Origin of the sequence: Bacterioplanoides pacificum (assembly GCF_042648445.1) — a bacterium.
GTDB classification, from domain to species: domain Bacteria; phylum Pseudomonadota; class Gammaproteobacteria; order Pseudomonadales; family Oceanobacteraceae; genus Bacterioplanoides; species Bacterioplanoides pacificum.
In genome coordinates this window covers 57,672-115,342 of the sequence record NZ_JBHRYB010000014.1, presented here as the reverse complement: position 1 = coordinate 115,342, position 57,671 = coordinate 57,672, and the positions used below count along the sequence as shown (strand labels likewise).

The 57,671-nt window shown below is 53.0% G+C and carries 52 protein-coding genes and 1 riboswitch (2 of these 53 cut by a window edge); of the genes, 26 read left to right on the top strand and 26 right to left on the bottom strand.

Annotation, left to right across the window (positions count from 1 at the left end; genetic code table 11):
* Together ACFOMG_RS14555 and gdhA are read right to left on the bottom strand one after the other, a co-directional pair.
* Window positions 1-902 carry the 5' portion of an LpxL/LpxP family acyltransferase gene (locus tag ACFOMG_RS14555; protein ID WP_376867654.1) on the bottom strand. 49 nt of this gene lie to the left of the window's left edge, so 902 of the gene's 951 nt are visible here — the first part of the coding sequence; it begins with the start codon at window positions 900-902; its stop codon lies beyond the left edge, outside the window.
* Window positions 903-1,011: 109 nt separating this feature from the next.
* Window positions 1,012-2,364, bottom strand: a complete 1,353-nt coding sequence (gdhA, locus tag ACFOMG_RS14550; protein WP_376867652.1) for an NADP-specific glutamate dehydrogenase — start codon at window positions 2,362-2,364, stop codon at window positions 1,012-1,014.
* Between the two features lie 264 nt (window positions 2,365-2,628).
* On the opposite strand from gdhA, the gene ACFOMG_RS14545 reads away from it, so the two are divergent.
* Entirely contained in the window at window positions 2,629-4,266 is a 1,638-nt protein-coding gene (locus ACFOMG_RS14545; protein ID WP_376867651.1) for an FAD-dependent oxidoreductase, read from the top strand.
* Between the two features lie 2 nt (window positions 4,267-4,268).
* Window positions 4,269-5,933, top strand: a complete 1,665-nt coding sequence (locus ACFOMG_RS14540) for an acetolactate synthase large subunit (RefSeq protein WP_376867649.1) — start codon at window positions 4,269-4,271, stop codon at window positions 5,931-5,933.
* An 88-nt stretch (window positions 5,934-6,021) separates the two neighbouring features.
* Here ACFOMG_RS14540 and ACFOMG_RS14535 read toward each other — a convergent pair whose 3' ends face one another.
* Entirely contained in the window at window positions 6,022-6,417 is a 396-nt protein-coding gene (locus tag ACFOMG_RS14535) for a helix-turn-helix domain-containing protein (RefSeq protein WP_376867777.1), read from the bottom strand.
* Window positions 6,418-8,475: 2,058 nt separating this feature from the next.
* Here ACFOMG_RS14535 and ACFOMG_RS14530 point away from each other — a divergent pair.
* The 3 genes from ACFOMG_RS14530 (at window position 8,476) to ACFOMG_RS14520 (ending at window position 13,239) form a co-directional block, all read left to right on the top strand.
* Complete coding sequence (locus ACFOMG_RS14530; RefSeq protein WP_376867648.1) at window positions 8,476-11,238, top strand: peroxidase family protein; 2,763 nt, start codon at window positions 8,476-8,478, stop codon at window positions 11,236-11,238.
* 255 nt (window positions 11,239-11,493) lie between these two features.
* A complete protein-coding gene (locus tag ACFOMG_RS14525) occupies window positions 11,494-12,474 on the top strand; it encodes a glutathione S-transferase family protein (protein WP_376867647.1) in 981 nt (326 codons plus the stop codon).
* Window positions 12,475-12,493: 19 nt separating this feature from the next.
* Window positions 12,494-12,600, top strand: a riboswitch (yybP-ykoY riboswitch).
* Window positions 12,601-12,681: 81 nt separating this feature from the next.
* Window positions 12,682-13,239 (top strand): TMEM165/GDT1 family protein, encoded by a 558-nt coding sequence (locus tag ACFOMG_RS14520; protein ID WP_376867646.1) that lies wholly within the window; start codon window positions 12,682-12,684, stop codon window positions 13,237-13,239.
* Between the two features lie 43 nt (window positions 13,240-13,282).
* Here ACFOMG_RS14520 and ACFOMG_RS14515 read toward each other — a convergent pair whose 3' ends face one another.
* A complete protein-coding gene (locus ACFOMG_RS14515) occupies window positions 13,283-13,846 on the bottom strand; it encodes a CBS domain-containing protein (protein ID WP_376867645.1) in 564 nt (187 codons plus the stop codon).
* Between the two features lie 50 nt (window positions 13,847-13,896).
* On the bottom strand, window positions 13,897-14,208 hold the full coding sequence (locus ACFOMG_RS14510; protein WP_376867644.1) for a hypothetical protein: 312 nt from the start codon (window positions 14,206-14,208) through the stop codon (window positions 13,897-13,899).
* A 173-nt stretch (window positions 14,209-14,381) separates the two neighbouring features.
* Between ACFOMG_RS14510 and ACFOMG_RS14505 the strand changes: the two genes are divergently transcribed.
* From ACFOMG_RS14505 to ACFOMG_RS14480, 6 genes are read left to right on the top strand one after another with little or no spacing between them, the layout of a single operon-like run.
* Window positions 14,382-15,074 (top strand): RDD family protein, encoded by a 693-nt coding sequence (locus tag ACFOMG_RS14505; RefSeq protein WP_376867643.1) that lies wholly within the window; start codon window positions 14,382-14,384, stop codon window positions 15,072-15,074.
* Window positions 15,071-16,051, top strand: coding sequence for a stage II sporulation protein M (locus ACFOMG_RS14500; RefSeq protein WP_376867642.1), 981 nt, complete (start codon window positions 15,071-15,073; stop codon window positions 16,049-16,051). Before ACFOMG_RS14505 ends, ACFOMG_RS14500 begins: the two co-directional genes overlap by 4 nt.
* Window positions 16,048-17,655 carry a hypothetical protein gene (locus ACFOMG_RS14495; RefSeq protein ID WP_376867640.1) on the top strand — a complete coding sequence of 536 codons (1,608 nt, stop codon included), beginning with the start codon at window positions 16,048-16,050 and terminating at the stop codon, window positions 17,653-17,655. Before ACFOMG_RS14500 ends, ACFOMG_RS14495 begins: the two co-directional genes overlap by 4 nt.
* Window positions 17,655-18,842 (top strand): DUF4350 domain-containing protein, encoded by a 1,188-nt coding sequence (locus ACFOMG_RS14490; protein WP_376867638.1) that lies wholly within the window; start codon window positions 17,655-17,657, stop codon window positions 18,840-18,842. The genes ACFOMG_RS14495 and ACFOMG_RS14490 overlap by 1 nt, the downstream gene beginning before the upstream one ends.
* Window positions 18,830-19,858: an AAA family ATPase gene (locus tag ACFOMG_RS14485; protein ID WP_376867637.1), complete on the top strand. Its 1,029-nt coding sequence runs from the start codon at window positions 18,830-18,832 to the stop codon at window positions 19,856-19,858. Before ACFOMG_RS14490 ends, ACFOMG_RS14485 begins: the two co-directional genes overlap by 13 nt.
* Entirely contained in the window at window positions 19,855-21,159 is a 1,305-nt protein-coding gene (locus ACFOMG_RS14480) for a DUF58 domain-containing protein (RefSeq protein WP_376867636.1), read from the top strand. The genes ACFOMG_RS14485 and ACFOMG_RS14480 overlap by 4 nt, the downstream gene beginning before the upstream one ends.
* A gap of 88 nt (window positions 21,160-21,247) precedes the next feature.
* Here the strand turns inward: ACFOMG_RS14480 and ACFOMG_RS14475 are convergent, their stop codons facing one another.
* The gene (locus ACFOMG_RS14475; protein ID WP_376867635.1) at window positions 21,248-22,030 is read right to left on the bottom strand and encodes a BPSS1780 family membrane protein; all 783 of its coding nucleotides are present in this window, start codon (window positions 22,028-22,030) and stop codon (window positions 21,248-21,250) included.
* Window positions 22,031-22,224: 194 nt separating this feature from the next.
* On the opposite strand from ACFOMG_RS14475, the gene ACFOMG_RS14470 reads away from it, so the two are divergent.
* Together ACFOMG_RS14470 and ACFOMG_RS14465 are read left to right on the top strand one after the other, a co-directional pair.
* Complete coding sequence (locus tag ACFOMG_RS14470) at window positions 22,225-23,226, top strand: alpha/beta fold hydrolase (RefSeq protein ID WP_376867634.1); 1,002 nt, start codon at window positions 22,225-22,227, stop codon at window positions 23,224-23,226.
* Window positions 23,227-23,272: 46 nt separating this feature from the next.
* On the top strand, window positions 23,273-24,130 hold the full coding sequence (locus tag ACFOMG_RS14465) for an SDR family NAD(P)-dependent oxidoreductase (RefSeq protein ID WP_376867633.1): 858 nt from the start codon (window positions 23,273-23,275) through the stop codon (window positions 24,128-24,130).
* A gap of 103 nt (window positions 24,131-24,233) precedes the next feature.
* Here the strand turns inward: ACFOMG_RS14465 and cysC are convergent, their stop codons facing one another.
* Window positions 24,234-24,746, bottom strand: a complete 513-nt coding sequence (gene cysC, locus ACFOMG_RS14460; RefSeq protein WP_376867632.1) for an adenylyl-sulfate kinase — start codon at window positions 24,744-24,746, stop codon at window positions 24,234-24,236.
* 9 nt (window positions 24,747-24,755) lie between these two features.
* Window positions 24,756-26,231, bottom strand: a complete 1,476-nt coding sequence (locus tag ACFOMG_RS14455) for a flavin-containing monooxygenase (RefSeq protein ID WP_376867631.1) — start codon at window positions 26,229-26,231, stop codon at window positions 24,756-24,758.
* A 110-nt stretch (window positions 26,232-26,341) separates the two neighbouring features.
* Here ACFOMG_RS14455 and ACFOMG_RS14450 point away from each other — a divergent pair, with 110 nt between their 5' ends.
* Genes ACFOMG_RS14450 through ACFOMG_RS14435 form a run of 4 tightly spaced genes read left to right on the top strand, consistent with a single transcriptional unit; the run spans window position 26,342 to window position 28,420 of the window.
* Window positions 26,342-27,001, top strand: a complete 660-nt coding sequence (locus ACFOMG_RS14450) for a TetR/AcrR family transcriptional regulator (RefSeq protein WP_376867630.1) — start codon at window positions 26,342-26,344, stop codon at window positions 26,999-27,001.
* A 48-nt stretch (window positions 27,002-27,049) separates the two neighbouring features.
* Complete coding sequence (locus ACFOMG_RS14445; RefSeq protein ID WP_376867629.1) at window positions 27,050-27,649, top strand: hypothetical protein; 600 nt, start codon at window positions 27,050-27,052, stop codon at window positions 27,647-27,649.
* Between the two features lie 32 nt (window positions 27,650-27,681).
* On the top strand, window positions 27,682-28,008 hold the full coding sequence (locus ACFOMG_RS14440; RefSeq protein WP_376867627.1) for a hypothetical protein: 327 nt from the start codon (window positions 27,682-27,684) through the stop codon (window positions 28,006-28,008).
* Window position 28,009: 1 nt separating this feature from the next.
* A complete protein-coding gene (locus ACFOMG_RS14435) occupies window positions 28,010-28,420 on the top strand; it encodes a hypothetical protein (RefSeq protein ID WP_376867626.1) in 411 nt (136 codons plus the stop codon).
* 48 nt (window positions 28,421-28,468) lie between these two features.
* Here ACFOMG_RS14435 and ACFOMG_RS14430 read toward each other — a convergent pair whose 3' ends face one another.
* From ACFOMG_RS14430 to cbiB, 12 genes are all read right to left on the bottom strand, one after another.
* Window positions 28,469-30,310, bottom strand: a complete 1,842-nt coding sequence (locus ACFOMG_RS14430) for a V-type ATP synthase subunit A (RefSeq protein ID WP_376867625.1) — start codon at window positions 30,308-30,310, stop codon at window positions 28,469-28,471.
* Entirely contained in the window at window positions 30,307-31,044 is a 738-nt protein-coding gene (locus ACFOMG_RS14425; RefSeq protein WP_376867624.1) for a hypothetical protein, read from the bottom strand. The genes ACFOMG_RS14430 and ACFOMG_RS14425 overlap by 4 nt, the downstream gene beginning before the upstream one ends.
* Window positions 31,044-31,736, bottom strand: a complete 693-nt coding sequence (locus ACFOMG_RS14420; protein WP_376867623.1) for a hypothetical protein — start codon at window positions 31,734-31,736, stop codon at window positions 31,044-31,046. Before ACFOMG_RS14420 ends, ACFOMG_RS14425 begins: the two co-directional genes overlap by 1 nt.
* Window positions 31,737-31,770: 34 nt before the next feature.
* Complete coding sequence (locus tag ACFOMG_RS14415; protein WP_376867622.1) at window positions 31,771-32,226, bottom strand: ATP synthase subunit C; 456 nt, start codon at window positions 32,224-32,226, stop codon at window positions 31,771-31,773.
* Window positions 32,219-34,075 carry a V-type ATP synthase subunit I gene (locus ACFOMG_RS14410; protein ID WP_376867621.1) on the bottom strand — a complete coding sequence of 619 codons (1,857 nt, stop codon included), beginning with the start codon at window positions 34,073-34,075 and terminating at the stop codon, window positions 32,219-32,221. The genes ACFOMG_RS14415 and ACFOMG_RS14410 overlap by 8 nt, the downstream gene beginning before the upstream one ends.
* Window positions 34,072-34,698, bottom strand: a complete 627-nt coding sequence (locus tag ACFOMG_RS14405) for a V-type ATP synthase subunit D (RefSeq protein WP_376867620.1) — start codon at window positions 34,696-34,698, stop codon at window positions 34,072-34,074. Before ACFOMG_RS14405 ends, ACFOMG_RS14410 begins: the two co-directional genes overlap by 4 nt.
* On the bottom strand, window positions 34,698-36,077 hold the full coding sequence (locus ACFOMG_RS14400; protein ID WP_376867619.1) for a V-type ATP synthase subunit B: 1,380 nt from the start codon (window positions 36,075-36,077) through the stop codon (window positions 34,698-34,700). The genes ACFOMG_RS14405 and ACFOMG_RS14400 overlap by 1 nt, the downstream gene beginning before the upstream one ends.
* A 160-nt stretch (window positions 36,078-36,237) precedes the next feature.
* Window positions 36,238-37,230 carry a response regulator gene (locus ACFOMG_RS14395; protein ID WP_376867618.1) on the bottom strand — a complete coding sequence of 331 codons (993 nt, stop codon included), beginning with the start codon at window positions 37,228-37,230 and terminating at the stop codon, window positions 36,238-36,240.
* A gap of 3 nt (window positions 37,231-37,233) precedes the next feature.
* Window positions 37,234-40,566 carry an MHYT domain-containing protein gene (locus ACFOMG_RS14390; RefSeq protein WP_376867616.1) on the bottom strand — a complete coding sequence of 1,111 codons (3,333 nt, stop codon included), beginning with the start codon at window positions 40,564-40,566 and terminating at the stop codon, window positions 37,234-37,236.
* Window positions 40,567-40,696: 130 nt separating this feature from the next.
* The gene (locus ACFOMG_RS14385; protein ID WP_376867614.1) at window positions 40,697-41,590 is read right to left on the bottom strand and encodes a cobalamin-binding protein; all 894 of its coding nucleotides are present in this window, start codon (window positions 41,588-41,590) and stop codon (window positions 40,697-40,699) included.
* Between the two features lie 31 nt (window positions 41,591-41,621).
* On the bottom strand, window positions 41,622-42,686 hold the full coding sequence (locus ACFOMG_RS14380; protein WP_376867612.1) for an aminotransferase class I/II-fold pyridoxal phosphate-dependent enzyme: 1,065 nt from the start codon (window positions 42,684-42,686) through the stop codon (window positions 41,622-41,624).
* On the bottom strand, window positions 42,686-43,723 hold the full coding sequence (gene cbiB, locus ACFOMG_RS14375; protein WP_376867611.1) for an adenosylcobinamide-phosphate synthase CbiB: 1,038 nt from the start codon (window positions 43,721-43,723) through the stop codon (window positions 42,686-42,688). Before cbiB ends, ACFOMG_RS14380 begins: the two co-directional genes overlap by 1 nt.
* A gap of 57 nt (window positions 43,724-43,780) precedes the next feature.
* Here cbiB and ACFOMG_RS14370 point away from each other — a divergent pair, with 57 nt between their 5' ends.
* A complete protein-coding gene (locus ACFOMG_RS14370; protein WP_376867610.1) occupies window positions 43,781-45,298 on the top strand; it encodes a cobyric acid synthase in 1,518 nt (505 codons plus the stop codon).
* 188 nt (window positions 45,299-45,486) lie between these two features.
* Window positions 45,487-45,885, top strand: coding sequence for a globin (locus ACFOMG_RS14365; RefSeq protein ID WP_376867609.1), 399 nt, complete (start codon window positions 45,487-45,489; stop codon window positions 45,883-45,885).
* A gap of 51 nt (window positions 45,886-45,936) precedes the next feature.
* On the opposite strand, the gene cobS is transcribed toward ACFOMG_RS14365, so the two are convergent.
* From cobS to cobU, 4 genes are read right to left on the bottom strand one after another with little or no spacing between them, the layout of a single operon-like run.
* Window positions 45,937-46,710 carry an adenosylcobinamide-GDP ribazoletransferase gene (gene cobS, locus ACFOMG_RS14360; protein ID WP_376867608.1) on the bottom strand — a complete coding sequence of 258 codons (774 nt, stop codon included), beginning with the start codon at window positions 46,708-46,710 and terminating at the stop codon, window positions 45,937-45,939.
* Window positions 46,707-47,369, bottom strand: a complete 663-nt coding sequence (locus ACFOMG_RS14355; RefSeq protein WP_376867607.1) for a histidine phosphatase family protein — start codon at window positions 47,367-47,369, stop codon at window positions 46,707-46,709. Before ACFOMG_RS14355 ends, cobS begins: the two co-directional genes overlap by 4 nt.
* On the bottom strand, window positions 47,369-48,427 hold the full coding sequence (gene cobT, locus ACFOMG_RS14350; protein WP_376867605.1) for a nicotinate-nucleotide--dimethylbenzimidazole phosphoribosyltransferase: 1,059 nt from the start codon (window positions 48,425-48,427) through the stop codon (window positions 47,369-47,371). Before cobT ends, ACFOMG_RS14355 begins: the two co-directional genes overlap by 1 nt.
* A 49-nt stretch (window positions 48,428-48,476) precedes the next feature.
* A complete protein-coding gene (gene cobU, locus ACFOMG_RS14345; protein WP_376867603.1) occupies window positions 48,477-49,046 on the bottom strand; it encodes a bifunctional adenosylcobinamide kinase/adenosylcobinamide-phosphate guanylyltransferase in 570 nt (189 codons plus the stop codon).
* 56 nt (window positions 49,047-49,102) lie between these two features.
* Between cobU and ACFOMG_RS14340 the strand changes: the two genes are divergently transcribed.
* Window positions 49,103-49,489: a PilZ domain-containing protein gene (locus tag ACFOMG_RS14340; RefSeq protein WP_376867601.1), complete on the top strand. Its 387-nt coding sequence runs from the start codon at window positions 49,103-49,105 to the stop codon at window positions 49,487-49,489.
* 64 nt (window positions 49,490-49,553) lie between these two features.
* Window positions 49,554-50,492, top strand: coding sequence for an ROK family protein (locus ACFOMG_RS14335; protein WP_376867599.1), 939 nt, complete (start codon window positions 49,554-49,556; stop codon window positions 50,490-50,492).
* A gap of 27 nt (window positions 50,493-50,519) precedes the next feature.
* Here the strand turns inward: ACFOMG_RS14335 and ampE are convergent, their stop codons facing one another.
* The gene (gene ampE / locus ACFOMG_RS14330) at window positions 50,520-51,395 is read right to left on the bottom strand and encodes a regulatory signaling modulator protein AmpE (RefSeq protein ID WP_376867597.1); all 876 of its coding nucleotides are present in this window, start codon (window positions 51,393-51,395) and stop codon (window positions 50,520-50,522) included.
* On the bottom strand, window positions 51,392-51,967 hold the full coding sequence (gene ampD, locus ACFOMG_RS14325; protein WP_376867594.1) for a 1,6-anhydro-N-acetylmuramyl-L-alanine amidase AmpD: 576 nt from the start codon (window positions 51,965-51,967) through the stop codon (window positions 51,392-51,394). Before ampD ends, ampE begins: the two co-directional genes overlap by 4 nt.
* Before the next feature lie 185 nt (window positions 51,968-52,152).
* On the opposite strand from ampD, the gene ACFOMG_RS14320 reads away from it, so the two are divergent.
* From ACFOMG_RS14320 to ACFOMG_RS14300, 5 genes are all read left to right on the top strand, one after another.
* Window positions 52,153-53,520, top strand: coding sequence for an alanine/glycine:cation symporter family protein (locus ACFOMG_RS14320; RefSeq protein WP_376867592.1), 1,368 nt, complete (start codon window positions 52,153-52,155; stop codon window positions 53,518-53,520).
* A 361-nt stretch (window positions 53,521-53,881) separates the two neighbouring features.
* On the top strand, window positions 53,882-54,730 hold the full coding sequence (nadC, locus tag ACFOMG_RS14315; RefSeq protein ID WP_376867591.1) for a carboxylating nicotinate-nucleotide diphosphorylase: 849 nt from the start codon (window positions 53,882-53,884) through the stop codon (window positions 54,728-54,730).
* 44 nt (window positions 54,731-54,774) lie between these two features.
* Window positions 54,775-55,422 (top strand): hypothetical protein, encoded by a 648-nt coding sequence (locus tag ACFOMG_RS14310; RefSeq protein WP_376867590.1) that lies wholly within the window; start codon window positions 54,775-54,777, stop codon window positions 55,420-55,422.
* A 229-nt stretch (window positions 55,423-55,651) separates the two neighbouring features.
* A complete protein-coding gene (locus tag ACFOMG_RS14305) occupies window positions 55,652-56,140 on the top strand; it encodes a pilin (RefSeq protein WP_376867588.1) in 489 nt (162 codons plus the stop codon).
* Window positions 56,141-56,202: 62 nt separating this feature from the next.
* On the top strand, window positions 56,203-57,671 hold the 5' portion of the coding sequence (locus tag ACFOMG_RS14300) for a hypothetical protein (RefSeq protein ID WP_376867587.1). 157 nt of this gene lie beyond the right edge of the window; the window shows 1,469 of its 1,626 coding nt (coding positions 1-1,469); its start codon is at window positions 56,203-56,205; the stop codon falls past the right edge of the window.

The following is a 57,671-nucleotide window of genomic DNA, read 5'->3' as shown; positions in this document are numbered from 1 at the left end:
TCCGGACGGGAACGGAAACGACGGTGCAGCCATAAATATTGTTCCGGGTGTAAGCGCACAAATTGCTCCAGCTGAGCATTCAGGCGGGTCGCTGCGGTGACGTCGTCATCATCCTGAAAGTTTTCCAGAATCGGGGATACATGAATGGCATATTTGCCATTACCTTCGGCAAACTGGCTGATCATCACCACGGTTGCACCGGTTTCCCGGGCAATCGCCATCGGCGCTTTTAAGGTTGCTGTCTGAATACCAAAAAAGGGGGCAAACACCGAACGTTTACCACCGAAATCCTGATCATAACCATACCAGACGGTATTACCCTGCCTGATAAACTCCATCATCTCTTTCAGTTCATATTTGCTGAACTTATTGTGGCTGTAAGCAACCCGTGAACGCTCAATTAATGCGTCAAATAACGGGTTATCATTTGGCCGGTACATATAATTAAAATCAAACGTATGATTGGCCATTGGCCCGGCCAGATCGAGAATGGAAAAGTGGCCGCCTACCAGCAGTACCCCTTTGCCACGGGCCTCCGCCTCGGCCAGATGTTCACGGCCATACACGGTCAGATTATTCAGTACCGGCTGATGATTGCCCCACCAGGCAGTGGTGGTTTCCACCATGCCGGTCATATTGGCAATAAAAGTATCTTTAATCAGCTGTTGCTGTTGCGTATCGGATAGTTCGGGAAAGCAAGCGCGGATATTGGCCTGGGTTATCTGTAACCGGCTGCCGCCCAGCTTCAGCATCAACAAACCCAGCTGACGGCCAAGCCATATCTTGCCGGAATAAGGCAATAACGAAATCAGAAACATCAGGCTGATACCCAGCCAGGTGAGCCAGTATTTGGGGTGCAGGAAGTTGCGGTAATAATATTTCGGGTAAATTTGAGTTTTCATTCCGGCTCTGTGCAAAAAATAAACCGGACGATTCTATGCGTACCGGCAGCTGCATTCAACTGCCAGGCCGGACTGGCGCTCTGACACCAGTCCGGCCAACCTGCGCCGGTTACACCGCGCCCTGTTCGATCATGGCCTCTGCCACCCGCTTAAAGCCGGCAATATTGGCACCCAATACCAGGTTACCTGGCTGGCCAAACTGTTCGGCGGTCTGGCTGGCGGTCACATAAATGTTTTTCATAATGCCTTTTAACAGTTCATCAACCTGCTCAAAACTCCAGCTCTGCATACTGGCGTTCTGGGCCATTTCCAGCTGACTGGTCGCCACACCGCCGGCATTGGCGGCTTTACCCGGGCCATAAGCAATGCGGGCATCGATAAAGGCATTCACCGCCGCCTGGGTTGATGGCATATTCGCCCCTTCACTGACCAGCTGACAGCCATTGGCCAGCAGTGCCTGAGCATCGGCGCCGCTGAGTTCGTTCTGGGTGGCACAGGGGAAAGCCGCATCGGCTTTAAAGCGCCACACCGCATGGCCATCCTGCGGATCATCACTGCGCGGAATATATTGTGCGTCGCCATGGGTTTGCAGATAGTCGAGCAGGCTGCGCCGCTCCACTTCCTTCAGCTGCTTCAGTAACGCCAGATCAATGCCTTTGTCGTGATACAAGGTACCGCGTGAGTCGCTGCAACTGACCGGCACAGCCCCCAGCTGGTACAGCTTTTCGATGGCGTAAGTCGCCACGTTACCGGCGCCGGACACCAGACACTTTTTACCTTTCAGGCTGTCACCACGGGCTTCGAGCATCGTTTCGGCAAAATACACCGCGCCATACCCGGTGGCCTCTTTGCGTACCAGTGAACCACCCCAGAGCAGGCTTTTACCGGTTAACACACCTTCGTAGCGGCCGGTCAGGCGTTTGTATTGACCAAACAGATAACCAATCTCACGGGCGCCCACACCAATATCACCGGCCGGCACATCGGTGGCCGGGCCAATATGGCGGTATAACTCGGTCATATACGACTGACAAAAACGCATGATTTCGGCATCGGAACGCCCCGCCGGATCAAAGTTGGCGCCGCCTTTACCGCCACCGATTGGCAAGCCGGTTAAGGCGTTTTTAAAAATCTGCTCAAAGCCGAGAAATTTGATGATGCTGGCGTTGACACTCGGGTGGAAGCGCAAGCCGCCCTTATAGGGTCCTAACGCCGAGTTAAACTCCACCCGGTAACCTTTGTTAACGTGAATCTGTCCCTGATCATCCATCCAGGGCACACGGAACATAATCTGCCGCTCCGGCTCCACCATACGCTGAATAATGGCCTGCTGCTGATAACGGCCGGAGGTTTCCAGCAAGGGTTCCAGTGATTCCAGTACTTCTTCCACCGCCTGATAAAACTCACACTGAGCCGGGCTGGTTTGCTTCAGGTCATCGATGGTCTGATGGATATAAGTCATTAACGCTTGGTCCCCCGGGAACAAAAGTGGTGCGCCAGGCCGTTTTACCTGCGCCGGATTTATTTAATATTTCTGTCATTATAAAGATTTTCGAATTTTTTTGATAAAAAAGTTAATAAACCACAATAACCATACGGATATACAGACAACAGCTGCGTCCGCCAGGGTCAAATCCAGCGGCCCGCCGGGTCAATCTTATGACCGCAGGCTGAGGTATGCTGAACGCCATCTCCTGCAACAACAATAATCATCAAGGACTGCTGTATGACCACCTCTTTCACCTCCGACGCGCTGGTTGTTGGCGGCGGTATCGCCGGCATCGTTACCACTCTGGAGCTGCTGCGCGCCGGCAAAAGTGTCACCCTGGTTGATCGCGATACTCCCGAGCGCCTGGGCGGCCTGGCACTCTGGGCGTTTGGTGGCATGGCGCTGGTCGGCACGCCACTGCAACAGAAGATGGGCATTCCGGATAACCCACAACGGGCGCTGCGCGACTGGATACGGTTTGGTGAGCTGGACGAAAACGACCGCCACTCGCTGGCCTGGGCGCGCTACTACGTCGAACATTCACGCACTGAGGTATACGACTGGCTGACGCAGGAAGGCATTAAATTTATGCCTGCGGTGAACTGGGTGGAACGAGGCCGCTTTGGCGAAGGCAACAGCGTGCCGCGCTACCACGTGGTATGGGGCACCTCCCGTGAATTAACCCGCAGCCTGATCCGCGCCATGCACCAGGCCGCCGCAGACGGCCAGCTGACCCTGTTACACCGCCACAGCATTGATGAATTAATCCGCCAGGGTTCAGCGGTGTGTGGCGCTCGTGGTCATCATATGGATCACGGACATACGCTGACGTTTCACGCGTCCGACGTGGTACTGGCCTGTGGCGGCATTAATGGCAGCCACCAGCAGGTACGCAAAAACTGGCCGGCGCACCGGCCGCTACCCGAGACTCTGCTGAACGGCGCCCACCCCTATGCCGACGGTCAGTTACATCAGCTGGTCAAAGAGCGCTTCGCCGGTCATATCGTCAATGCCGGCGAAATGTGGAATTATGCCGCCGGTTTTCCTCATCCTTACCCACATTTTGACGGTCATGGGTTATCCACCATCCCCTGTAAATCAGCACTGTGGTTAAACCATAAGGGCGAACGTATTGGTCCTGAACCGCTGGTCACCGGCTTTGATACCCACGAGTTATGTCAGCGTGTGGCACAACAACAAAAGCCCTGGACCTGGCACCTGTTAAACTGGCGGATTGCGGTGAAAGAATTTGCCATTTCCGGTGCTGAACACAATCAGCGCATTCGTGATAAACAATTTATCCGCTTCGTTAAAGAACTGCTCATTACCGGTAACCAGAATCTGGTTAAACAAATGGCGGCAGAAAGTGACGACTTTATTGTTGCCGATACCCTGGCAGAGCTGGCCGGGAAAATGAACGCCCTCACCTGCTCACACGATATCGATAGCGCACAACTGCAACAAACCGCCGATGACTTCGACGCTAATTTTGCCAAAGGCCGGGCGCTGGAAAACGACGATCAGATCCGTCGTATTTTACACGCCCGTCAATGGGGGCCGGACAAGCTGCGCACCTGTAAGCCGGCGCCACTGCAAAAGCCTGGCGCCGGGCCATACATCGCCATCCGTATGCAATTAATTACCCGTAAAAGCCTGGGCGGCTTGCGCACTGATCTGAACAGCCGGGTATTGGGCGAAAACAACCAGCCGCTGGCGGGCTTATATTGCGTCGGTGAAGCTGCCGGTTTTGGTGGTGGCGGGGCCAATGGCAAACGCTCGCTGGAAGGTACCTTTTTGCCCGGTTGTATTATGACCGCCCGGGCGGCGGCACGCGCCATTATTGGCCAGCCGTCAGAAGAATTATCAGGAGAATAATAATGACAAAACGTAATGGCGCTCAGGCGCTGATGAAAACTCTGGTCGATGCCGGTGTCGAAGTCTGTTTCAGTAACCCAGGCACCAGCGAAATGCATTTTGTCGCCGCACTCGACAGCGAACCCAAAATGCGTGCGGTACTGGCGTTATTTGAAGGAGTTGCCACCGGTGCCGCCGACGGTTATGGCCGTATGGCCGACAAACCTGCCGCCACGTTATTGCACCTGGGGTGTGGCCTGGGTAACGGTCTGGCCAACCTGCACAACGCCCGTAAAGGTAAAACACCGATAATTAATATCGTCGGCGACCATGCCACGTATCACGTTAAGTACGATGCCCAGCTGCAATCGGATATTGAAACCGTCGCCCGCAATGTATCGCCGGAATTCGTGCGTACCTCAACCAGCACCGACGCTCTGTGCCAGGACGCCGCCGATGCCATTACCTCAGCACGTACCTACCCGAACAAGGTCTCAACCCTGATCCTGCCCGCGGATGTTTCCTGGGGAGAAGGGGCAAAACCCGCAACCGTAGCCGCCATCCCCGAAGCGCCGGTTGCCGCCGATGAGGTGGTTGGCGAAATTGCCAAAGCCATCCAGTCCGGTAAAAAAACAGCCTTATTGCTGGGCGGCCGGGCACTGCGTGAACCCAGCCTGATGGCGGCAGCGAAAATTGCCGCCAAACATGGCGTGAAATTGTTTGCCGAAACCTTCCCGACCCGGATCGAACGCGGTGAAGGGTTACCGCCGGTCGAGCGTATTGCCTACCTGGCCGAAATGGTAGGCGTGCAACTGGCGGATATTAAACATCTGATTACCGTCGATGCCAAAGCGCCCGTGTCTTTCTTTGCCTACCCGGGCAAAAAAAGCTACCTGGTTCCGGATGGCTGTCAGCTGCATGAACTGGCGAGTCCGGAGCAGGATGCCCTTGCCAGCCTGAATAAACTGGTTGACGCACTGGGCGCCGGCGACAGTCAGCCGGTCCTGCAACACGCCGCACGTGCCGGCCGGCCGAAAGGCAAATTAACCGCCGAAAAAGTCTGCAAAGCGGTTGGCCATTTTTTACCCGACAACGCCATTATCATGGACGAAGCCATTACCTCCGGGCTGATGCTGAATAAAATGACTGAAGGGTCACCCCGTCACGATATGCTGACATTAACCGGTGGTGCTATCGGTCAGGGTCTGCCGAATGCGATTGGCGCCGCCGTGGCCTGCCCCGAACGGCCGGTGATTGCACTCATTGGCGATGGCACGGCGATGTATACCAATCAGGCGCTTTGGACCATGGCCGCCGAGAATCTGAATGTCACCAGTATTATTTTTAACAACGCCTCCTATTCCGTACTCAATATCGAACTGGAACGCGTTGGCGCCGAGTCGATTGGCGAAAAAGCCAAATCGCAACTGGACCTAAAAGGTGCAGCGCTGAATTTTGCGCAACTGGCACAGAGCATGGGAGTACATGGGGTGCGGGTATCCAGCGCGGAAGAGTTTAATAAAGCACTGCAATACGCACTGCAACATGACGGTCCGAACCTGATTGAAGTCATGGTGCCGGAATCGTTAAACGGAACCAAACGCAAAGTATTACCCTGGGTATTAAAATCCCTGCCCGGATTACCTTTGTCGTTAACCCGGGCGCTGAAAAAGAAAATAGCGCCGTAACGTTATAGCCACGGTAATAACGGTATTACCGTGGCTGTTGCTGTCATGGCAACCGCCGTTACGACTGCCATTACTAACAGGATACCGACTATCCCAGCTGTGGTTGCAGCGTGTGGACCATAGCGACCGCCGCAGCCCGGCTTTCGAGTGACAACTTGCGGTAGATATTCTTCAGGTGCCATTTAGTGGTAGCCGCCGTAACCTCCAGTTGTTGAGCTATTTCCTGATTACTCAAGCCCTGCGACAACAGCATCAATACCTCACGTTCTTTTGCAGTCAATTGTTGAAGTTTCGAGCATACATCATTGTCCACAGATGCCTTATCCGGGAAGATCAGACCCCGGTATAACGACAAATAAAAAGCCGGTGCTTCAAGCTCACCCCGTTCAATCAACTGGGCCAAAATGGGCGCTAGCAACGGGGCTTCATCGAATAGTGTACGATTAAATAATAACCAGCCATAAAAGCTCACTGCCTGCTGCATCAAGGATCTGGCGCGTACTTTTTTCCCCATGTGCCAGTAAGCGACAATAATCTGAGCTTCCGCCACCAGCGCCCGGACCTGATAATCCAGTTTCAACAGTTCATCGCGTAATGGAGTCAGGAGTGTGACCACATCCTGAAAACGGCGCTCATAAAGCCACATCATGGCGCGTGTTTGAGATAAATAATCGCGTACATCGAGTATCAATGACACTTCCGGTTCATCCAATACATCAATATTGAATTTATCACATAAGTACTTAATCGATTTTGTGTCATGACGACAGATCGCCTGACGCATCCGCTCCGCTGCAAGTTTCCCCTGATACCTTGGGTAGTTTCCCAATGATAAAAAGCGTTGCAATCGGATCAGATAATCGAAACTTTTTTCATCATCACCGGATAACTGAAGAATCCGGGCATAGTAGAGATAAAAATGGATAATAACTTCAGTAGAGCAAGCCTGATTAATATAAGGCATTACCTGTTCGCATAATTTCCTGGCACTGCAAAGATCATTTCTTTCGTAATACAGAATCAACATACCGGCTGCGTAGTTTTGCCACCCAGGGTCTTGCGGGTTTTCTCGTTTATTATTAAATGCCTGAATTAATTGCTGAGCAGCCTGTGGAGTGTAGCCCCGGTATTGGTCACAAGCGATCAACAACATTTCACTAAGACTGGCGAGATAAGTCTGCTGACGCTGCGACATAAACAGCAAGGCTTCCCGTGCTTTTCGTGCCGCCTCATCCAGTTGGCCTCGATAAAAAAACTGATACGCCCCCAACAGCAGCGCCAGCGCATGAATCACCTCTCCCTGTGACTTCATTTGCTGCAGAGGAATCGCAGTATCAGCTCGCTTCTGATCATCGGCCGTGAACAGTGCCAGTGTCTGACTCAATACCGCGACCATTTGTTGCTGCTCTGGCTGCTGTGACGCGCTTTCTATCCGTTCAATAACGTAACGCGCCTGATGAAAACGACGACTGAACACCAGCGCCACCACCAGCGGCACAATATTTTCAGGTCGCGTCAGCCACTGCTCATGATCGTCATACGCGGTATCGATGAGCAACTGAAAATTACCATGACGTAGCCAATAGTCGCTGGCCTTTGCCAGTAATGCTGTTTTGTTTTCCCAGGAAACCGGGGCAACAGTTTGTACAAATTGCCGGGCCTCGCTCAGCCAACCGTAACGGTCAGGATGATCGGTCGGAAAAATATAGCGGCAACCCTGCCAGCACTGCGAAAGAGGCGGCGCATCCGGCTCAAGTTGTGCCCAAAGAGGTTCGGATAATTCGGGAAATAGCGCCAGAATACTCAAGCCCTGCTGTTGAGATGGCGACAGCTGTTGCCACCATTCCTGCTGCAAATACTGATGCAGCTGCATATCAGTGGTAGCCTGATGCCAATTTTGCTGCTGTAGCGCTATCGTCATAGCCCAGCCCCCCTGCCCCTGACGCAACAACTCAGGCTCCTGAAGCACAATAATCGGATGGCTCAGCTGCCAACGGAATAAGGCAATATCCGGCATACAACGACCCGACAGATACAACAGGCTATTGCCACACATCTGCGGTACCACCAAATCGAACAGACGCATTAACGTGGACGGCGCAATACGTTCGCTCTCATCAATAAATAATGCACACGCAGTATCACGGTCGTGCAAGCGAGATGACAGAGTTTTAATGATGCTTTCAAGCTGCTTGTCGTCACACCACTCACTGCCCCGAATAACAACCGCAGGCCAATATCCAGACTGCTGTTGTGTACGTTCATTCCATCGCGTTACTGCCTGTTGAAAACGCCGGGTTTTTCCGAAACCAGGGCCTGCAATCGTTAGTACAATGCCTTGGTCGGCATCTTCAATTGAGTTAGTCGCCATAATAATTCCACATTATTTTTGTCGTTATTGCCGCGTGGATCGATACTCAATTTAACACACCCCCTCCCTACCTGCCGAGCCAGCAATCCCCCCTCCATTAGAGGGGGTTTCGTGAGTTATTGGTTGCTCTAGCCTGCTGTACTCCCAGAATAAAGATAAGAGGAATCACACATGACGACGTCTGTATGGGTTACCTGGCCAACCCTGGCCAAGCTCGGCGGCAGCCTGGGGGTTGCCGCCGGTTTATTAATTCTCGCTTTTGAACGCCAGGAGCTGCAGGAAAACAACCTGATTGCCACCGAAGATTTAACGGCCGTGAATGCCACCATTGTCTGTGACGAGCGCAGCTTAGGAGCACGGACAGAAGACGGCACCTGCAACATTCTCGATAACCCGGCAGAAGGCTCCGTTAACCGTCGTTTCGGGCGCAACGTACAGTTGGAAGCCGCTTATGGCGAAACGGAAAACGATACGTTATTGGAACCAAACCCGCGGGAAGTCTCTAATGTGTTGATGGCGCGGGACGAATTTAAACCAGCCACCAGTGTTAACTTTATTGCTGCCGCCTGGATTCAGTTTATGGTTCATGACTGGATTGATCACGGAGATGGTGATGCCGGCAATCCTATTCTGGTGCCACGTCCGGCAAACGATCCACAAGGCCCCGGTGTGATGAGCATTAAGCGCACCATCGCCGATACTGATCGCAGCGCCGAAGATGACGCAACCTTGCCCCCGACCTATCGCAATATTAATACTCACTGGTGGGACGGCTCGCAGCTGTACGGCAGCGACAAAGCCACTAACACTCAGGTACGCGCCTTTGTGGATGGTAAACTGGCCATTGAAGAAGATGGCACACTGCCTACCGAGTACTGGAGTGGCGTACCAGTTACCGGCTTTAATAAAAACTGGTGGCTGGGCCTCTCCATGCTGCATCAGCTGTTCACGCTGGAGCACAATGCGATTGCGGACATGCTGAAGCAAAACAATCCCGGCCGCAGTGATCAGTGGTTATATGACAAAGCGCGTTTAATTAATGCCGCGTTAATGGCAAAAATTCATACCATTGAATGGACGCCAGCCATCATCGCAAACCCGGTTACCGAGCGAGCAATGCGTGCCAACTGGTACGGTCTGACAGATGAGCGAGAAAGTCGCGATGAAGTTCAAAAGATTCTTGATGGTTTATCCAGTGGCCTGACCGATTCGCCATTACTGAAAACCCTGCTGGCAAGCCGTCCGGATTTAATCGAAAGACTCGATGATCCGAATTTTATTGATTTTGCTTTAGGTGGACTGGTTGGTACCCGTGAGGCCTATAACTCAGGCACCGATTACACCTTAACGGAAGAATTTACCGCCGTGTACCGCCTGCATCCGTTATTGCGCGATGATGTCGAAGTGTATGACATTGGCTCGTCTGAAGTAGCCCGCCGAATTCCGATGATGGACACCCGTGAGGGCCAGGCCGAAGACATTCTTGATGAAGAAGGTGGAGACCGCTTGTGGTACTCCTTCGGCACGACCTACCCAGGCGCACTGACATTACATAACTATCCGGAATTTTTACGCAATCTGAGTATTCCATTCAGTGATGACCTTGATCTGGCAACCATCGATATTCTGCGGGACCGCGAGCGTGGCGTACCACGTTACAATGAATTCCGCCGCCAGATAGGCCTGAATCCGATTACCAAATTTGAAGATCTGACTTCAGATCCAACCACACTGGCCGAGCTGAAGCGCCTGTACGACAACGATATTGAGAAAATCGATACTCTGGTTGGCCAACTGGCTGAAACCGTGCGTCCGGAGGGTTTTGCCTTCGGTGAGACCGCTTTCCAGATCTTTATTCTGAATGCCTCTCGTCGCCTGATGACCGACCGTTTTTTCACCTCCGACTACCGTGCTGAGATTTATACCCAGGAAGGTATCGACTGGGTTGAAAATAACGATATGAAACACGTTCTGGAACGTCATTTTCCAGAGCTGAAGGTTAGCCTGACGGGTATCGAAAATGCCTTCAAACCCTGGGGTCTGAAAATCCCGGACAACTATCAGCAAATGGCTGCCTGCGATAAACAAACACTGCTGTGGCAAAACGGTGTTGTGCAGACTGAATATGCGGCGGGAGAGCGCCCGGCACTGCAACCGGTCGATATAGGTGGTCTGATCGACTCTGTACTCTGGAAAAAAGTACGCCGTAACAGCGATGTCGCCCCCCTGGGTTATGAAAAGCCGATTCACCCGTATGGTGCTATGGCTACCGTGGCTTTTGAGGCCACCAACAATCACCCTTATACCGGTGTATTTAAAGGGGCCGAATGTGGTCTGGTACGTCTCTCCGTGACCGGTGATCCTGCAGACCGTGGCTTTGCTCCGGGGCTGGCATGGAAAACCTTTATCGATGGCCAGGAGTCACGCAATGTCTCTGCGCTTTACACCTTGTCTGGCCAGGGCGATAACCATAACTTCTTTGCCAATGAACTGTCGCAATACGTATCGGCCGAAGCGAACGATACTCTGGGCAGTACTATTTTGTTCTCACTGGTCAGCAGCAAGCCAACACGCCTGATGACCGAAAATCTGGCAACAGCACGGGCCAATGGTAGCGCTGAGGCAGCTCCCAAAGCTCCGACACAAATTTATTTTGTGCCAACGGCTGACGTCAGTAATCGTTTCAGCAGCAACGCTCATGACTTCCGCGATGATTTAACCACGCTGAAATCCGGTACCGCTCTGTATGATGTGTATGCCACCGATCAACGCATACGCACCAGTATTTTCAGCCGCTTAACCAAACGCTACGCACGCGACCGTCGTAACAGCGCAGTGAAAGTAGGAACCCTGCGTCTGACCTCTGATATGACAACCTCGGCGTTTGGTGATGGTGGCGTATTCTTTAAACATCAACGCTACGAAGATCGATAATTTCCACGTCCTTGCTTGACTCCGCAAGCTTCCCGCCTTCGCCCTGCGAAGGCGGGCTTTTTTACTCCAAAGACAAGCACTGTTCGCTAACGTGCCCGTTTTCTAGCGCCACCCGAGGCAATATCGATACCAAGACACAGGTCCGTGTGTGATATTCGATAAAGTAGAATAATAGAGTCCAAAAAACGCACTTTTCATTCGACACAAGGCCGATACACTGGTGTTTGTCTTCAAGCTCGAACGAAAGGTGAAACGATGGGACTTCTGGTGAACGGTCAGTGGCACGACCAGTGGTATAACACAGAAAAATCCGGCGGTGACTTTCAGCGCGAAGACGCACAATTACGCCATTGGGTAACGGCCGATGGCAGCGCCGGGCCAAGCGGCGACAGCGGTTTTAAAGCCGAATCCGGTCGTTATCATTTATACGTGTCTTTAGCCTGTCCCTGGGCCCACCGTACGTTAATTTTCCGCCAGCTGAAACAACTGCAGGATCACATCAGTGTATCGGTCGTCAGTCCGGATATGTTGCAGCAGGGCTGGAGTTTTGATCGTCAGCAGGGCAGCAGCGGCGACCACTTGTACCAACTGGATTATCTGCATCAGTTGTATACCCGTAATAAAGCCGATTACAGCGGCCGGGTCACAGTGCCGGTGTTATGGGATAAACACAGCCAGCGTATCGTCAGCAATGAGTCCGCTGAAATCATCCGTATGTTCAATTCCGCTTTTAACGAGTTAACCGGTGATACTCAGGACTTTTATCCACAACCCCTGCAGGCGGATATCGATGCCATCAATCAGCAGGTATATCAGGATGTGAATAACGGCGTCTATCGTTGTGGCTTTGCCACCAGCCAGACAGCCTACGAACAGGCTTACCAGCGGTTATTCAGCACCCTGGATACACTGGAAGAGCGCTTAAGCCGGCAGCGTTATTTATGTGGCGACCAGCTGACCGAAGCCGACTGGCGGTTATTCACCACCCTGATCCGTTTTGATGCGGTTTATCACGGCCATTTCAAATGCAACCGTCAGCGGCTGGAAGACTATCTCCACCTCAGTGGTTTTGTGCGGGAGTTATTTCAGTGGCCCGGCATCGCCGACACCGTCGACTTCGGTCATATCAAGCGCCATTACTATTTCAGCCACGACACCATTAACCCAACACGTATTGTGCCGCTGGGGCCGGATATCGACTATCACAGCCCACATCTGCGCGACGCTGGACATTAAGCCCTGATTTTGTAAAATGCGCGCCATCTTAGGGGAGTAGCCTTCCTTCCGCTTCCGGAGCGAGAGGTTGTCAACATACTTGAGCCCACATGGCTTATGGCAACTTCGTACCAGCCCGCTGGTATTGGCAAGACCTGAGGTAAGTAACAGTTCCTGTGGTGGGCGACTGTCGCTTGCCTTTGGTTGACAGCCCACCGGAGAAAATCAGTGTTCGAATCTTTTATTACCTCAACCCTGACCGTAGCCCTGGCCGAAATCGGCGATAAGACTCAGTTGTTATCTCTGGTTCTGGCCGCCCGTTTCCGCAATAAATGGGGCATCATCGCTGGCATCCTGCTGGCCACCCTGCTCAACCACGGTGTATCCGCCTGGCTGGGCAGCTGGTTATCGCAGTTTCTGCAGAGCGAAACCGGCACCTGGCTGGTCGGCGCCAGTTTTATCCTGCTGGCGGCCTGGTTACTGATTCCCGATAAAGACGATGACGTCGACAACCGCCTTGACCGCTATGGCGCTTTTCTGGTCGCGACTGTGCTGTTTTTCCTGGCCGAAATCGGCGATAAAACCCAGATCGCAACCGTGTTGCTGGGCGCTCAGTTTGAATCGGTATTCTGGGTCACGATGGGCACCACGCTGGGCATGTTACTGGCTAATGTGCCGGTGGTACTGGCGGGCGACTATCTGATGAAAAGAATTCCGTTAACTCTGACCCGCACCTTAGCAGCACTGGCCTTTGCGATTGTTGGCGTACTTCATATCCTGGGGTAAAGAATACGGAGCAGCGGCCAAGCAGCCGCTGCCTCCGGTCTGCTCAGGCACTCAGCGCGCTGGCAAACACCCGGTAAAAGCTGGATTTTTCCTGAATATCGATCGGCAGATGTAATTTGCGCGAAATATCACTGGCAGAAAATACGCCGCGAATATGATGTTTCTCGCGATCGATCACCAGACAATGCTGTTCGCCATTGTCTTTTAATATATCAATCACATCGCTGATACTGGCTTTCTTCACCGCGGTAATATCCAGTGCCTGCAGCTCTTTACGTGGTGTCATTAATTGCTCCACTGTGACTTCTTCGCGTTTGTGCCCTTCGGATACTTTTTTCACAATCAGACGGTCAATCAGGTCGTCAGCACTGATCAGTCCGATCACCTGGTTGGCGCGGTTCACCACCAGTTTCATCCGTACATGGGTTCTGCGCATCAGTTCACGTGCCTGAACCGCTGGCATATCCGCTTCGGTTACCAACGGTGTTACCCGCTGAAAGTCGGTGAAAAACAAAGTCGCCGGAGACTTCAGGTCGAGCTGGGTATGCTCTTCCGGTTGCTCCAGTTGATCGATATCGGAAATCTGATAAAAGGCCAGTTTAGTCATGTCCGGCACTCCTTTAACAATAAACAAATTATTCAGGTTTAAATACGAAGTTAAACCCGCGGAGGCGGTGCCCGAATCGGTATGGTGAGGGAGTAGCTGACCACCATCAGTGGTGTCTGATACTGATGGCACGGAACGGAAAGGCGGTCGATCAGGGTGGCTGGCAGTGTGACTGCAACACTGTCATCGCCACCGCTGGCTGAGGAGTCGTCGTTGCTGTCGCTGAGTGAAACCGGCTGGCTGAAGGTGCTGTCACATAAGGCCACCGGCTCAGCGGTTTTACCGCCAGGCAACAGACTGCCGGACGGCGACAACATCACACTCAGGGTTATTACGCTCAGTACTAACAGCCAGGCTTTCATGGTCAGCCCTTTTTCTAATCGTTAACTCCACTGTCGGCCAGATTGCGCCAGTTGGCAAGTAAATAAGTGTCGGGCGAGCGATAAATTGCGGCTAAACAGGCTGAGTTATTGTGAAAAATCATTACAATAGCCGGCTGTTTTCTTAAAACTGCCATGCACATCAGGGATTATTTATGCTGGACGCACACCGCGCCTTCGAAACCCCCGAAGGTATCCGCCTCAGGCTGGAAGTCGCCGGACCACTGCCGCGGGCGCTGGCCTGGCTGGTCGATCTGGCCATCCGCGCGGTGTTTTATTTACTGGCGGCTTTTTTGCTCGATCAGCTTGGTAAGTTTGGCCACGGCCTGTTATTGCTGCTGATTTTTTTCTCCGAATGGTTGTACCCCACCGTGTTCGAAGCCACCCGGGGCGCCACCCCGGGCAAACAGGCGATGAATCTGCGCGTGACGATGGACGACGGCACCAGCCTCACCTGGGGGGCTTCCTTTGCGCGCAATTTATTACGCGCGGTCGACTTCCTGCCCTTTATGTATCTGCTCGGTTTACTGATCAGCCTGACGAATAACGACTTTAAACGTATCGGTGATGTGATTGCCCGCAGTATTGTGGTGTACGCCCCGCAGGCGGATACCAGCCCGACGTATCACAATCCTGCCGATACCACCACAGCGCGCTCGTTACCGCTGGCATTAACCGCAGAAGAACAACGCCTGATTATGGAATTCAGCGATCAGTGCGATTTTTTATCCGCCGCCCGCCAGCGTGAAATTGCCAATCTGCTGCAACCGTTATTGCAGCAGCAGGATGACGCTGCCATCACCACGCTGAAGCAATATGCCGCCTGGATCAAAGGAGCACAGGCTTGAAGCAACTGGATTTTGAACACAAATACCGCGATTTCTGGCTGAACTTCAGCCGCCTGCTTGATCAGCTGGAAAAGGTTCATGACGAAGACGAGCTGTGTGCCCGGCAGTGGCCTGAGTTTCCGGCACAATACCGCAAGTTATGCCAGCATTTATCACTGGCACAGACCCGCCAGTACAGCCCGCGGTTAACCGACCAGCTGCACGCTCTGGTATTACGTGGTCATCAGCACCTGTACCAGGCCAAACCGTCGGTAATGGCGGCGTCACTACGTTTTATCGCGCGTACCTTTCCACAGGCGTTACGCGCCGACTGGCGGGTCTGGCTGATCGCCAGCCTGATGTTTTATCTGCCCGGTATTTTTATGGCACTGATGTGTTATTCCGATCCGGATTTTATCCGCACCATTATGAGTTACAGCGATCTGCAACAGCTGGAATATATGTACAACCCGGCGACCGAAATCACCGGCCGGGCGGAAGGCCGTCAGGCGGATTCTGACTTTTATATGTTTGGCTATTACGTCATGAATAACGTCGGCATTGATTTCCGCGCTTACGCCAGCGGTATTTTTTTTGGTATTGGGTCGGCATTTTTTATGATTTTTAACGGCCTGAATATCGGTGCCGCGGCGGGCCACTTAACCCAGCTGGGGTATACCGAAACCTTCTGGGGGTTTGTCGCCGGCCACAGCGCGCTGGAATTAACCGCCGCCACCATCGCCGGCGCCGCCGGACTGAAATTAGGCTACGCCTTAATCAATCCCGGCCATTACAGCCGCGCACTGGCACTGAGAAAATCCGGCAGCGCCACCATCCCGTTGATTACCGGTGCCGCGTTAATGACCTTTCTGGCAGCGTTTGTCGAAGGTTTCTGGTCGGCCACCGCCGGTGTGCCAGCCGAGGTTAAATACAGCGTTGGCATCCTCGCCTGGATTGCGGTGTTTGCCTACCTGTTATTGGCGGGGCGCAACTCATGAGGCTGGATAAACTGCAACTGGCACTGAAACCGCGGAGTTACTGGCAGGCCATCGACCTGGGACTGAAAGTCAGCCGCCGCTATTATTGGCATTTATTCACGCTCAGTCTGCTGATGACCGGCCTGGTGTTATTACTGGCGCTGAGTCTCAGCCAGAGCATTCTGATCAGTGGATTATTATTATTCTGGTTTAAACCGCTGATCGAACGGCCGTTATTGTTTTATATCAGCCGTGCCATTTTTGCTGAAGACATCACCCCACGGGACGTCTTGCTGCAAATAAAAGCGCTGTTACGGCCTCAGTGGCTGGCCACCTACAGCTGGCGCCGCATCAGTTTATCGCGCTCCTTTAACGATCCGGTGGTATTACTGGAAGGGTTACATGGTGAACAACGTCAGCGCCGTCTGAGTTTGCTCAGCCGGATTAACGACGGTGCCTTCTGGCTGACCTTTCTGGGTTTCAGCTGCGAAATTCTGCTGTACATCGGGCTGGCGCTGTTACCGGCCATGGTGTTACCCGACGCCGTACTGGAATGGGCTGCACGGCTGGTGTCACAACAGCTCGCCGATGATCATATCTATCCGTTTTATCTGCTGCTGTGTTACGCCCTGAGTGTCGCTCTGGTGGCGCCGTTTTACAGCGTGTGTGGTTTTGTGTTGTACCTCAATCGCCGTACCAGCCTGGAAGCCTGGCACCTGGAACTTGGCTTTCGTCGCCTGGCTCAGCGTTTTGCCAACCAGGCCGGACACAGCGCCGTCATCTTACTGACCAGCCTGTCGCTGTTACTGGCACCGGCGTTGCAGCCCCGGGCACAAGCCGACGAGCCAGCCCCGACACCAACACCAACACCAACACCAACACCACAGCAGCTAGTCGCAGAAACCAGTGATGACCAACCCGCTGACCTAGCCGATGATGAGATTGATCATGACCTGCGTTATCCGCTGCTGCAGAACCCACAGGCTCAGGAAATCCGCCAGCAGCTGGACGAGTTATTAGACAGCGATACCTTCGGCGAACATTATCAGGACAAACAATACGACATCGACTGGGATCTTGACTGGGACTGGGACTTGGGCGAAGACGAAATCGATAAAGACGAAGCCGCCGCCTGGTTACAGGCGATTGAATCAATGCTGGGTTATCTCAAACTGAGCATTATTATTATGCTGGTTGCCCTGCTCGGCTGGGTATTGCTGAAATACCGGCCATGGCGCTATTTCACCGGCTTCAGTCAGCCCCTCACGGCACTGCCCGACCAGGTGCTGGGGTTTGATGTAAAACACAACAACCTGCCGGATCAGGTGCTCGATCAGATTCGCTGCCATATCGACCAGGGTGAACGGCGCGAAGCGCTGAGCCTGATGTTTCGCTGCCATCTCAGCAAAGCCATTCGTATTGATCAGGTACCGTTCAAACGCAGCAGTACCGAAGAAGAATGCCTGCGTCTGATGCAACAACATTGCCCGGCCGCAGAAGCACAGAGTTTTGCCCGGCTGGCGTATTGCTGGCAGCAGCTGGCGTATGCGCATCAACCGTTAGCACTGTCACAGCTACAGGCGTTATTCCGCGACTGGCAACCGTTTGTTGAGGAGCACGTCTGATGTCATTAAACAAAGTCATCGCCCTGGTATTGCTGCTGTTACTGGGTCTGAGCGGTTGGTGGCTGGCGCAGCAGATCGTGGTTAGCTATGAAGACCGGCGCCACCCTCCGGCTTATGAGATCCGTAATAACCCGCTGGCGGCGCTGGAGCAACTGCTGCTGAAGCGCGGTCAGGCGGTCAGCAGCCACACCGACCGCCAGCCACTGGCAGAGTTACCACCAGCCAGTGATACCATTTTATTGCGCGACCTCAGTCAGCCGTTACTGAACGACCAGCAACAACGACTGCTCAGCTGGGTCAGAGCCGGTGGTCATCTGGTGTACGAAGTGAATCAGAACCTGCTGTACTCGCACAGCCCCCCTGACGATACCGACACCCCCGACAACAATACGCTCTGGCGCCAGCTTGGGGTGGATGCACAGCATCCGGAGGAACGGGTTTATGCCGGCCTGCATGCACAATTCAGTCAGGCTGGTGAAAGCGGTTATGTGCGCCTCGAGAGCGATCACATCTTAACCACCGAAGACGACAGCGCCCAAGCTATTCTGACCTCAGAACTGGGAGTCCACGGTTACCGTTTATCCGTTGGCCAGGGGCAGGTGACCCTGCTCACCGACAGCCGGTTTATGGATACACCAAGGGTCTGGCTGACGAATCAGGAATTTAGTATCGATTACTACTCCACCGGCCTTAACCAGCACGATGCGGCATCGTTTGCGTTGTTATTACTGCAACAACGCGACGGTAACACCTGGCTGATCCACGACACCGGTTCCATTTCTCTGTTGCAGCTGATTTACCGCGACTTCCCGCTCACCAGCAGTCTGGTCAGCCTCTGGCTGGTGTTATTTTTTATGTATCTGCTGCGTCACCTGGGGCCACGCCACAGCGAGGAAAGCAGCAACCAGCAAAACCTGCAGCAACATCTGACCCAGGCTGGGCTGTTCCACTGGCGGCGCGATAAAGGCCACTTTTTACTCAATAGCTGGCGGCAACGGTTAATCCGCCGGCTACAACAACGCCAGCCACAACTGGCCGGCTGTGAGCCACAACGCATGGCCGAGATACTGGCCAAACAGTGCCAGCACTCAAAAGCACAGATTCTGCAGGCGTTAACCGGCTACAGCACGACTCAGACCGATTTAATGATTCAGGTACAGGTATTAAAAACTTTATGGAAAATATAACGACGGACACTCAGCCCCAGGACGCCACTCAAGCGACCACCCAGCCTGACAGCCAACAGCAGCCATTCAGCGACGCCCAGGCCAGGCTGCAGCAGCTGAAAGCAGAAATCCAGAAAGTCATCGTCGGCCAGGATGCGGTGATCGACGATATCCTGATCTGCATGCTGGCCGCCGGTCATGCACTGGTGGAAGGGGTACCCGGACTGGGGAAAACCCTGCTGGTACGTTCATTGTCTCAGGCGTTAGCCGGCCGTTTTAACCGCATCCAGTTCACCCCTGATCTGATGCCCACCGATATTGCCGGTCACGCTATGTTTAACCGCGAGCAGGACGACTTTGTTATCCGTAAAGGCCCGGTGTTCTGCCACTTTTTGCTGGCCGACGAAATCAACCGTGCACCGGCCAAAACCCAGTCGGCATTACTGGAAGCGATGCAGGAACAACAGGTCACCATCGAAGGTCAGAGCCTGAGTTTACCAACCCCCTTTATGGTCATGGCCACCCAGAACCCGCTGGAGCATGAAGGTACCTATCCACTGCCGGAAGCTCAGCTCGACCGTTTCCTGATGCATATCTGGATCGACTATCCGGACGAGAAACAGGAAATTGAACTGAGTAAACGCATGGCCGCCAACAAAGGCGACCAGCTGAATACTCAGACCATCAACGAACTGATGACGCCGGACGATATCAGCGCGTTACAAACCCTGCTGACCCGCATGGAAGTGGACGACAGTATTCACGACTATGCCGTGCGCCTGGTACGCGCGACCCGCGACTGGCACGGCATTGAAGTGGGGGCTGGTCCGCGTGGCTCACTGGCGCTGTTACGTACGGCCCGGGCCCGGGCATTAACCCAGGGCCGCTATTTTGTTATTCCGGACGATGTGAAAGCCATGGCAGTGGCGGTGTTACGTCATCGTATCCGCCTCAGCGCCGAGCTGGAAATTGAGGGCATCAGCCCCAGCCAGGTGATCGCTGAACTGGTTCAGAGCGTTGAAGCACCACGCGTATGATGCCTACTGCCCGTCATCTGACCCTGCTCGGTGGCCTGTGTCTGATCGCGCTGCTGAGTGATATTTTCCAGGCCCCGGTCGCCATGGTGTACACCCTGATCATTTTTTATCTGTTATGGGTGGGCAGTGATCTGCTGCGCTTATGGCAGCTGCCCGGATTGCAGCTGCAACGTCAGCTGGATGCCAATATTCCGGTGCGCGAATGGGTGGATGCCAGCCTGCGGCTGACGCTGGAACACGGACGCCCGCAACGGCTGCTGCTGGAAGAGCTGCGTGATGCGGTATTCGAATGTGACGGCCTGCCCGCTGAGGTGTGGCTGCAAGCGGGCCAACAGGCAACACTGAATTACCGTTTGCGCGCTAACCGGCGTGGTAGCTTTGCCTTTCAGGCGGTGCAATACCGGCTGTTTTCGCCGGCCGGATTCTGGAGCCGCAAACGTACCGTGCCGTTACCTCAGCCGGTGCGGGTACAACCGAACTATCAGGCGGTGGTCAATATGACGCTGCAAGGCGAAGAACAGGCAGTCGCGCGTATGGGGTTGCGGCTGCAACGCCGCCGTGGTGAAGGCACCGAATTCCATCAGTTGCGTGAATACCGTGCCGGTGATGCGATCCGCAAAATCGACTGGAAAGCCACTTCCCGGGCACGCAAGCTGATCAGTAAAGAATTCCGTGACGAGCAGGATCAGCAACTGGTGTTTCTGCTGGATACCGGGCGGCGCATGCGTCACAGCGAAGCCGGCATCAACTTTATGGACGACACCATTAACGCCATGTTGCTGGTGTCACATATTGCTGCACGGCAGGGTGATGCGGTGGGTTTCATGGCGTTTGGTAACCACCAGCACTGGTGCCCGCCACAAAAACACAAATCCATCGTTAAACAGCTGGTCGATCATTGTTTTGACATTCAGCCCGGGCTGGTGCATTCCGATTATTTACGCTCTGCCCAACGCTTGCTGGAACTGCAAAAGCGCCGGGCACTGGTGGTCATCCTGACCAATACCCGGGATGAGGACAGTGAAGATCTGGAAAAAGCCGTGGTGTTATTGCGCAAACGTCACCTGGTGGCGATTGCCGATCTGCAGGAAGACTTTTTCTGCCACCTGGAACAGCAGGATTTTAACCACAGTGAGCAGGCACTCACCTACCTGGCGGCCCAGCAATATCAGCAGAGCCGCCAACAGATGCAACGCTCGTTAACCGGCCTGGGGGCCGTTTATCTCGATTGTATTGCCAATGACCTGCCGGCCCGTTTAGTGGGTGCTTACCAGCAGATCAAATCCTCCGGCCGGTTATAACCCGCTCCGGTATGAGCGGCAAACAGCCATAAAAAATGCCTCCGGCCGTTGGGCGGGAGGCATTCTGTTAACCGCGCGACTGTCGTTATTATTCAGTGAAAATACGACGGTAACCGGTATAACAGCTGATGTATAACACCGGGATCATAACAAACAGACCCAGACCAAGCGGAATCATGGCAACAATCATCCAGAACATCATCGCCAAACCGTACAGGGTCAGTGGCCAGATGTTTTTCAGACAGCCCTTCAGGCTGTTACCCATGGCCTGAAACATTTTCTGATCCTGCAAAGCGATCAGCGGTACCGCAAACCAGTACACCATGCTCAGCGCCAGACCAACAATCATCATAACGGCAAAACCTGCCATCATGCCGGCCGGATTGAAGTTGCCAGCCTCCTGGCCCAACAGCAGAGGTAACAAATTCCCCTGACCCAGCGCCAGCAGGGGCACAGCCATGGCAACGATATACAACACCAGATACACCACCGCAAAGCCCATCAGACGGCCGCCTTTACCTGAGCTGAAGGCCGCAAATAAGTGACCAAACTTCAGGCTGCCACCGTTGCGGATTTCTTCGGCGCCCATATATAAACCAGCCGCCATCGGCGTCACCAGCAGAGCAGTAGCAATCTGACCGGCAATCGGGATCAGTGATAACAGCATCATCAGAATGAATAACGAAAAGGTCGTCGCAATCCACAACCAGGGTGCTTGTTTAAAGATTTGCCAGGCATCACCAAAGATGCTGAAACCTTCACCACCTCTGATACCTTTGGGCGGGCAAAAACGGATTTCAGACGACGCTGTTGCGGCATCAAGCTCTGCTGCAGGAGCATCGTATGGGTTAACGGCGGTATCTTGGGACATCCTCATTTCCTTATGGAATTAATAATTGGGAAACGGATATTAAACAAACCACTCAATAAGCGCAAAAAAACCGCTGACCGCAGAATATTGGCAGGATACAACCGCCTGAAAATTTGACCTGTCCGACGCGCAAAAATAAAGTGATGACAGCTATCTTCAGATAGCCAACGATGCTCAGCCAGGAAATAAATATAATGAAAAAAACCACTTTGCTGTTCAGTGCCCTGCTGCTGGCACTGACTTTTGGCCTGATACGCGGCCAGTACGCCCAGTTCGGTCACTGGATCTACAGCCACGCCACCGACCTGGAGGCCTCACTGTATGGCTTCGAACAACAAACGATCGATATCGGCGAGATGTCGCTGGCGCTGTATAACAATCAACCAACAACCAACAATCAGCCCCAAAACAACAATCAGCCAACAAACAACAAGCAGCAGCAAAGCGACCGTCCGGTGATAGTGATGTTGCATGGTTACAGCGCCGATAAAGACGTCTGGCCACGCTTCGCCCGTCATCTCAGCGACGATTATCATATTATTATCCCCGATATGGCCGGCCACGGTGATTCGCCGTTTGACCCCGGCTGGGATTACAGCATGCCGGCTCAGGCCAATCGTCTGGCCTTGTTACTCGACCGTCTGGGTATCCGTCAGGTTCATATTATCGGTAACTCCATGGGAGGATTCCTGAGCGCAACCTTTGCCATTCATTATCCGCACCGAGTGTTGTCGGCCACCATGATTGATCCCGCTGGCGTAGTTGCACCTGAGCTGAGTGATATGGCCAGAATGCTGGCCCGCGGAGATAACCCGTTCCTGATTCATAACCGCACTGAGTTCGATGATTTTTACGCCATGACCATGGAACAGCCACCCTTCCTGCCGGATATCGTTCTGGAAGCCGTCGGTCAGAGTTACATCGAACGCCGCCACCAGCTGGAAAAGATTTTCGCCGATTTTCACGCCAGTGATTACCTCGACCAGCAGCTGCACCGGCTGACGGCACCGGCATTATTGTGGTGGGGCGATAAAGACCGCTTATTACACGTCAGTTCAGTAGCGGTCTGGCAGCAGGGTGTGAATAACCTGCAGGTCGAAATCTGGCCCGGCATTGGTCATATGCCAATGGTTGAGCAACCCGCTGAGGCGGCGGATAAATACCGCCACTTTCTCACCACCCTGGCGGCGGAATAATGGCCAGACGTCACGATTATAACAACGAAAAAAACAGGGGTACCGCATGAAAAATCTGAACAATAAAGTCGCTGCCATTACCGGCGCCGGATCGGGCATCGGACGCGCGCTGGCCATCTTGCTGGCACAAAAAGGCTGTAACCTGGCACTGGCGGATGTCAACGAAAGCGGGCTGGCAGAAACGGGACAGTTATTATCAGCTTATCCGGTTAAGGTCACCCAGACCCGGCTCGACGTGTCCGACGAACAGGCCGTTTACCAATGGGCCGATGATGTTGAAGCCGAATACGGTAAAGTGAACATTATTATTAATAATGCCGGTGTTGCTTTATCGGGTACGGTTGCGGGTCTGTCACTGGATGAATATCGCTGGATTACCGACATTAACTTCTGGGGTGTGGTGTACGGCACCAAAGCTTTTTTACCGAAACTGGAAAAATCCGGTGAGGGTCAGGTGGTGAATGTCTCCAGTATTTTTGGCCTGGCATCCCAGCCGTTAATGAGTGGTTATAACGCTACCAAATTTGCGGTACGGGGGTTCACCGAATCGTTACGCCAGGATCTGGAATTAACCAACTCCTGTGTCAGCAGCACCTGTGTTCATCCGGGGGGAATTAAAACCAATATTGCCAAAGCAGCCCGCATGTCAGACAGCTGTGAAACCGCCACCGGCGTCAGCAATGATGCAGCCACCGCTGATTTCGAAAAATTATTTATTAATACCCCGGAAAAAGCCGCCCGCACCATTGTCAACGGCATCGAAAAAAATAAACGCCGGGTATTGATTGGCCCGGATGCAAAAATGTTCGATTTACTGGTACGTCTGTTACCTGCCGCCTACCAGAAAATTTTTACCCTGGCAGTCAAAATGAAAGGCAAACAACAATCCGGCAAAACTGCCTGATAACGGTTGCTGCATTCCCGGGCCTGTTAACACGATTAACAGGCCTTAGCGGCTCACTTCCGGCAACCAGTAATCAGACGTATTCCCCGGTATCAACAAACCCTCAGTACAGCAGCTGATGAATCTCATTCAGGCATTGTTCAACCGGGCGATCAGCGGTGTTGATCACCAGCTCCGCCGACTGTGGCGTTTGGTAGGGTGCCGAGATACCGGTAAACGCGCTGATTTCGCCACGACGTACTTTGCCGTACAGACCTTTCGGATCGCGCGATTCACACACACTCAGCGGAGTATTGAGGTAAATTTCGAGGAAATGTGCGCTGCCGATTCGCTGACGCACCGCCATTCTTGATTGCTGGTAAGGTGATATACAGGCCACCACCACGATGTAGCCCTGATCAAAAAAGAGCCGGGCCACTTCACCGATACGGCGCACATTCTCGTGGCGGTCGGCGGCAGAAAAACCGAGATCGGCGTTCAGCCCCGAGCGTAACGTATCGCCGTCCAGCAGATACACCCGCTCTCCGGCAGCTTCAAGCTGATTCACCAATGCCTGAGCCAGCGTGGTTTTCCCCGCTCCGCTCAGGCCTGTCATCCATATTACTTTGGCATCCATTTCCCCATGTTAGCTAAAGCTGTGATCCTTGGCACGGAAATTTTTAGTCCAGCGCCGGAAGGTAAAACTGAAGCCGGGGAACATCGCAATGACCTTGCCGCTTTTACTTTTATACCAGCTGTTGCAGCCGCCGTTCTGCCACACGGTTTTGGCCATTTCGTCATGAATATGGCGGGTATAACGCTCCTCGGCATCGGCACGTACTTCGATGGTTTGTTTCGCTTGTTTACCCACCGCCTGGATGGCCGCGATGATGTAATTCATCTGCGCTTCAATAACAAAAATAGCCGAGGTATGACCAATACCTGTGTTCGGCCCGGTGACAATAAACAGATTCGGGAAACCCGGTGCACTGGTACCTAAATAAGCACGGGGATAATCATGCCAGACATCCGCCAGCGTCGTGCCCTGCTTGCCGATAACCGGATACGAGATCACGCCGTCGGTGGCGTCATAGCCGGTGGAATAAATAATCAGATCCAGGTCAAGCTGTTCACCTTTGCGGGTGTTAATGCCGCTGGCGGTGATTTCCTCAATGCCATCGTCTTTGGTATGCAACGACACATTGTCGCGGCAATAAGCCGGATATAAAGTATTCGACAGAATCACCCGCTTACAGCCAATAACAAAATCCGGTGTCACCTGCTGCTGCAACTGCGGGTCCTTTATCTGCTTGCGAATATGTTTTTTTGCCACCCGTGTGGCCATCAGGTCGAGCATAAAGCGCGAATATTTAAAACCAACCACCCGGGTTTCCAGTCCCCAATAAATGGCTTGCCGCAATAATTTATAAATCCGCCGGTTGCGTAATAATGTACGCTGCCAGCCTTTAAAACGATAATCGTGGCGCGGCATTACCCAGTGTGGAGAACGCTGGAAAACATGCAGCTGGCCCACTTTGGGCGCAATTTCCGGAATAATCTGTGCCGCACTGGCACCACTGCCAATAATGGCCACTTTTTTACCGCTCAGATCAAAGTCGTGGTTCCAGTTATTGGTGTGGAATGCTTCACCTTTAAAGGAATCGCGGCCGTTAAAATCCGGTATCACCGGTGTACTTAACGGCCCGGAAGCGTTAATCACAAACCGTGCCCGGTAGCTGGCCGCCTCACCCGTGTGAATATCGGTTACCTCGATCAGCCATTGCTGCTGCTCGTCCAGCCACTGGATTTTTTCCACATTGGTGCTGGTACGGGTACGCTCACGCAACTGATGTTTGTCGATCACATAATTGGTGTATTGCTGCAGCTCATCCTGCTCAGCAAACATCTGCGACCAGTCATAAGGCTCAGATTCAATCGAATACAACGGCGACTGCACGTCCACCGCCGCACCGGGGTAACTGTTCTGACACCAGGTCCCCCCCATAAAATCACGCCGCTCCAGCAGAATAAAATCATCAATCCCCTGTTCTTTCAGGCGTAACGCGGCACACTGGCCACCAAAGCCGCTACCAATAATAATGACCGTATGAGAAGAAGACATAACATTAGTTCCCCGGTTCAGCTGCGTCAGGGCGCAGCCAGATTGTTATATTTATCTGATGACATGTGTCTTCACTTTACTTCTGAGGACGCTTGTCGTCAAATATTGCCATGAGTCCAATTAAGACAACTTCAACGCCCGCTGGCGGCCGCACTTATGGCGGTATGAGCCAGGCAGAACGTAAACAACAACGCCGCCAGCAGTTTCTGCAGGCTGGCCTGGATATCTTTGGCAGCGACGGCTTCCGTCAGGCCACCGTTCGTGGTATCTGCCGCGCAGCCGGCCTCACCGACCGCTATTTTTATGCCGAGTTTGGCAATATCCAGAACCTGCTGACCGCGGTATACGAAGACCGGATGACTGATATCCGTAATCAGGTGATACAACGCCTGGCAGCGAAACAGAACAACGATCCGCAACAACTGATTGTCGCAGCACTGGATGCCTACTACAGCGCGTTACAGGATCCGCGAGTGGCTCGCGTGTGTATGGTGGAGCTGGAAGGTGTCAGCCCCGAGGTGGATCAGCTGTACCACAGCTATATCAACAGTTTTGCTGATATTCTTTTGCAGTTTATGCGCAATATTACTCCGCAGTGGCAATACAGCGACAGCGAAGCCAGCATCATGACTATTGCCATGGTTGGTGCCATGCGTCAGGCCGCCACCTATTGGCTGCGAAACCCGCAGGAAGTCACAAAAGAAACACTGGTACGTATCAGCAGCCGGTTATTTATGGGAGTATTTAACGAAATCAGTACCGCTGGCTGAAAAACCACAGATGGAATAATTCGCACCAGCACCGACAGGGATGCCGTTATGTCTGTATTTAAAATATTACTGCTGGGGCTGGTATTGCCGCTGCACTTCACAAGTGCGGCAGCAACCCAGGCCAATACCTGCCTTTACCCTGATCGCCACAGCGGCGAACTGCAACAGGGGCAATCCTGTGGCACCCTCAGAAACGGGCTGCTGCAACTGGATAACAACATCCGCAGCCGTATCCATTGGTCAAAATTTGGCATGCAATGTATTTTTGTGAACAGCCATGATCAGCGCGGCTGGTTTTATGTTAATCAGAATGGCCTTGGCCGGCGTTCCCCGTTTTATCAGGATAATGATTGCAACGCCTTCAGCGCCGGCCTGGCGGTTGGCCTGGAGGATAATAAAGTCGTCTTTTTTAACCAGTTAATGGCAATTGAAAAACGTACCGACTACAGCTGGGCCAGTCACTTTTATCAGGGCTTTGCCAAAGTGTGCCGCGGCCAGCTGGAGAAGGAATACGATCAGCATGGCGAACATTATCAGTTACAGGGCGGCCAGTGTGGTTTTATCGACCGGAATTTCCGCGAAGTGATCGCCGTGCAATATTCGTTCAGCAATACCCCGGAACCGGATGTCGATAGCCGCACGCAATAATCAGCCGGCGCGAGCCTGACTCAGGATAAGCCATGCCAACACACACCCACAGCGCGGATAGTTGTTTATTAGCGTATATTCATTTCCCTGGCAGCCATGAAGTCTGGCTCGATCTGATTCACGTGTCGCGTCGCAGCACCTCCTATCATTACCGTGGCATTGTCTGGAACCGCCCGGCACAACGGTTTGGCAACGACCTTTGCCGCGCCCCCGATGGAAATCAGTGTTACATTGCGCCACTGAGTCGTCACCATAAGCCTGACTGGATTCACAATAAACCACTGCAGATTGCCGCACAGGCACAACAACGCTATCAGTTATGGCTAAACCATCAGCTCAGCCGGGAGTCACAGCTTTAATATGGATTTTTATATTACCTTAGCCGCCAGCGCCCTGCTGATTGCGTTATATCTGTTTGCTATTCCCATGCTGGCACTGCAGGCCGCAGCCATTGGTGGGGTGATGCAGAATGCCCGCGATTATCACTATAAGGTGCCTAAGATCAGCCGCCGCATTTGTATGGCGCTGTACCTGATCAGTTGTTTTTCACCGTTCTGGTGTTTGCCCATTATCTGGTACTGGCAACTGAGCGATTATTCCAGTCTGGGATATTATTGGTTTTTATCGCCGTTTATCGCTTTTATGATCAGCGTATTATCGGTCAGCTGGCTGCTGGAGTGGCCGGCCAGTCGCCATCGCCGGAAATATCTGCAGCAACAGAAAAAAAACAGCCAGAAAACGTCCGATACGGATACAGCCGATAATGGATAACTATCTGACATTCACCTTTGACGGTTAACCGGCCCTGGCTGGCCGCTGTCAGACTAACCGCCCTTCAATCTCGGTCAATAAGCGCTGATACTCGGGGCTGTTATCAACGGAATAATTCAGATTTTTTAACAACCCGGTCAGTTGCGTATAAAAACTGCGTAACTCCGTTTTACTTTCGCCACCTGGCTGATGATCAATCACCCGCTCAAGCAGATGTAATAACGCCTGCTGACGCGCCATGGGCACAGAAACATCAACATCGTCAAAGGCATCCTGTTGCAGATACACCATATCCAGCAAGGTCGCTTTCTGACTGACAATAAAATCATCTCGACTAACGCCTTCCTCACCGGTCACCTGCATCATGCGGTTAATTTCATCGCCTTGGTGCAATAACTCCCGCAGCCGGCTGACCCGGTCAGTCCAGCCGGCTTCCAGATTTTTTTCGAACCAGGGTTTAAGCTGTTGCAGATAACGCGACCAGCTTAACAACGGATCAACCGCCGGATAAAAACGTTTATATGCGCGATCGGCTGATAACCCTAAAAATGTTTTGACAGTGCCTAAAGTAGACTGAGTTACCGGTTCTTCAAAATTACCGCCAGCCGGTGACACAGTGCCGATCATGGTTAAGGTGCCGCAATAATCGCTACCCGGTTGATGATCATCCTGGCGCTGTAATACCCCGGCCCGCTCGTAGACATTTTTAATGGCCGAATCGAGATAGGCGGGAAAGGCTTCCTCGCCTGGAATTTCCTCCAAACGGCCGGAGGTCTCCCGCATTGCCTGGGCCCAGCGCGATGTCGAGTCAGCAATCAGCAACACATCAAACCCCATGCTCTGATAATACTCCGCCAGTGTAATGCCCATATAAATAGAAGCTTCCCGGGCGGCCACCGGCATGGAAGAGGTGTTACAGATAATGATGGTACGATCCATTAACGTACCGCCGGTTTTCGGATCTGCCATATTGGGGAATTCCTGAATGGTTTCCACCACTTCCCCGGCCCGTTCACCACACGCCACGACAATCACGATATCGACATCGGAATAACGCGAGATCAAACCCTGTAATACGGTTTTTCCCGCTCCGAACGGACCGGGAATACAGCCGGTCCCCCCTTTGGCGATCGGGAAAAAGGTATCCACCAGACGCATCGTCGTCGCCAGTGGTTGTTGCGGGTATTGACGTTGTGCCTGGCCGCGCTCAATTAATGCCCGGGAAACCGGTTTACGAATCGGCCAGCGCTGCATTAAGCGGATGTCCCGCTGATTGCCATGAATATCCGACAACTGCGCCACTGTATCCTGTACCCTGACATTCCCCTGCTGAATCCAGTCCAGCTGCCAGCGGCCATTTAAATCGAACGGTGCCATAATTTTATGGCTGAAACGCCCTTCAGCTACCGTACCCAATACCTGAGCGGCAACCACGGTATCACCGGCCCGGGCCTGTGGTTTAAATAACCATTTTTTTTCCTGATCGAGAGCTTTAATGTCCACTCCACGAGGCAGAAAAGTGCCGAAATCAGAGGCCAGTTGTTGCAGCGGATTCTGCAGGCCATCGTACACCATTCCCAGCAATCCGGGCCCCAGCTCTGCCGATAACATTTCCCCGCTTTGCACGACCGCATCACCAACCCCGACGCCGCTCGTGCTTTCATACACCTGGGCATCGGCACGTTTACCGTTAATACGTAATACTTCGGCTTTCAGCCATTCCTGGCGCAACTCTCCGGCAGCGCCATCCTGTGCCTGACGACTGGGCAGAATATAAATTACTTCATTTTTAATCAGCGGCTGATGTGCCAGACTTTCGATCGTGACCAGATCATCCTGAACCGCAACCACCCGACAACTGGCTTGTTGTGAAACGGTGTGCTCCGTCATCCTGCTTCTCCCCGTGATAACCCGGCCTGCAATAACTGATCAAACCGCTGAACCGCCAGATCACCGTCATAGCGGCTCCAGCGTTCAACAATGTTCCATTTTAAAACGTAAATAACCACAGCATAAAAACTGAATCCATGATTCGCCAATGGTCTGGATAAATGCAGCCAGGCATTTTTCATTAATAACTTTTCCAGTGCTAAAGGCTGGTCGCTGTCGATAAACTGCTTCGCCTCGCTCAGCCAGGGCATGGCATGCTCCAGCCGGAAACAGGGTTCCTGCCAGTTATTTTCGATATTTTGTTTAAAACGACTGACAGTCCACTGGCCCTGGGGGCGGTTGTGAACATCCTGATGACGCTGGCGTAAGGCACCCACCAGAGTGCGGAAATCTATTTTATCGCGTACCAGAGTCTGCAACGCATGATCCTCAATTGCGGCCAGTACCGCTTTAATTTTCTCCACCGGTAATAACGAGCCATCGGCGTTAAATTCATGTGTCATTTCTGGCGAAAAATATCCCCACTGCAGGATCCCTTCAATTTCACTTAACAGATGACGATGATGGGGTTCCAGTGCCTTTAACCGTTGCTCCAGTGTCAGTCGTGACACCGGCGGCTTGTTGGCTGAAAATAAGGATAAATGGGCCGGCAATCCCGCCAGTAAACTCAGATACTGGTCCTGGTTATGGTATTGCCGGGGCTGGCCGTTAACGGCATCCGGGCTGAAGGTCATCAGTGAATCACACCTTCGAGAATGGCACGGAAGCGCGGCTGCAGATATTTCAGTAGCAGATCGGCAATCGCTTTATCACTGATATCAACCACCATATCGCTGCCTTTCAGTTTCATCTGAATACCGCCACTGTGTTCACCGCTGGCAAACTCGATCCCCTGACTGAACATTTGCTCGTTAAGGTGAAACGCCAGTTGTGATAACGGCCCTTCACTGGCAGCCTGAGGGTTCGCGCGAATATCATCCAGTTGTAATAACTGCTGCGGCACCAGCACTTCAAGAGTTTCTCCGGCTTGTGCCTGTAACCGGCTGTCTGCACTGATCTGGCGTACCGCCTCGATGATCAGTTTTTCCAGTACCGGCACTGCGGCTGCCTGCTGCGTCACTTCACGGGAAAAATCCTGCGACAGTCGTTCCAGCATGGCATTTTTCATATCCAGCACCATATCGCGGAATGCCAGCTGTAAGGCATCCTGAGCCGCGCGTGATTCGCGCTCGATTTGTTCGTGACTTTGTTTTAATAAAGCATCGGCTTTTTCCCGCGCCTGACGTTCGAGCATATCGGCACGTTTTTCAGCTTCGGCAATAATATTCAGTGCCTGCTGCTGACCAGCCTGAATACCGTCATTTTTTAACCGCCCGACCAGTTCATCAATACCCGACGATACTTGTTTTGCTACCTGTTTAGTCATGCTGTTTTCCTTCTCTGGCAGTCATCAGAAGCGGTCAGCCATGTGCCGCCGGCAAGCCGCCGGATAACACCAGCGCAAAAATAAAGACGAACACACCAAATCCTTCAACGATGGCGGCCGGCGCAATCGATAGCGCAAAAATTTCCGGTTTTTCTTTTGCCGCGGTAATGGCCGAAGCACAGGCGCGTCCCTGCCAGATACCGGTAAATAACAGTGCCAGACCGGCCAGTACACCAATACCCATCAGGCCACCGGCGTTGGCGGCAGTGATATCACGCTGCAAGGTAAACATCAGTACGATGCCATAAATCACAAACGATGAAGGCAACACCGATAAGCCAATAAAACGGCCATAACCGGACTCGGTATCCAGCATAGCGCCAATAGCTGCCTGCCCGGCGATGGCGCACCCCATCACGCTGCCAATCGCGCCCAGCGCCACCGGTGCAAACAACCCGAGCCAGCCCAGTGCAATGACCAGTTCATTCATGATTACTCTCCTCCTGATGAGTCTGTGAAGCCGCCGCTGAACGCTGCAACGCAAAGCGCGAATAAGCGTAACCTTCTCCCGGTGCTCCCCAGTTATAAAATTCGATAAAATTAAGTCGTAAGCCATGTACCACGCCACTCATAATGCCGAGTGCCAGATTGATCACATGACCGGTTAAAAAAATTAAACTGCCGGTTAACAACCCCAGTCCGCTGTTCGAGGCATAGGCATCAGCTGCCAGATTATTAAACGTCAACGCCAGTGAAGCACTGGCTAAACCCAGTGCGAATAACCGCATATAGCTGAGTACATCTCCGAATAATTTACTCAGGCTGGTCAGTTTCAGCAGACCATCCGTGATACGTAACAGCGCACTTTTACCATCCGTTACCGGCCGCTCACTGGCAAATGCCAGTATTAACAGAGCACTGGCCGCCGCTAGCACAGTTGCCAGCCCACTCTGGCCTGGCAGCAGCCAGAACACACAACCACTGACACTGATACCGACCCAGCCCAGTGCCGGCAACCATACAGACCAATGTTGCCACTGACTCAGAGCAACGCTGAGATTAGCCAGAATAATATGCCCGACACCAATCAGTACCGACAGCTGCATCATGGCGTTATAGTCATTCAGATCAATCACAGCTAACTGATTTAACAACGACGGCGCCGGTGCCTCATAACCAAAATAGCTGCCCACCATCACTCCCCAGATGGCTGCGCCGGCTAACATAAAACGCAATAAGCCAGCCATCGCCGCTGGCAGTTTTTTCCAGCTTAAGGCCAGCCCGACAGCCAGCAACAGGGCATAACCGGCATCGGATAAAATCATGGCAAAAAACAATGCAAACGACAGATATAAATGTACCGATGGGTCCCAGCTGCGATAGTCCGGCAACTGATAGATGGCGGCCAGATCGGCTCCGGCAGCAAAGCCCCGCGGGGGTTGTAATAACGTCGGTGGCTGGTCGTCAGGTTCAGGATCGTCGGCGACAAAAGCAAAAGCCCATTGCTGGCTGAGGTCCGTCAGTGCCGGGACTTTTTTCTCCACCAGCCAGGCTTTTAACACAAACAGGCGGCCATTCACTTCTGTTGTATTGCGCTCGTTTGCCGTTAATAACGCGCTGAAGTCTTCACTCTGGGCAGATACGTACTGAAATAATGCGCGGTTATTGGCCTGATCCAGATCGCGCTGCAGCTGTGGTAAATAACGACACAACTGTTGGCGCCGCACCTGCAGCTCTTCCAGTCTTAGCTCGGTATTTTCACGTTGCTGTATCAGAGTTTTGAACGGCAGGCTGCCCAGGTGTTCACGTTCTACCGGGAGAAAGTCATGACCCGGCTCATCATCACAGACCACCACCAGGTACAATTCCTGATGACTCTGACCAACAATTTTCCAGGCGACATCCAGAGTATTTAACGCGGCCCGGTATTTAACCGGTAAACGGTAAAACCAGAAACGAAAATGATCGACATAATCTTCCGGTGGAAAACTGAAATCTCCCCAGGGGCGCATACGGCCGATGCGGTCGTTCAGCTCTTCCAGCCGGTCGCTGATATCACGGATGGACTCTTTCAGATTTAATACTTCATCCACCACCCGTTCAAAATCAAAGTGGCGGGCGTGTTTGAGCGCCCGGCGCGGATGTTGGGTGCGCTGTAAAAACTGAATTGCCTGATAGGCTTTCTGTGCTTTCGGCGACAGCTCAGTTTCGTGGGCACTGTTCGGCCGCTCTTTGTCGATAATATGCAGTTCGCCAAACTGTTGCAGCGCTGCAATAATATCGTTTTTATCCTGCTGCCGTCCGACCAGGGTGATTTTTTTCAGTCGTACAATACTCATAACGCCGGCCCCGCGCTCTGTGGCGTATTGTCAGCCTGACGTTTACTTTTGGCGATTTTCGAAGTAATCACCGCTTCCCGGTCTTTATCATCCAGATAAATCTGTATTTTCCGGATATTTTTCAGCGTCTGTGGAATTAATACTTTATCGAATAAATTCACCCGCTGAGTCACTTTCACCAGCTCCTGTTGCAGAACATCTGCAATCTGCTGTTGCTGGCGGCGTTCACTTTCCAGCGTTAACGCCTGCTTTAACAGCGCCTGCAAACCATCCGTCCAGTGGGGTCGGGTAAGAATGGAGATCGGAGCACAAGCCAACCGGACTTGCTCTATTTTTTCTACCCAGACGCCGACAATATTGACCCGCCGGGTAACCACCTGCTCAACTCTGGCGAGGCTGTGCAGGTCGATACGGTCATTCGCTAACATCGGATAATCCCGCTGGACTTTGTCACGAATACGCTGCAATTCAGCCTGCTGTCGGGCGATCGTCTGCTGACATTGCTTCACCGTCACCATTAACTGCTGCCGCTTCATTTCCAGCGAGGGCAAAAAACGGCGATACGCAGCCAGTTGTCTGCGCTGAGCCGACAACGTCGCTTTCGATAATAACAGCCGCGCCATCAGCCACTTGCCTCTGCTGCTGTACTCAGTGAACCGTCGGCGACCTCACGGGGAAAATATTTATTAATTAATTCCTGTTTCATTAATAGCTGATCGGCTGAAAAACAACGTGCCATCATATCCCAGGCCAGATCCAGCGCCTGTTCCAGCTCCATTGAAACGTCCAGATCCATAAAATGCTGGCGGAATAAACCACCAAACTGCAGCAGTTGCCGGTCATAATCGGATAATTCAAATGCCATCGCCTGCTTTTGTTCTGCTTCTACGGCAGCGGAATAAAAGCGGATCATGGTGTTCATCACCTGGCTATGATCCTCGCGGGTTTGCTTGCCAATCACGTGTTGTTTTAACCGCGACAGTGAACCAAACGGATCTAACACGCCATTATGTAAATAAAACTGTCCTTCGGTGATATACCCGGTGTTATCCGGCACCGGATGACTGACGTCGTTACCCGGCATGGTGGTCACCGATAAAATGGTTACCGACCCTCCTTTGGCGTAATCACAGGCTTTTTCGTAACGACGTGCCAGCTGGGAATATAAATCGCCCATATAACCGCGATTAGACGGTACCCGCTCATTGGCGATGCCCACCTCTTTTAAGGCATCGGCATAAGCCGTCATATCGGTTAATAACACCAATACCCGTTTGCCTTCCTCAACGGCAAAACGTTCGGCAACCGCCAACGCCATATCCGGCACTAATAACCGTTCAACAATGGAGTCGGAGGCCTGATTCACAAACATCACGGTACGTGCCAGCACCCCGGCATCTTCAAACGACTGGCGAAAAAAATAAAAATCATCAAACACCAGCCCCATGCCACCAAACACAATAATGTCGGCGTCTGCCTGAATACCAATGCGGGCTAAAAAGCGGTTATAAGGTTCTCCGGATACCGAAAACACCGGGATTTTCTGACTCTCAACCAGGCAGTTAAACACATCAATCATAGGTACTTTGGTACGTATCATGCGCGACGCCAGTACCCGGCGCATCGGATTAACGGTGGGCCCGCCAATCACTACCTGGCTGTCATAACTCAGCTGTGGACCATTATCGATCACCTTACCTTTGCCATTAAAGGTGCGGCCAAGAATATTATCGGAAAACGTCACCTGCATCGGGTGACCCAAAAAGGTGACGCTGGCATCGGTCGCCAGACCTTTGGTGCCGTCCAGCACCTGCATGGTGACCAGCCCGGCTTTGATGTCGATAACCTGCGCCAGGCGACTGTCGTCGTCACTGCTGACCACCGCCAGATCATCCAGCCGTACCAGAGGTGGCTCACCGGCCGCCGGCAGCGGGATACGTAAACGTAATAAATCACCAACGATTTCTTCAACCGAGTGGTAGGAGGTTTGTTGTGACCCCATATGCCATTCCCTTGTTCTGAAGTCATGCCAGACTAAGCAAGCCGCTGACGGATAACATTGATTCAAATCGATTTTTAGCCGCTTATCATGACAAAGCTGCGTAAAGACTGTTTCAGTATTGTGTATAAAAACAATAAAGAAAAAATCAGCGCCGGATGTATTAATCGGTCCAGCGCTGTTTGATCGCGAGAATCTGGTCGAGATTCTGCTGCAGCAAGTCCACCAGCAGTGGCTCAAAATGTTTGCCTTTCTGGTCGTGCATAAAAGCCAGTGTATCCGCCACGCTCCAGGCCTCCTTATAAGGCCGCTTGCTGGTCAGCGCATCAAACACATCCGCCACCGCGACAATACGTCCCTCCAGTGGAATATCCTCTCCCGCCAGTCCGGCCGGATAGCCACTGCCATCCCATTTTTCGTGGTGGCTCAGCGCCACCGAACGCGCCAGCTGCAATAAGTCGGAGTCAGCATCGCCGAGAATATCCGCACCAATTTGTGGATGTTGTTTCATGATGGAGAATTCATCGTCAGTCAGCTTACCCGGTTTCAGCATAATGCTGTCGGGAATACCGATTTTGCCAACATCGTGCATCGGTGCTGCCAGCAATAAATCATCGGCCTGTGCTTCACACAAACCATAGGCCAGTCCCAGCACCCGGGAATAATGGCTCATACGCACAACATGCATCCCGGTTTCGTTGTCTTTAAATTCAGCCGCCTTCCCCAGCCGCTGAATAATCTGCAACCGGCTACGACGCAGCTCATCGGCGTTCACCAGTGATAAATGGGTTTTCACCCGGGCCTGCACCACCGCTTTCGATACCGGCTTGGTAATGTAGTCCACACAACCGGCCGCAAAGCCACTGGCCTCATCATGTTCGGCGTCCAGCGCGGTAACAAATATCACCGGAATGGGCTGGGTTTCAGGCTGTTGTTTCAGGCGCTGGCACACTTCAATGCCGGTCATATCCGGCATCATAATATCCAGCAGAATCAGAGCCGGTTTAATACTGGCCGCCAGCTGCAGTGCCTGGGCACCGTTTTTGGCGAAAACCAGCTGATAATCCTGTTGCAGAGTCTGCTGCAGTAAACGCAGATTGGCGGCTTCATCATCCACCAGCAATAACGTCGCTTTGTTCCGGATTGCGCTGTCCATCGATTACTCCTCTGCCGCCTGACCGAGCTGTGCCAGCAGGCTGTGCAGCTGCTTCGATGCGCGGTCAAATTCAAACTCTTCCAGTGCCGTTACCAGTGCCGTTATCCGTGCCTGCACCTCTTCGCCAAAGCCTGTGGTGCGATAGCCAGCCAGTTGTTGCAGATCGGCGTCATCGTAACCATGACTGGCAACAGCCTGCTGTAAACGCTGCAGCAGAGGCAGCAACTGCGTACTGTCCGGCTCGGGAGCAGCGGGTTCATCCGCCACCGTCATCTGTTGCAGGTAATTTTCCAGCTGCTCACCGCCACGCTGAATCTCTTCCAGAATCTCCGCGGCTATCGCGGGCTCACTGTGTTCCAGTGTTGCCAGCAGATTCATCCACTGACGTAACCCCAGATTGCCACACACCCCTTTCAGCGCATGTGCCTGGCGCCGTATGGCCGCTTCGTCCTGCTGTTCTATCGCCCGATGCAGACGGCGACAATAGTCCGGCCACTGGTTGACAAAGTTATTCAGCTCCCGCACAAACCGCGCCTTATCGCCCCATAAACTGAGCGCCTGCTGTTCGTCCAGCCACACTGCCGGATCCGCAACTGCCACACGATCCATCGTTGCCGGCGCTGATACCTGTGGCGTCAGCTCCAGCACCCGGGCAATTTCCAGATTCAGTAACGTGATATCGATGGGTTTGCTGGCAAAACCGTCCATGCCCGCTGCTTTTGCTGCCATCCGGTCGTGTTCCTGAACACTGGCCGTCAGCGCGATAATCGGCATATAAGGAGCGCCCTGCTGCTCCTGAGCACGACGCATGCGGGCAGCGGTCAGGCCATCCATCACCGGCATCTGCAGATCCATCAGGGTGATGTCCACAGTAGACTTCTGCATATGATGTAACGCCTGCTTGCCATCCCGCGCCGTAATCACCTGATGACCCGCCCGTTGCAGCAGGATTTCCAGCAACTCCAGATTCTGTTCGATATCGTCCACCACCAGAATCGTCAGCAGCGGCAATGTCCCCCGGGCCGCCGATTTATCCTCATCTTCGGGTTGTTCAGCAGGCTGCAACGGAATATCAAAACTGAAACAGCTGCCCACCCCCAGCTCACTGCGCACGTCGATCTCGCCGCCCATCAGCTCCACCAGCTGTTTGCTGATGGTGGTGCCCAGCCCGGTGCCACCAAAGCGGCGGCTCATCGATACATCCGCCTGGGCAAAAGCATCAAACACCGCGCTCAGCTGTTGTTCCGACATACCAATACCGGTATCGCTGATTGCAAACCGCACCCGCTGCCCGGCACAGGGTTCAACCCGTACCGTCACCACCCCTTCCTGAGTAAACTTCACCGCATTACCAACCAGATTCAGTAACACCTGACGAATCCGCTCAGCGGCCCCCAGATAAAAATGCTGTAATAACGGCGACACCTGAGTATCAATGCGGATGCCTTTGTCACTGGCCTGCAGCCATAAGGTTGAGATAACGGTGTCGATTTCATCGGTCAGTGAAAAGCGCCGGACTTCCAGCGCCAGCTTGCCTTTTTCCAGCTTGGCGCTGTCGAGAATATCGTTCAGCAGGTGCAGCAGAGATTTCGCCGAACGATTAATGGTCGTCAGCTGGCTGGCCTGGCTGGCACTCAGCTCCGACTCCAGCAGAATATCGCTGAAACCAATAATCGAATTCATCGGGGTGCGGATTTCATGACTCATATTCGCCAGAAACGCAGCCCGCGACGCCGCTGCCTGCTCGGCAACTTCTTTTGCCTTGCGTAACTCCTGCTCCATGGTTTTGCGGGCGGTGATATCCATCAGAAAGCCATCAATCCAGACATCGCCGCTGAATTCGTCAGTGACAAAACGGCCATGTTCCAGCAACCAGCGTTGCTGACCAGAACGGTCAATAATGCGATATTCCAGCGAAAAAACCGGAGGTTTAACCTGCTGATCAATCAGTTGTTCGTCATCCGGATGGTATAACTCGGTAAAATAACGTTTTGGCTGCGGCAATAAAAAATCAGCCGCCGGATAACCGGTAATCTGCTCTACCGCGTCACTGATATACACCATCGGACAGCCTTCGGTTTGCTGGCAGCGATAGGCAATCCCCGGGATGTTTTCCACCAGTGAACGGAGTTTCGCTTCGCGATCTCGCAGCTGCTGTTCCATCGCCACCCGCTGACTGAGATCAGAGATAAAGCCAACAAAAAAGTCTTCCTGACCCTGCTTCACATGACCAATCCCCAACCTTACCGGAATTTCATGGCCGTCTTTATGTAACGCCTGCACCTCGCGGCCGGTACCAATAATTTTGGCCTCACCGCTGTACAGATACTGGCCGATATAACCATTATGCTGATCACGTAATGCCTGTGGCATCACCCGGCTGACGTTCTGCCCCTTCAGCTCATATTCAGACCAGCCAAGAATCCGCTCAACTGCCTGATTAGTGCCCTGCACGATACCGCTGTGATTAATGATAATAATGCCGTCGACCGCGGTTTCCATCATGGCGCGGAAACGCTGTTCGTTGTCGCGGCTGCTGCGCACCAGGTCTTTGTACTTAAACAGAATGGTAATGCCTAATACCGCACTGATCACCACCAGAGTGGTAAAAAACACGCCATAAGCAAGATACGTATTGGCATCCGATACATGCCAGGGTTCCATGCCAGGGACTTCAACAAAACGGGCTGCCGCCATCCCGACATAATGCATCCCGGAGATAGCCGCTCCCATCACCATGCTGGCCAACATATGTGGACTGAGCCATAACGGCAGGCGTGGCTTCAGCTGTAACAAGGCAAAACGGATCCATAACGCCAGCATCGCCAGCAACACCGCCACAACCAGCGATAATAAAAACATAGGCAGGTCATAACGCAGCAACGGCGCCATTTGCATGGCTTCCATACCGAGGTAATGCATCACCCCAATACCGGCCCCCACCAGCACGCCACCCAAAACGGTATCACGTAAACCAATGCCGGGACGCAGATTCAGATTCAGTGCCACCCAGGAGGCGAGTACTGCCGGTATAATCGACAGCGCGGTAATACCCACGTCATAACTGACTGCGGTGCATAAATCGGCCGCTAACATGCCAACAAAATGCATCGCCCAGACACCGCAGCCCAATACCAGACTGCCGGCCAATAGCATCAGTTGCTTCCGTCCCGGGTTGCTGTCATGCGACACCTGGGTGGCAACCTGAAACCCCATAAAGGATGCCAGAACCGCAATCACCACCGACAACGCCACCAGAATGGGGTCATAACTGCCGGTTTCGATCAGCTCACTGCTCTGGTAATGAAATATGTCTACGGGCCAATCACTGAACACAAACTGCCTGCCTTAAGCGGAAAATGCGGCGTAACGCCGGTTAGCCGGGGGAAACCCATTCGCGTGTTTCACCACCGGCCTGTGTTATACAAGATAGTTCAGTTTGGCAGATTCGCGACCTGCGGCTGGCCTATTCAGCAGCCGGTTGACGACGTTGACGGGTGCCATCCATCTGTTCACACAGCTGGCGGCTACCGACCAGAAAGCGCGACGTAGGACGGTTAAAGAAATCCGGATGGATATGGTACAAACTGCCCGACCGGACGGCTTTCAGGTGGGAATATTCGCGCCAGTCATCCAGCCACTCCGGTCGCGACTCCCCCATGCCACTGGCCACAATGACATCCGGATCAGCCATCAGCACAGCCTCTTTACTGACCTGAGGCGCACGAATTGCCAGTTCAGCAAAAATATTATGGCCACCACACAACTCGATCGCCTGCGAAATAAAGGTGTCTTTATTCTGGGTTAATAACGGCTCATACCAGACCTGATAAAACACCGACAAGGTTGGCTGAGCGGAATAACGTTGTTTCAGATCCGTGACTTCGGTCATAAATTGTCGCGCAGCCTGTTCCCCCTGATCACGACGGCCAGTCATCTGGCCCAAACGACGCAGATTATTGGCAATATCCTCATAACTCACCGGATCAGAGGCAAATAACCGGAACCCCAGTTGCTTCAGACGCGCCAGTTCACGTTGGGAATTGCCGTCTGGCCAGGCCAGTAAAATATCCGGATTCAGCGCCGCAATGGCTTCAATATTGAGGCCGCTGTAGCCACCGACACGCGGGATTTTTTTTGCCGCCGGCGGGAAGTCGGAATATTGTACTGCCCCCACAATCAGTTCCCCCGCCCCCACTTCAAACATCAGTTCGGTACCGTGTGGCATCAGACTGACGACCCGCTGTACCGGTTGGGCAAAGTGATGTTCAACACCGGCATCATCGGTCAGGGTAAACTCCGCCTGAGTGGAAGCACTCAGGAATACACTCAGCAGTAATAATCGCTTTACATTCAACATACGCTCGCTCAATCAAAAAAAGTGAATACGGTCAGTTCTTATACAATGAATTTAATCCGCCCAGTAGCCGCGTAACGTCTTGTTGCTGCGGCATACCAATCCGTAACCGCTGCTGCCGCACAAAGCAGCGGGTCCAGATTTTCTGCTGTGCCAGCTGTTGCTGCCAGACGGCAACCTCAGGGTGTTCAAAGGTCATAAATAAGCGCGTAGATCCGACCAGCGGTAATCCGGCACAGGCTTCCAGCAGCTGCTGAGAAATACCTTCCAGCCGCTGGTGTTGCTGGTGTTGCCAGTGCCGGTCCTGCAACGCCCGGGTCGCCAGCCATAACGACAAACCACTGACCGGCCAGGGGCCAAGTCTTGCTGCCAGCGCTCCTGCCAGACGCTCGTCCAGTAACGCCGCTCCCAGGCGCAACCCGGCCAGACCAAAAAACTTGCCAATTGACGTTAACATCAGGGTATTGGCGGTCACAGTCAGTGGCGCTTCCGTGCCTGCTTCAGCCAGCGCATCGATAAACGCAGCATCGATAATCAGCCAGCTGTGCTGAGCCGCTAAGCGCCGTTGCCAGGCGCTCATTTCCGCCGTGCTCCAGCACAGACCCGACGGGTTATCCGGGTTTACCAGCAGCAGAATATCCGGCAGTGGCTGATTGCTCGTCAGTGCTTCACGCAGTTGCGCCGCGGTTTTATGCTGCAGCCTCGCGCCGGCCTGCTGCCAGCGATATTCATGTTCGCCATAACTGCCCGCCAGACACCAGATGTGCAGCTCTGTCAGCGGTTTGGCAAACACATCGCTGGCGAAAAAAAACGGTAATTGCTGAATGATGGCCTGGCTACCTGCCGCCAGTACCGTATTCCCCGCTGTTAATGACCTCAGCCGGGCACCGTAATACTGTGCTACGGCGTCGCGGCAGGCCCTATGCAACGGCTCTGCCGGCAGATCCTGCCAACAACTGGCCGGCGCCTGAGACAAGTATTTTTCCGCAGGCCAGCTGTAAGGGGCAATACCGGTGGACAGGTCAAGCCACTGCTCAGCCCTGCCGCCGTAATGCTGAACAGCCCGTGCCAGATCTCCACCGTGGCGTGGTAACGACATCAGACGATCCCCATCAGACAAGCCGGTAAGGCAAACACCAGGGCGCTGCCCAGCCAGAACGCCATAAACAGCCACAGCGCACGTTGCACCAGGGTTAATGCCGTTGCAATATCCGCCACATCCGCCTCCGGACCACAGCCCATCGGTGGTTTATCCTGCCACTGGCCATGATAATAACCACCGGCCGATAACCGCCGCTGCAACGCCCCCGCTCCGGCGGTCATTACCACACCACCATTCGGGCTGGCACAATGCTGCGCCTGAGTTCGCCAGCACCACCAGGCGGCATTACGCTGTCGCCCTTGTGGATCGCTGATGCGGCGGCTTAACAACACAAAACACAGCGCCGTCAGACGCGCCGGAATAACATTCATCAGGTCATCAAGCCGGGCGGCCGCCCAGCCAAAGTGACGGTATTGTGGATTCTTATAGCCCCACATAGCATCCAGGGTATTTAACCAGCGATGTAATAACGCCAGTGGCGCACCGCCCAGCGCAAACCAGAACAAAGACGCAAAGATCGCATCGGAGCTGTTTTCCAGCGTGGTTTCGATACTGGCCTGAGCAACTTCCGCTTCAGCGAGCTGTGCCGTCTCACGGCTGACGATCCAGCTGAGGTTTTGCCGCGCTGCGGCCAGCTCCTGCTGCTGCAGTGCCGTCGCAACCGCCTGCACATGTTGTTGCAGGCTACGTCCGCCGAGACACAGATACAGCAGCACGGCTTCCAGCAAGGCTGCCAGCCAGGGAGCAAACACCCAAACCAGCTTCAGAACACTGAACAGCAGATAAAACAGTGGCGCGACCACCACCAGCAAGGCCAACACACCTAACAGGCGCTGAGCAGCGGCAGAACCAGCCAGGCCGCTCAGGACACTGCCCGCAGCCTGAGGATTCAGGCGTTGTTGCCACCAGCCGGCCCAGTGGCCAAAACCGACCAGCGGATGAAAGCGCCTGGGCTCAGCCAGCCGGTAATCCAGCAACAACGCCACTGACGCCAGCAACGCCGATAAGATAAATGAACATAAGCTGAGCGACATGCCGTAAAATACCTGACACCAGAACCAAAGCGCGCAGTTTACCAGAAGGCCTGAGTCATGACGTTACCCTCCGAATTCCCCGCCCAGTTAATGATTCAGGGAACCACTTCGGATGCCGGAAAAAGTACCCTGGTGTGTGCTCTGGGGCGGATTTTTGCCCGTCATGGCATCCACGTGGCGCCGTTTAAACCGCAGAATATGGCGCTCAACAGCGCCGTCACCGCCGATGGCGGTGAAATTGGCCGGGCTCAGGCGCTGCAGGCACTGGCCTGTGGTGTGGAAGCCAGCACCGATATGAACCCGGTGTTACTGAAACCTACCACCGATATGGGCAGCCAAGTCATTATTCAGGGCCGGGCCATTGGCCATCAGAGCGCGCTGAATTATCACGACTATAAACAAACGGCGATGCAGGCGGTTTTACAGTCTTACCGCAGACTGCAAACAGAATACGATTGCGTGTTAACCGAAGGCGCCGGCAGCCCGGCAGAAATTAATCTGCGCGCCAACGACATTGCCAATATGGGATTTGCCGAAGCGGTCGATTGCCCGGTTATTCTGATTGCCGATATTGATCGTGGTGGTGTCTTTGCCCACCTGGTTGGCACTCTGGATTGCCTCAGTGAATCAGAACGCAATCGTATTGTTGGTTTTGTTATTAATCGTTTTCGTGGTGACCTGAGCTTATTACAGGACGGCCTCGACTGGCTGGAACAAAAAACCGGCAAACCGGTATTAGCCGTTTTACCCTATTTACACGGCCTGTATCTCGACGGCGAAGACGCTCTGACATTAACCCAGCAACTGGGGGAACAACACGCCGATCAGCAGCCGCTGAAAGTGGTGGTTCCGGTTTATCCACGCATCAGTAACCACACCGACCTGGATGCGTTACGGGTACATCCGGGGGTTGAGCTGACATTAGTTGGCCCGGGACAACAACCGCCAGCTGCCGATCTGGTGATTTTACCGGGTTCCAAAAATACCCGTGCCGATCTGCAATGGTTATTGGCACAGGACTGCCAATGGCAGGATTACCTCAATAAACATCTGCGTTATGGTGGCAAGCTGATTGGCATTTGTGGCGGCCTGCAAATGTTAGGAAAAACCATTGCTGACCCGGATGGAATTGAAGGCCAGCCCGGTGACAGCGACGGCCTGGGTTATTTACCCATTCGCAGTGAATTAAAAGCGACAAAAACGCTGAAAAAAAACAGCGGGATTTTGCAGTTCCCTGGTCAACCTGCTGTTGCGGTACAAGGGTACGAAATTCATGCAGGAATTTCAGAATTGCCAGCAGACAAAGGTCAGACCATTCAACACATTATTAAAAGTCCACAAAATAATTGTGGCTTTTTAACGCAAGACCAACAGGTTTTTGCCAGCTACTGGCACGGTTTATTTGATACCGCCGAAGCGTTACAGCAGATTTTATTCTGGGCCGGTTTAAAACACTGCGAAGCACCGGATTTTACCGCAATCCGCGAACAACAGCTCAATCGTCTGGCCGACAGTACCGAACAACATTTTGATTTCCGCAAATTACAGTCTGCATTAGACAAATTCAACAAATAATAATCTTATAAATAATATTCAGGAAATTCTTTATTGCGCAGCCGCCTTACTATTATGAAATTCCACAGCAACAAACTGCGACACAGATAGCACTACGACAAATTGCCACAAACACTTGCTTTGCATTTTCTCAATAACAGCAGTAAAGTGCGCGCCCCGCCGATAAGTGTTAAACAAGGTAAAATCACATGGGTGACGCAGATTTAGTGTTTCAGAGCTATGGACGTGCCTGCAACAACCCTTCTTTTTTTGAAGAGTTTTATTCCAAATTTATGGGTAAATCGCCTGATATCCGGGCGCGTTTTGTCAATACCAATATGGAAGCGCAGCGCGGTTTATTACGCAGTGGTGTGTTGTGGTTAATTATGCACGCCCGCGGCATGTCGGATACTAAAATCCGCGCCCTGGGTGAAAGCCACAGCAAAAAACAAATGAACATCAATCCGATGTTTTACAGCTTCTGGCTGGATGCGCTGATGGAAACGCTGGAAATTTATGATCCGGATTTTTCTGCCGAGCTGGAAAAAACCTGGCGCTCAGTATTACGCCCCAGCATTGAAACCATTCAGAATATGTACGATCAGTAACCGCGCTGGCGGCTCCTTCCTGTGAAGGAGCCTGCCGGAAAAACAGCCGCACTAAAAAACATAAACGCACAGCAACAGTACTTCCTGCACCGCAATCGCAGCCCCCAGCGTATCACCGGTACACCCTCCGAGACGCTGCATCATCAGACGCCGCATCCAGACGTTCAGCGCCAGGTAACTTAACAATACCAGCGGCGCTTTTTGCTGCAGGATCAGCCCCGCAGCCAGCGCTAAAATGATTCCGATCACAGTAATACGCGGGTAACGCGCACCCTGCACCAACGCTGTCGCCAGACCTTTAGCGCGCACATACGGGGTGCTGGCGAGAATCCCCAGAACGCTGGCACGCGCCAGCGCCGGAATCAGTAATAACGACAGCAACGGCCAGATATCGCCATCGCCCAGGGTTTGCTCAAACAACAACTGCAAGGCACTGAACTGCAATAACAGCAACAGCACCACGGCCACCACACCCATCGGCCCGGCCTGCGGATCTTTCATAATGGCCAGCGTTTTCTCCCGATCGCCGAGGCCACCCACCCAGGCGTCAGCACTGTCAGCCAGGCCATCCAGATGTAACGCACCGGTTAACAACGTCCATAAGGTGACGCTCATCGCAGCCAGTAGGGTGGCAGACGGCTGCGGCTGATACCACAAGCAACAAGCCACAAACAGCAGTAATAACGTTCCCAGCAAGGCACCAACAAGCGGGTAAAACAGCAGTGACTTCTGTGCCACATCGTCGTCAATCCGCTGCAGCGTCGGTGCCGGTAATCGGCTCAGAAACACCACGGCATACCAGAATGCCCAATAATAACTGCTCATCCGCTGCCACCCGCCAGAATCTGCTCAACCCTGGCGTCTGCCAGTGGCTCACCATCCATCGCCAGTAACGAAATCCAGTGCTGTAACCTGCCCTGCTCTTCGCTGTGATCCACCCGGAAGCGCATCAGCCCGGCATAAGGAATCGCCAGCCGGTTCATGGCTTGTGGTGCCAGCTGTAACAGATGTTGCGCCAGCACCCGCATCACCCCGCCGTGGTTAACCAGCAACACATGTTGCCCCTGATACTCCTGTAACAGCTGCTGCCAGGCGGCAATAATACGCTGCTGAAACTGTGGTACCGGCTCTCCACCCGGGGCACAAAACTCAAGTGGCTGCTGCCAGAGTTTCTGTGCCTGTTGCGGATGTTGCTCAAATACCTCATCCACCGCTTTGTTTTCCCAGTCGCCGTAATCAATTTCCTGCCAGCGCCCGTCCAGCTGACAGGGAACCCCCTGACGATCCGCCAGCCACTGAGCACTGCTGGCACAACGTTGTAACGGCGAGCTGATAATCTGCTGCCAGGGTTGTTGATGCAAAACCACCCGCGCCCGGAACTGACGCTGCCCTGACTCAGTCAGTGCCAGGTCAGTACGACCGCGGAACACGTTGCCACCGTGCGGCTCACCGTGGCGGATCAGATCGATATAGGTCGGCTGCATCAGTCTTCAGCACCGGAAACCCCGGCCTGGGCAAAGGTTGCCATATTGTTATGCAGCGCCAGCGCCTGGCGAATCAGACTCAGAGCGACACCGGCACCTGAGCCTTCTCCCAGACGCATATCGAGATTAATCAGTGGTTGTGCCTGCAGTGCAGCGAGCAACAACAGATGGCCCGGCTCAGCCGAACCATGACTGAATAACAGCCAGTCCCGTACCGACGGATTCAGGTGAACCGCCAGTAACGCCGCACTGGTGGTGATAAAGCCATCCACCAGCACCGGAATCCCCAATTGCGCCGCACGAATATAGGCACCAGCAATGGCACCAATTTCAAAACCACCGACTTCAATCAGGGCATCCAGCGGCTGGTTATAAGAGCCCTGAGCACGCGTTACGCTGGCACTTAACACCTGAGTTTTATGGTCCAGTGCCTCTCCCTGCACCCCGGTTCCCGGTCCGGTCAGTCCGGCAACGTCGAGGTCCAGCAACAAGGCCGCCATCGCACTGGCGGCAGACGTATTACCAATACCCATTTCACCCGCCATAAACAGATCACAGCCAGCCTGGTGCAACAGATCAAGCTGCCCGGCACCAATGGTCAGTGCGGCCTGGGCCTGCGCTGCGGTCATGGCAGGCTGTTGCGAAAAGTCGGCGGTTCCGGCTGCGACAGGCTGATGTACCACACCCTGCAAAGCATCACAGGGTTGTGCGGTACCACAGTTCACCACCGACAGCTGAAAATCATTCTGGCCAGCCAGCACCGAAATGGCCGCACCTCCGGCAACAAAGTTCTTCAGCATCTCCACCGTGACCGCTTGCGGAAAGGCAGATACGCCCTGTGCAACGACACCGTGGTCTGCGGCAAACACAATGCAATGCGGGTGATGCAGCTCGGGGCGTGACTGACCACTCATCGCTGCCAGCTCCGTCGCCAGCACTTCCAGACGCCCGAGTGCACCCGGTGGTTTGGTCAGCTGGTTCTGGTGCTGCCATGCCAGGTTACGGGCTTCATCATTCAGTTCTGCTGCGGCCTGTTGCCACCAAGGGTTTACGCTCATAGGTTCTGCTTATCTCAGAAGGTTGTTTGTTAAAATCTGTGGGCCGGGTTTATGATCTCTGACCTAACGACGCAGGCTGATATAACGCCTGGCCATCACGTTTTAATGCCAGCGGTAACCCGGCGCAGACCTGGGTCACCTGACCCGCCAGAGCGGCAATGTCCTGATGCAACCAGCCACTCTCATCGACAAATTGGCGACTGAGCTGGCCCATTGGCACCACCCCCTGACCCACCTCATTACTGACCAGTAGCAGCGGCTGCTGTATCTGTTCCAGCTGCTGTAATAAAGCGTTTTTTTGCTGCGGCCAGACCGCGCCATCATCCTGCAGCAGGCAATTGGTCAACCATAAGGTTAAACAATCAACCAGGATCGCCGCCTGAGGCTGTTGTTGCTGAATATCAGCCAGACATTCTGCCAGCTGCAGCGGTTCTTCACGGGTCGACCAAGACGCCGGGCGCCGGGCCTGATGATGAATAATACGCTGTTTCATTTCACCATCACCGGCGTGGGCGGTGGCCAGGTAAACCACCGGCTGCGATAACGCCAGCAACTGCTGTTCGGCGTAACGGCTTTTGCCCGAACGGGCACCACCAAGCACCAGTTCAATATTGTTCATCTGATCTATACTTAAAAATCTTCATTGGCGGATTTAACCATAAAGGGGAGGCATTTATGAGCACTGATATGCCAGATCCAGACCAGACACGCGCCAATTCAGCGTCAGAGCAACGCATGCAGCCACGCTGGACACTAAAAAGCACGGTCAGCATTTTTTTGCACGACAACAAAGATTATCTGGGATTGCTGGTCGACTGCTCGGAAGACGGCATCATGATTTCCAGCTACGAAGCATTGCAACCCGGCACCCGGCTGGCGCTCGACCTGGTGGATATTCCTCCCAACATTGATGACCGCCGCACCGGACACTGCATCGCCGAAGTCGTGTGGAGCGATAAGCTGACTCCCAGCCTGTATGGCAATGGCTGCAGCATCAGCGGCGCATCCGATACATTAAAAACCATGATCCGCGGCTACCGCCAACAAGGTCATCAGCACTGACATGAAGGTTGCCAGCCGCACGGGTTAGATTACACTGCGCCTTTTGTCTGACAACAGAGGCGTTATGACGGCGGCAACTCCACTGCAATTTGGCATCGACCTGGGTGGCACCAAAACCGAAATCATCGTGATGTCGGCCAGCGGTGACACCTTATTGCGCCAGCGTAACGCTACCCCTGCGCATCACTACGACGCGATTGTCGCTAATATTGTGTCGCTGGTGCAGCAGGCACAACAACAACTCCCCGGTGATTACACTCTGGGGCTGGGCATCCCCGGCGCCATCAGCCCGACCACCGGGCTGGTCAAAAACGCCAACACCACCTGCCTGATTGGCCGCGATCTGCAGCGTGATCTGGAACAAGCGCTGGCACAGCCACTGGTTATTGCAAACGATGCGGATTGTTTTGCCTTATCAGAAGCCACCGACGGTGCTGCAGCCGGTAAAGCATCGGTATTCGCCGTCATCATAGGTACCGGCTGTGGCGGTGGCTGGGTGATAAATGGTCAGCTGATCAACGGCCCCAATGCCATCGCCGGTGAGTGGGGTCATAACCCATTATTGTGGCGTGACGACCAGGACGCACAAACCGACTGTTATTGTGGCCAGCGCGGCTGTCTGGAAACCTTATTATCCGGCCCGGGTATGCGCCAGCAGGCGTATCTGGAAACGGCCATTGATCAGAGCAGCGAACAATGGTTTACACAATATCAGCAACAAAACCCGATCGCTCAACAGGTGTTTCAGCGTTATCACCGCCGTCTGGCAAAAGCGCTGGCCGGCATCATCAACATCCTTGATCCACACGCCATTGTACTGGGCGGCGGTGTCTCCAATCTGGATTCAATTTACCAGCAGGTACCGCAGTTATGGCAGGAGTTTGTTTTTTCTGACAGCGTTTCCACGCCGTTATTGAAAGCAAAACATGGTGATTCCAGCGGCGTCAGGGGGGCCGCCTGGCTGGGTGCCGGCGCTGCTCACGGCTACAACACCCTCAGCTAGCAGCAGACCCTGTCCGCGTTCAGGGCTTCAGAGCAAAAAACCACCAATCGTGGCAACGGCAATTGCGACCATCCAGATCGACATACTGCGCATATGCAGCGCCTGCCACTCCTGCAACTCCCGGGCGGCCATTTCGGCGTCTTCATCAACCCGGTGCCATTGTTTCTCTTCACCGTTATGGGCCAGCGCACTATTGGCCACCTCATACAAAACCTCAGCACTGCTGGCCTGGGTTTGCCATAAAAAACGCTGCCATACCGGTAAAGCACGCATAAAGTTACCGGCCAGACCAAACGTCAGTCCCAGCAAGCGGGCCGGAATCCACTCCAGCCAGTGCAGGTAGCGCCAGGCGCGGGCATCACACTCACTGGCACGGGCGTATTGCACGCTGAACCAGGCCAGTAATACCCCCGGCACATCGGCCACCATGTACCAGAACACCATCAGGAAAAAGTATTCAAACCAGCGGTGCAATAACACCCGGATCACCTGCAGATTCAGCGTCGCGGTGTCCTCTGCCAGCGCGACTTCCGGCACCGCCAGATATTTTTCCGCACAATGATAAGCCCCCTGGGTATCACCCTGCTCCAGATCCTGCAGATAAGCATGCAAATGGCGTTCAAAACTGATGTGCGACAACACATACAGCAATAACGCCACCTCCAGCACCAGTGCTACCAGCCCCCAGGCCAGAGGCAGAATCAGATAAAAGGCCGCTGAAATCAGCACCACAGGTAACAGTACCGCCACGCTGTACTTCAAATGACGTGGTAAGCGGACAAAAAAGCCACGTTGTAACCAGAACCCCAGCCAGGCAGCAAAACTGCGGCTGCGGGTACTGCGTTGCGGTAACGGCACATTGTTCTGAATCAGCAGAGCAATAAAAACGATCAGGAATTTCATGCAGACTCCTCAGTACAATCCGGCTGCTGTATCAGTAGTTGGTAACGAGGCCAGTCAAATGCCGGCCCCGGGTCGGTTTTGCGCCCTGGCGCAATGTCTTCATGGCCACAAATCCGGTGCGGATCCAGTTGCGGATAACCCTTTATCAGCAGTCGGGTAATGTGGCTCAACTGCCGATACTGGGCATCGCTGTAGGCCTGCTGATCACACCCTTCCAGCTCAATGCCGATGGAAAAGTCATTGCAGTTATCACGTCCGTCAAAACAGGAAAGTCCGGCATGCCAGGCGCGGTCGTTAAAGTTAACAAATTGCACGATATGGCCACTGCGCTCAATTAATAAATGACTCGACACCCGTAAGTCACTGATTTCGGCAAAATACGGATGCTCGGCCGCCGGCAGCTGATTCTGAAAAAAACGCTGAATATAGCCACCACCATATTGCCCCGGAGGCAAACTGATGTTGTGAATCACCAGTAACGACACCTCACCAGCGGCGCCGCCTGGCCGCTGACCGAAATTGGGTGATGGTAACCACTGGGCACCATTCAGCTTTCCGTTGATTATCTGCATAACGTTCTGTTGTCCTGAATGGCGTTACTCTACTGCCCCTCGTCGCGTTATACCAGCCAGCTGAAAACTGTCTGACTGGTCAATTAATGCGGACTGGGTAATTGGCATCCCGCGGTTGTCTGGATATAGTGTGCCGTTGATTATCCGTAAATCCGCAACAAGAATACGACGCTAAGGAATTGAGGATGGAAATGCTGAACGACCTGATCAGTCAGGTTAACGCCTTTGTTTGGGGCCCGCCAATGCTGGGCATGCTGGGAGTAACCGGCGTTTTATTAACCACCGGCATGGTCTTTATGCCCTGGCGCAAAGTCGGTTATGCCTTTCGCCAGCTGTTCTCCGATCAGCACCACAGCGAACAAGGTGACGTAAAACCGTTTAACGCCTTAATGACAGCAATGTCAGCGACTGTCGGCACCGGTAATATTGCCGGGGTGGCCACCGCCATTGCACTGGGTGGCCCGGGTGCGGTGTTTTATATGTGGGTGATTGCCTTATTCGGCATGGCCACCAAATACGCCGAAGCCGTGTGTGCCGTCACCTACCGTGAAGTCGACAGTGAAGGCCGTTATGTCGGCGGCCCGATGTATTACCTGCGTAACGGTGTCGGCGAGTTTGCTCCGGAGATGGGTAAATCCCTCGGGGTATTATTTGCCATTTTTGGTGCCGTTGCCGCCTTTGGTATTGGTAACGCCGTACAGGTGAACTCCATGGCAGCCCTTCTGGATGACAGTTTCAGCATTCCGACCTGGGCAACCGGCGTCACAGTTGCCGTATTAGTCGGCTTTGTGGTGTTTGGTGGCATCAAACGTATCGGTGAAGTCGCCGGCAAACTGGTACCGGCCATGATTGTGCTGTACGTCGGTGCATCGCTGCTGATTCTGGCCATGAACTTTGGCGAAATTCCTCATGCTTTTGCCATTATCTTCCAATACGCCTTTGAACCCATTGCAGCTGCCGGTGGTTTTGCCGGTGCAGCGGTGGCAGCGGCGATTCGTTATGGTGTCGCTCGCGGAGTGTTCTCTAACGAAGCCGGTTTAGGTTCTGCGGCCATCGCTCATGCCGCAGCAAAAACCAACAACCCGGTTCAACAAGGCATGATTGCCATGCTGGGCACCTTTATCGATACCCTGATCGTCTGCACCATGACTGCCCTGGTGATTATTACGTCAGGCGCCTGGATGGCGACCGGGGCGGATGGCGCCGGCCTGACCGGTGCGGTGTTAACCTCGGAAGCCTTCAACAGTTCAATTGCCGGTGGCAGCTATATCGTCACCATTGCACTGGCGGTGTTTGCCTTCACCACCATCCTGGGCTGGTCCTATTATGGTGAACGTTGCTGGCAATACCTGTTTAACGAAAAAACCCTGATCGTTTACCGCGTGATTTTTGTCGCTGCCATCGTTTATTTTGCTGGTGCCAAGGTTGAGTTTGTCTGGAACCTGTCGGATACCTTTAATGGTCTGATGGCGGTGCCAAACCTGATTGGCCTGCTGTTACTGGCGCCGATGGTGTTTAAAGTCACCCGCGAATATTTTGCTAAGCAAAACTGACGGCTAACCATCGTCTAACTTGTAAAGCACAGGCGTAACCAGTGGGAGCGGACCCTGTCCGCGATGATAGAAACAACTGCTATTATCGGGGACACCGTCCCCTCCTACCGTTTTCCCTGCATAAAGCCGCTACTTAAGCTGTGGGAGCGGACCCTGTCCGCGATGATAGAAACAACTGCTATTATCGGGGACACCGTCCCCTCCTACCGTTTTCCCTGCATAAAGCCGCTACTTAAGCTGTGGGAGCGGACCCTGTCCGCGATGCTGCAGAGCGAATAAATCAGCGCAGTTGGCCCCTTTCCTCCCTTCACGTTAGAATGCGCGCTATTTCGATTGACCACACCGATACAAGAGTTATCCCATGGATCTGAGCCTGCACCAAAACGATATTCAAACGGCCGTTGCTAATGCCCTGCTGGAGGACATAGGCAGTGGCGACATCACCGCCCAGCTGATTCCGGCAGACAATCAGGCCCATGCCCGTATTATCTCGCGCGAACGCGCCATCGTTGCCGGCTCAGCCTGGGTTAACGAAGTTTTCCGTCAGCTCGATCCAACGGTTGAGGTGATCTGGCGGGTCACTGACGGCCAGTGGGTACGTCCAAACCAGACGCTGTTCGAACTGAAAGGCAGTGCCCGCTCGCTGCTAACCGGCGAACGTTGTGCACTGAATTTTCTGCAGAGTCTGTCAGGCACAGCCACCCTGTGCCGCCAGTATGCCAATATGGTCGCTGGTACTCAGGTGAAGTTACTCGATACCCGTAAAACCATTCCGGGTTTACGCATCGCACAAAAATACGCCGTCAGCGTCGGTGGCTGCTTTAACCACCGCATCGGCCTGTTTGATGCTTTCCTGATCAAAGAAAACCACATCATGGCCTGCGGAGGCATTCCCCAGGCAATCGAACAGGCACAACATATCGCACCGGGCAAACCCATCGAAGTGGAAGTGGAAACCTTTGAACAGCTCGATATGGCGATCGAAGCCGGCGCTAACATCATTATGCTGGATAACTTCAGCCCGGATGCTATGACCAAAGCCGTCACCCACACCCACTCCAAAACCGGCGGCAGCGTCAAGCTGGAAGCTTCCGGTGGCATCACCAACGCCACATTGCGGGCGTATGCCGAAACCGGCGTCGATTACATCTCCATCGGTGCCCTAACCAAAGACTGTAAAGCCGTCGACCTGTCGATGAGGCTGGTGTAATACCACTGCTATAAACGCCACACATAACCAAAGGGGAAACACAGATGATGGCGATCGAACGATTTAACCGCTACCAGGCTTTCGCTGCTCACCTGCTGTTGAGTCTGCTGTTTTTTCTGATTGTGTTATTTCTGATTACCGAGTTCTGGTATCCGGGGTTTCTGTTTCAGTCCGCTGGCGGCTGGGAAGCGGTCGGCCTGATCATAGGTATCGATCTGATTCTGGGGCCGTTATTAACCCTGATTGTATTTAACACTGCCAAAGCCAGCCTGAAAAAAGACCTGCTGATCATTCTGGTCATCCAACTGGCTGCGCTGACCGCTGGCAGCTTTACCATCTGGCATACCCGGCCGGTAGCCGTGATCTACCACTATCCGGAATTTACGACCATTTACGCCAATAACACGATAGTCAGTAAAATATCTCCATTAATACAACAAACAGTTAACAATCCACCGGTGTTGTTCTATGACGATCCAACCGGGGGATTTGACGCCAGTTATCAAAAAGGTAAGTTCTACCCTTACGAACCGGCCTCTAAAGTGATTCAACAAATGATTACCGCCACCGCCACTGAAGATAAGAACACCAAACAACTATTGGTTCCGCTCGATTCAGTGTTGAATCACGGTGCCAAGGTGACTCTGGATCCGAAGACCTTCGAGGTCCTGAGCGTACTATTTACGCGCTAATGTGACCATATTTGTCACCTTTAAAATCAGGGACCTCTCCAGATCTGCTCAGAGTGTGATCTGCAACAAAAAAAAGCCCTGTTTCAGGGCTTGTCAGTAACAGGTTTGATTGGCACACTCTTCGCTACGTCATAACTGAATGACATGATTACTGGCCAGCCAGAGTTCATTTCAGGCTGCTGGAATCAATATCAAAAACAACATCTCAATATGAGAGTGGAGATAGACTATGCAAGCACAAAAAGGCTTTAGCTTAATCGAACTGATGATCGTAATCGCGATTATCGGTATTCTGGCATCTGTTGCTGTTCCTCAGTATCAGGACTATGTTTTACGAACTGACGCAACTAACTCTCTGGCAGCCGCACGCCCATTGCAGCTGGCCGTGGGTGAATATGCAGCGCGTTACTCAGCATTGCCTGCAGATGCGGCTGAATTAACTCGCTACACCGGTATTGATACAACTCCGGCAAACCAGGCAGCAGGTAAAGTTGATTCAATTACAATCGCAAACACCACAGCTACTCTGACTGTACTATTCGGCGGTACAGCGGGCACCACTTCTACCTCCAGCACTGGCGAGACCGTACCTGCTGAACTGGCAGCAACCAATTATGTTCTGGTTCCCAACATCAGCACAACTAATGGTGTTGTAACCTGGTCAGTTGATGCAGGTAGCTCTAGCTTGGAAGATAAGTACTTACCTAAGCTTAACTAAGTTTAATTTTGCATTAATAAAACCCGGCTTTGGCCGGGTTTTTTTTATTTAGAAAGTACTTTATGTCCAGTTATTTAGACCAAAATACTCAATACCTCCGCAAATTTATAAATCTGAGTTATCAGTTTTTCTCACATCGGGCAATTCAGATAATATTATTACTGGCATTCGCCGGGCTGTTTTTTTTGCGTAATGCCTGGGTTGCCGAAGACGCGTATATTAACTTCCGCAGTATCGAACAGTTATTTGCCGGTAACGGCCCGGTCTGGAACGCCCATGAACGGGTTCAGGTATATACCAGCCCATTATGGTATGGATTATTAGCTTTCAGCCGTGTATTCAGCAGCAATCTGTATGTGAACAGCCTGATCCTGTCAGCTCTTTGCTACTTCGCACTGCTGCTCTATATTATTCGCAGCGGCATACGGCCAACCACACTGGCCGCATTAATAATGTTGCAGCTGTCATCCCTGGCTTTTTTTGACTTTACCAGCTCCGGGCTTGAGACTGTGTTGCAACTTATGTTGCTGACCTTCCTGATGGTCAACATATTTGAACAATCCCCACTAACATCCAATAACGCCAAACTACGTCGTCGTTTTTTGTTGTTACTGGGAGTTATGCTTTGTGTCCGACATGATACCTTGCCACTGATTTTACCGATCAGCACAGCGGTGTTTATAGCTGGCATCAGGCTGGATGGCTGGCGCTACACCTTGAAGTCAGCTATCTGGGCAGCTCTGCCACTACTGGCTTTTACGGTCTTTTCTGTTATTTATTATGGTTTCCCTTTTCCAAATACGGCCTACGCCAAATTAAATACCGGCATACCAGGCACAGAATTAACGCAGCAAGGCTTGATTTATTTACAGGAAAACTGGCTACATGACCCAATTACACTGACGATCTCAGTTAGTTTTATAGTATTTGCCTGCTTGCCAAAACAATCATTCACTGTTCGACTACTGGCACTGGGGGTGTTACTTCAGCTGTTATATATCATAAAAGTCGGTGGCGATTTTATGCTTGGCCGCTTCCTTGCCTATGGTTATTGGGTGGCCTGTCTGAGCTTAGTTTTCTGGTTAGAAAACATACATCGTATTTCAACCCGTTTCATGCTCATTTTATTGATGATAGGAGTTGGATATAGCACTTTCTCTCCCAGAGCACCGATAGCCACTCCAACTTCCTATACAAACCATACTATCAAACATGGTATCGCCGATGAGCGCGCCTTTTACAGTCCATCATTATCACTGACTGCTTACTGGGATTTCCTCCAGGGGCGTGCGCCATACTATAATTTCCCTTATAACGATTTCAGTCTTCAAGCCAGAAAATTCAATCAAACTCAGACTGATTTTGCTATTTACAGTAATATTGGTATTTTTGGCTATCTTGCTGATCTTGATGTCAAGCTAGTCGATCCTTTAGCTCTGAGCGATCCATTTCTGGCTCGCCTTCCCGTCACAGGAGAGTGGCGCATAGGGCACTTCCCACGCGAAATTCCTTCTGAATATATACGAGAGCT

Bases quoted from the DNA above. Each gene is read 5' to 3' on its own strand.
- gdhA (WP_376867652.1), bottom strand. From the start codon at position 2,364: ATGACTTATATCCATCAGACCATCGATGACCTGAAGCAAACCAGCCCG.
- ACFOMG_RS14545 (WP_376867651.1), top strand. From the start codon at position 2,629: ATGACCACCTCTTTCACCTCCGACGCGCTGGTTGTTGGCGGCGGTATC.
- ACFOMG_RS14540 (WP_376867649.1), top strand. From the start codon at position 4,269: ATGACAAAACGTAATGGCGCTCAGGCGCTGATGAAAACTCTGGTCGAT.
- ACFOMG_RS14535 (WP_376867777.1), bottom strand. From the start codon at position 6,417: ATGCAGCAGGCAGTGAGCTTTTATGGCTGGTTATTATTTAATCGTACA.
- ACFOMG_RS14530 (WP_376867648.1), top strand. From the start codon at position 8,476: ATGACGACGTCTGTATGGGTTACCTGGCCAACCCTGGCCAAGCTCGGC.
- ACFOMG_RS14525 (WP_376867647.1), top strand. From the start codon at position 11,494: ATGGGACTTCTGGTGAACGGTCAGTGGCACGACCAGTGGTATAACACA.
- ACFOMG_RS14515 (WP_376867645.1), bottom strand. From the start codon at position 13,846: ATGACTAAACTGGCCTTTTATCAGATTTCCGATATCGATCAACTGGAG.
- ACFOMG_RS14510 (WP_376867644.1), bottom strand. From the start codon at position 14,208: ATGAAAGCCTGGCTGTTAGTACTGAGCGTAATAACCCTGAGTGTGATG.
- ACFOMG_RS14505 (WP_376867643.1), top strand. From the start codon at position 14,382: ATGCTGGACGCACACCGCGCCTTCGAAACCCCCGAAGGTATCCGCCTC.
- ACFOMG_RS14495 (WP_376867640.1), top strand. From the start codon at position 16,048: ATGAGGCTGGATAAACTGCAACTGGCACTGAAACCGCGGAGTTACTGG.
- ACFOMG_RS14490 (WP_376867638.1), top strand. From the start codon at position 17,655: ATGTCATTAAACAAAGTCATCGCCCTGGTATTGCTGCTGTTACTGGGT.
- ACFOMG_RS14485 (WP_376867637.1), top strand. From the start codon at position 18,830: ATGGAAAATATAACGACGGACACTCAGCCCCAGGACGCCACTCAAGCG.
- ACFOMG_RS14480 (WP_376867636.1), top strand. From the start codon at position 19,855: ATGATGCCTACTGCCCGTCATCTGACCCTGCTCGGTGGCCTGTGTCTG.
- ACFOMG_RS14475 (WP_376867635.1), bottom strand. From the start codon at position 22,030: ATGTCCCAAGATACCGCCGTTAACCCATACGATGCTCCTGCAGCAGAG.
- ACFOMG_RS14470 (WP_376867634.1), top strand. From the start codon at position 22,225: ATGAAAAAAACCACTTTGCTGTTCAGTGCCCTGCTGCTGGCACTGACT.
- ACFOMG_RS14465 (WP_376867633.1), top strand. From the start codon at position 23,273: ATGAAAAATCTGAACAATAAAGTCGCTGCCATTACCGGCGCCGGATCG.
- cysC (WP_376867632.1), bottom strand. From the start codon at position 24,746: ATGGATGCCAAAGTAATATGGATGACAGGCCTGAGCGGAGCGGGGAAA.
- ACFOMG_RS14455 (WP_376867631.1), bottom strand. From the start codon at position 26,231: ATGTCTTCTTCTCATACGGTCATTATTATTGGTAGCGGCTTTGGTGGC.
- ACFOMG_RS14450 (WP_376867630.1), top strand. From the start codon at position 26,342: ATGAGTCCAATTAAGACAACTTCAACGCCCGCTGGCGGCCGCACTTAT.
- ACFOMG_RS14445 (WP_376867629.1), top strand. From the start codon at position 27,050: ATGTCTGTATTTAAAATATTACTGCTGGGGCTGGTATTGCCGCTGCAC.
- ACFOMG_RS14440 (WP_376867627.1), top strand. From the start codon at position 27,682: ATGCCAACACACACCCACAGCGCGGATAGTTGTTTATTAGCGTATATT.
- ACFOMG_RS14435 (WP_376867626.1), top strand. From the start codon at position 28,010: ATGGATTTTTATATTACCTTAGCCGCCAGCGCCCTGCTGATTGCGTTA.
- ACFOMG_RS14430 (WP_376867625.1), bottom strand. From the start codon at position 30,310: ATGACGGAGCACACCGTTTCACAACAAGCCAGTTGTCGGGTGGTTGCG.
- ACFOMG_RS14425 (WP_376867624.1), bottom strand. From the start codon at position 31,044: ATGACCTTCAGCCCGGATGCCGTTAACGGCCAGCCCCGGCAATACCAT.
- ACFOMG_RS14420 (WP_376867623.1), bottom strand. From the start codon at position 31,736: ATGACTAAACAGGTAGCAAAACAAGTATCGTCGGGTATTGATGAACTG.
- ACFOMG_RS14415 (WP_376867622.1), bottom strand. From the start codon at position 32,226: ATGAATGAACTGGTCATTGCACTGGGCTGGCTCGGGTTGTTTGCACCG.
- ACFOMG_RS14410 (WP_376867621.1), bottom strand. From the start codon at position 34,075: ATGAGTATTGTACGACTGAAAAAAATCACCCTGGTCGGACGGCAGCAG.
- ACFOMG_RS14405 (WP_376867620.1), bottom strand. From the start codon at position 34,698: ATGGCGCGGCTGTTATTATCGAAAGCGACGTTGTCGGCTCAGCGCAGA.
- ACFOMG_RS14400 (WP_376867619.1), bottom strand. From the start codon at position 36,077: ATGGGGTCACAACAAACCTCCTACCACTCGGTTGAAGAAATCGTTGGT.
- ACFOMG_RS14395 (WP_376867618.1), bottom strand. From the start codon at position 37,230: ATGGACAGCGCAATCCGGAACAAAGCGACGTTATTGCTGGTGGATGAT.
- ACFOMG_RS14385 (WP_376867614.1), bottom strand. From the start codon at position 41,590: ATGTTGAATGTAAAGCGATTATTACTGCTGAGTGTATTCCTGAGTGCT.
- ACFOMG_RS14380 (WP_376867612.1), bottom strand. From the start codon at position 42,686: ATGTCGTTACCACGCCACGGTGGAGATCTGGCACGGGCTGTTCAGCAT.
- cbiB (WP_376867611.1), bottom strand. From the start codon at position 43,723: ATGTCGCTCAGCTTATGTTCATTTATCTTATCGGCGTTGCTGGCGTCA.
- ACFOMG_RS14370 (WP_376867610.1), top strand. From the start codon at position 43,781: ATGACGTTACCCTCCGAATTCCCCGCCCAGTTAATGATTCAGGGAACC.
- ACFOMG_RS14365 (WP_376867609.1), top strand. From the start codon at position 45,487: ATGGGTGACGCAGATTTAGTGTTTCAGAGCTATGGACGTGCCTGCAAC.
- cobS (WP_376867608.1), bottom strand. From the start codon at position 46,710: ATGAGCAGTTATTATTGGGCATTCTGGTATGCCGTGGTGTTTCTGAGC.
- ACFOMG_RS14355 (WP_376867607.1), bottom strand. From the start codon at position 47,369: ATGCAGCCGACCTATATCGATCTGATCCGCCACGGTGAGCCGCACGGT.
- cobT (WP_376867605.1), bottom strand. From the start codon at position 48,427: ATGAGCGTAAACCCTTGGTGGCAACAGGCCGCAGCAGAACTGAATGAT.
- cobU (WP_376867603.1), bottom strand. From the start codon at position 49,046: ATGAACAATATTGAACTGGTGCTTGGTGGTGCCCGTTCGGGCAAAAGC.
- ACFOMG_RS14340 (WP_376867601.1), top strand. From the start codon at position 49,103: ATGAGCACTGATATGCCAGATCCAGACCAGACACGCGCCAATTCAGCG.
- ACFOMG_RS14335 (WP_376867599.1), top strand. From the start codon at position 49,554: ATGACGGCGGCAACTCCACTGCAATTTGGCATCGACCTGGGTGGCACC.
- ampE (WP_376867597.1), bottom strand. From the start codon at position 51,395: ATGAAATTCCTGATCGTTTTTATTGCTCTGCTGATTCAGAACAATGTG.
- ampD (WP_376867594.1), bottom strand. From the start codon at position 51,967: ATGCAGATAATCAACGGAAAGCTGAATGGTGCCCAGTGGTTACCATCA.
- ACFOMG_RS14320 (WP_376867592.1), top strand. From the start codon at position 52,153: ATGGAAATGCTGAACGACCTGATCAGTCAGGTTAACGCCTTTGTTTGG.
- nadC (WP_376867591.1), top strand. From the start codon at position 53,882: ATGGATCTGAGCCTGCACCAAAACGATATTCAAACGGCCGTTGCTAAT.
- ACFOMG_RS14310 (WP_376867590.1), top strand. From the start codon at position 54,775: ATGATGGCGATCGAACGATTTAACCGCTACCAGGCTTTCGCTGCTCAC.
- ACFOMG_RS14305 (WP_376867588.1), top strand. From the start codon at position 55,652: ATGCAAGCACAAAAAGGCTTTAGCTTAATCGAACTGATGATCGTAATC.